General features: G+C 65.9%; 52 protein-coding genes (2 of these 52 running past the window's edge). 21 read left to right on the top strand and 31 right to left on the bottom strand.

The features are described 5' to 3' along the window. Window positions 1-239, bottom strand: the 5' portion of a protein-coding gene (locus ASD73_RS20480) for a TIGR01244 family sulfur transferase (protein ID WP_056367765.1). Its footprint begins 196 nt before the window's first position; 239 of the gene's 435 nt are visible here — the first part of the coding sequence; its start codon is at window positions 237-239; its stop codon lies beyond the left edge, outside the window. Window positions 240-343: 104 nt separating this feature from the next. Between ASD73_RS20480 and ASD73_RS20475 the strand changes: the two genes are divergently transcribed. Next, window positions 344-973 carry a GNAT family N-acetyltransferase gene (locus tag ASD73_RS20475; RefSeq protein ID WP_162248178.1) on the top strand — a complete coding sequence of 210 codons (630 nt, stop codon included), beginning with the start codon at window positions 344-346 and terminating at the stop codon, window positions 971-973. On the opposite strand, the gene ASD73_RS20470 is transcribed toward ASD73_RS20475, so the two are convergent. From ASD73_RS20470 to ASD73_RS20425, 11 genes are all read right to left on the bottom strand, one after another. Beyond that, a complete protein-coding gene (locus ASD73_RS20470) occupies window positions 910-1,770 on the bottom strand; it encodes a sterol desaturase family protein (RefSeq protein WP_082521742.1) in 861 nt (286 codons plus the stop codon). The two genes, ASD73_RS20475 and ASD73_RS20470, sit on opposite strands and share 64 nt — an antisense overlap. A gap of 73 nt (window positions 1,771-1,843) precedes the next feature. Next, entirely contained in the window at window positions 1,844-2,902 is a 1,059-nt protein-coding gene (locus ASD73_RS20465) for an AraC family transcriptional regulator (RefSeq protein ID WP_056367760.1), read from the bottom strand. Between the two features lie 59 nt (window positions 2,903-2,961). Continuing rightward, a complete protein-coding gene (locus ASD73_RS20460; RefSeq protein ID WP_056367759.1) occupies window positions 2,962-3,267 on the bottom strand; it encodes a UrcA family protein in 306 nt (101 codons plus the stop codon). Window positions 3,268-3,414: 147 nt separating this feature from the next. Then, on the bottom strand, window positions 3,415-5,202 hold the full coding sequence (gene recQ / locus ASD73_RS20455; RefSeq protein ID WP_056376150.1) for a DNA helicase RecQ: 1,788 nt from the start codon (window positions 5,200-5,202) through the stop codon (window positions 3,415-3,417). Window positions 5,203-5,288: 86 nt separating this feature from the next. Further along, the gene (gene ybaL / locus ASD73_RS20450; protein ID WP_056367756.1) at window positions 5,289-6,938 is read right to left on the bottom strand and encodes a YbaL family putative K(+) efflux transporter; all 1,650 of its coding nucleotides are present in this window, start codon (window positions 6,936-6,938) and stop codon (window positions 5,289-5,291) included. A 67-nt stretch (window positions 6,939-7,005) separates the two neighbouring features. Further along, window positions 7,006-9,048, bottom strand: a complete 2,043-nt coding sequence (locus tag ASD73_RS20445; RefSeq protein ID WP_235534627.1) for a putative bifunctional diguanylate cyclase/phosphodiesterase — start codon at window positions 9,046-9,048, stop codon at window positions 7,006-7,008. Window positions 9,049-9,163: 115 nt separating this feature from the next. Continuing rightward, complete coding sequence (locus ASD73_RS20440) at window positions 9,164-10,984, bottom strand: ABCB family ABC transporter ATP-binding protein/permease (protein ID WP_056367755.1); 1,821 nt, start codon at window positions 10,982-10,984, stop codon at window positions 9,164-9,166. 67 nt (window positions 10,985-11,051) lie between these two features. Then, complete coding sequence (locus tag ASD73_RS22875; protein WP_156377490.1) at window positions 11,052-11,201, bottom strand: hypothetical protein; 150 nt, start codon at window positions 11,199-11,201, stop codon at window positions 11,052-11,054. A gap of 104 nt (window positions 11,202-11,305) precedes the next feature. After that, on the bottom strand, window positions 11,306-11,866 hold the full coding sequence (locus tag ASD73_RS20435) for an LptA/OstA family protein (protein WP_056368255.1): 561 nt from the start codon (window positions 11,864-11,866) through the stop codon (window positions 11,306-11,308). Window positions 11,867-11,880: 14 nt separating this feature from the next. Continuing rightward, entirely contained in the window at window positions 11,881-12,519 is a 639-nt protein-coding gene (gene lptC, locus ASD73_RS20430; RefSeq protein WP_056367752.1) for an LPS export ABC transporter periplasmic protein LptC, read from the bottom strand. Between the two features lie 18 nt (window positions 12,520-12,537). Next, a complete protein-coding gene (locus tag ASD73_RS20425; RefSeq protein ID WP_056367751.1) occupies window positions 12,538-13,155 on the bottom strand; it encodes a ribonuclease D in 618 nt (205 codons plus the stop codon). A gap of 262 nt (window positions 13,156-13,417) precedes the next feature. Between ASD73_RS20425 and ASD73_RS23475 the strand changes: the two genes are divergently transcribed. Further along, window positions 13,418-14,221 carry a cold-shock protein gene (locus ASD73_RS23475; RefSeq protein WP_056367749.1) on the top strand — a complete coding sequence of 268 codons (804 nt, stop codon included), beginning with the start codon at window positions 13,418-13,420 and terminating at the stop codon, window positions 14,219-14,221. 208 nt (window positions 14,222-14,429) lie between these two features. Here ASD73_RS23475 and ASD73_RS20415 read toward each other — a convergent pair whose 3' ends face one another. From ASD73_RS20415 to ASD73_RS20400, 4 genes are all read right to left on the bottom strand, one after another. Continuing rightward, a complete protein-coding gene (locus ASD73_RS20415; protein ID WP_056367746.1) occupies window positions 14,430-14,891 on the bottom strand; it encodes a Dps family protein in 462 nt (153 codons plus the stop codon). Window positions 14,892-15,005: 114 nt separating this feature from the next. After that, on the bottom strand, window positions 15,006-15,572 hold the full coding sequence (locus ASD73_RS20410) for a TMEM165/GDT1 family protein (RefSeq protein WP_056367745.1): 567 nt from the start codon (window positions 15,570-15,572) through the stop codon (window positions 15,006-15,008). A 31-nt stretch (window positions 15,573-15,603) separates the two neighbouring features. Beyond that, window positions 15,604-15,933, bottom strand: a complete 330-nt coding sequence (locus tag ASD73_RS20405; RefSeq protein ID WP_056367742.1) for a hypothetical protein — start codon at window positions 15,931-15,933, stop codon at window positions 15,604-15,606. Window positions 15,934-15,994: 61 nt separating this feature from the next. Then, window positions 15,995-16,639, bottom strand: coding sequence for a GGDEF domain-containing protein (locus ASD73_RS20400; protein WP_056367741.1), 645 nt, complete (start codon window positions 16,637-16,639; stop codon window positions 15,995-15,997). 194 nt (window positions 16,640-16,833) lie between these two features. Between ASD73_RS20400 and purE the strand changes: the two genes are divergently transcribed. The 9 genes from purE to ASD73_RS20355 all read left to right on the top strand — a co-directional run bounded on the left by purE (window position 16,834) and on the right by ASD73_RS20355 (window position 26,164). Beyond that, window positions 16,834-17,331: a 5-(carboxyamino)imidazole ribonucleotide mutase gene (gene purE / locus ASD73_RS20395; RefSeq protein WP_056367738.1), complete on the top strand. Its 498-nt coding sequence runs from the start codon at window positions 16,834-16,836 to the stop codon at window positions 17,329-17,331. Between the two features lie 4 nt (window positions 17,332-17,335). Then, complete coding sequence (locus tag ASD73_RS20390) at window positions 17,336-18,409, top strand: 5-(carboxyamino)imidazole ribonucleotide synthase (RefSeq protein ID WP_056367737.1); 1,074 nt, start codon at window positions 17,336-17,338, stop codon at window positions 18,407-18,409. Next, a complete protein-coding gene (locus ASD73_RS20385) occupies window positions 18,406-18,897 on the top strand; it encodes a dihydrofolate reductase (RefSeq protein WP_056367734.1) in 492 nt (163 codons plus the stop codon). The genes ASD73_RS20390 and ASD73_RS20385 overlap by 4 nt, the downstream gene beginning before the upstream one ends. A 4-nt stretch (window positions 18,898-18,901) precedes the next feature. Beyond that, window positions 18,902-20,137, top strand: coding sequence for a dipeptidase (locus ASD73_RS20380; RefSeq protein WP_056367732.1), 1,236 nt, complete (start codon window positions 18,902-18,904; stop codon window positions 20,135-20,137). Further along, complete coding sequence (locus tag ASD73_RS20375; protein ID WP_156377489.1) at window positions 20,134-21,063, top strand: bifunctional riboflavin kinase/FAD synthetase; 930 nt, start codon at window positions 20,134-20,136, stop codon at window positions 21,061-21,063. Before ASD73_RS20380 ends, ASD73_RS20375 begins: the two co-directional genes overlap by 4 nt. Before the next feature lie 74 nt (window positions 21,064-21,137). Continuing rightward, window positions 21,138-22,178, top strand: coding sequence for a glycerophosphodiester phosphodiesterase family protein (locus ASD73_RS20370; protein ID WP_056367730.1), 1,041 nt, complete (start codon window positions 21,138-21,140; stop codon window positions 22,176-22,178). 49 nt (window positions 22,179-22,227) lie between these two features. Further along, a complete protein-coding gene (gene ileS / locus ASD73_RS20365; protein WP_056367728.1) occupies window positions 22,228-25,200 on the top strand; it encodes an isoleucine--tRNA ligase in 2,973 nt (990 codons plus the stop codon). Then, complete coding sequence (lspA, locus tag ASD73_RS20360) at window positions 25,197-25,718, top strand: signal peptidase II (protein ID WP_056367726.1); 522 nt, start codon at window positions 25,197-25,199, stop codon at window positions 25,716-25,718. Before ileS ends, lspA begins: the two co-directional genes overlap by 4 nt. A gap of 26 nt (window positions 25,719-25,744) precedes the next feature. Then, a complete protein-coding gene (locus tag ASD73_RS20355) occupies window positions 25,745-26,164 on the top strand; it encodes a DUF3035 domain-containing protein (protein ID WP_056368250.1) in 420 nt (139 codons plus the stop codon). A 15-nt stretch (window positions 26,165-26,179) separates the two neighbouring features. Here the strand turns inward: ASD73_RS20355 and ASD73_RS20350 are convergent, their stop codons facing one another. Continuing rightward, on the bottom strand, window positions 26,180-26,539 hold the full coding sequence (locus tag ASD73_RS20350) for a winged helix-turn-helix transcriptional regulator (RefSeq protein WP_056367724.1): 360 nt from the start codon (window positions 26,537-26,539) through the stop codon (window positions 26,180-26,182). Between the two features lie 77 nt (window positions 26,540-26,616). Here ASD73_RS20350 and ASD73_RS20345 point away from each other — a divergent pair, with 77 nt between their 5' ends. After that, on the top strand, window positions 26,617-27,051 hold the full coding sequence (locus tag ASD73_RS20345; RefSeq protein ID WP_037513438.1) for a PaaI family thioesterase: 435 nt from the start codon (window positions 26,617-26,619) through the stop codon (window positions 27,049-27,051). A 4-nt stretch (window positions 27,052-27,055) separates the two neighbouring features. On the opposite strand, the gene ASD73_RS20340 is transcribed toward ASD73_RS20345, so the two are convergent. From ASD73_RS20340 to ASD73_RS20320, 5 genes are read right to left on the bottom strand one after another with little or no spacing between them, the layout of a single operon-like run. Then, entirely contained in the window at window positions 27,056-27,721 is a 666-nt protein-coding gene (locus ASD73_RS20340; protein ID WP_056368248.1) for a hypothetical protein, read from the bottom strand. Beyond that, window positions 27,718-28,131 (bottom strand): hypothetical protein, encoded by a 414-nt coding sequence (locus tag ASD73_RS20335; RefSeq protein WP_056367722.1) that lies wholly within the window; start codon window positions 28,129-28,131, stop codon window positions 27,718-27,720. Before ASD73_RS20335 ends, ASD73_RS20340 begins: the two co-directional genes overlap by 4 nt. Further along, on the bottom strand, window positions 28,128-30,056 hold the full coding sequence (gene dxs / locus ASD73_RS20330) for a 1-deoxy-D-xylulose-5-phosphate synthase (RefSeq protein WP_056367720.1): 1,929 nt from the start codon (window positions 30,054-30,056) through the stop codon (window positions 28,128-28,130). The genes ASD73_RS20335 and dxs overlap by 4 nt, the downstream gene beginning before the upstream one ends. 57 nt (window positions 30,057-30,113) lie before the next feature. Further along, complete coding sequence (locus ASD73_RS20325) at window positions 30,114-30,629, bottom strand: hypothetical protein (protein WP_156377488.1); 516 nt, start codon at window positions 30,627-30,629, stop codon at window positions 30,114-30,116. Next, window positions 30,616-30,864, bottom strand: coding sequence for a hypothetical protein (locus tag ASD73_RS20320; protein WP_156377487.1), 249 nt, complete (start codon window positions 30,862-30,864; stop codon window positions 30,616-30,618). The genes ASD73_RS20325 and ASD73_RS20320 overlap by 14 nt, the downstream gene beginning before the upstream one ends. 194 nt (window positions 30,865-31,058) lie before the next feature. Between ASD73_RS20320 and ASD73_RS20315 the strand changes: the two genes are divergently transcribed. The 3 genes from ASD73_RS20315 to ASD73_RS20305 all read left to right on the top strand — a co-directional run bounded on the left by ASD73_RS20315 (window position 31,059) and on the right by ASD73_RS20305 (window position 34,167). Then, window positions 31,059-32,084, top strand: a complete 1,026-nt coding sequence (locus tag ASD73_RS20315) for a MipA/OmpV family protein (RefSeq protein ID WP_056367714.1) — start codon at window positions 31,059-31,061, stop codon at window positions 32,082-32,084. A 161-nt stretch (window positions 32,085-32,245) separates the two neighbouring features. Then, window positions 32,246-32,578, top strand: coding sequence for a pyrroline-5-carboxylate reductase family protein (locus ASD73_RS20310; RefSeq protein WP_056367712.1), 333 nt, complete (start codon window positions 32,246-32,248; stop codon window positions 32,576-32,578). An 11-nt stretch (window positions 32,579-32,589) separates the two neighbouring features. Further along, window positions 32,590-34,167, top strand: a complete 1,578-nt coding sequence (locus tag ASD73_RS20305; RefSeq protein WP_056367710.1) for an aldehyde dehydrogenase (NADP(+)) — start codon at window positions 32,590-32,592, stop codon at window positions 34,165-34,167. Between the two features lie 51 nt (window positions 34,168-34,218). On the opposite strand, the gene ASD73_RS20300 is transcribed toward ASD73_RS20305, so the two are convergent. Genes ASD73_RS20300 through ASD73_RS20280 form a run of 5 tightly spaced genes read right to left on the bottom strand, consistent with a single transcriptional unit; the run spans window position 34,219 to window position 43,540 of the window. Next, window positions 34,219-35,805 carry a S10 family peptidase gene (locus tag ASD73_RS20300; RefSeq protein WP_056367708.1) on the bottom strand — a complete coding sequence of 529 codons (1,587 nt, stop codon included), beginning with the start codon at window positions 35,803-35,805 and terminating at the stop codon, window positions 34,219-34,221. Window positions 35,806-35,841: 36 nt separating this feature from the next. Further along, window positions 35,842-37,644, bottom strand: a complete 1,803-nt coding sequence (locus ASD73_RS20295; RefSeq protein WP_056367706.1) for a DUF885 domain-containing protein — start codon at window positions 37,642-37,644, stop codon at window positions 35,842-35,844. A gap of 8 nt (window positions 37,645-37,652) precedes the next feature. Next, window positions 37,653-39,401, bottom strand: a complete 1,749-nt coding sequence (locus ASD73_RS20290) for a DUF885 domain-containing protein (protein ID WP_200934991.1) — start codon at window positions 39,399-39,401, stop codon at window positions 37,653-37,655. A gap of 18 nt (window positions 39,402-39,419) precedes the next feature. Next, complete coding sequence (locus tag ASD73_RS20285) at window positions 39,420-41,129, bottom strand: gamma-glutamyltransferase family protein (protein WP_082521738.1); 1,710 nt, start codon at window positions 41,127-41,129, stop codon at window positions 39,420-39,422. A gap of 38 nt (window positions 41,130-41,167) precedes the next feature. After that, complete coding sequence (locus ASD73_RS20280) at window positions 41,168-43,540, bottom strand: glycoside hydrolase family 127 protein (protein WP_235534625.1); 2,373 nt, start codon at window positions 43,538-43,540, stop codon at window positions 41,168-41,170. Between the two features lie 107 nt (window positions 43,541-43,647). Here ASD73_RS20280 and ASD73_RS20275 point away from each other — a divergent pair, with 107 nt between their 5' ends. Then, on the top strand, window positions 43,648-44,664 hold the full coding sequence (locus ASD73_RS20275) for an Ldh family oxidoreductase (protein WP_156377486.1): 1,017 nt from the start codon (window positions 43,648-43,650) through the stop codon (window positions 44,662-44,664). 1 nt (window position 44,665) lies between these two features. Here the strand turns inward: ASD73_RS20275 and ASD73_RS20270 are convergent, their stop codons facing one another. Together ASD73_RS20270 and ASD73_RS20265 are read right to left on the bottom strand one after the other, a co-directional pair. Then, window positions 44,666-45,868, bottom strand: a complete 1,203-nt coding sequence (locus ASD73_RS20270; RefSeq protein WP_056367697.1) for a M24 family metallopeptidase — start codon at window positions 45,866-45,868, stop codon at window positions 44,666-44,668. A 1-nt stretch (window position 45,869) separates the two neighbouring features. Next, a complete protein-coding gene (locus ASD73_RS20265; RefSeq protein ID WP_056367695.1) occupies window positions 45,870-47,144 on the bottom strand; it encodes an NAD(P)/FAD-dependent oxidoreductase in 1,275 nt (424 codons plus the stop codon). A gap of 48 nt (window positions 47,145-47,192) precedes the next feature. Between ASD73_RS20265 and ASD73_RS20260 the strand changes: the two genes are divergently transcribed. The 5 genes from ASD73_RS20260 to ASD73_RS20240 all read left to right on the top strand — a co-directional run bounded on the left by ASD73_RS20260 (window position 47,193) and on the right by ASD73_RS20240 (window position 53,274). Further along, entirely contained in the window at window positions 47,193-48,107 is a 915-nt protein-coding gene (locus ASD73_RS20260) for a dihydrodipicolinate synthase family protein (RefSeq protein ID WP_056367693.1), read from the top strand. Window positions 48,108-48,124: 17 nt separating this feature from the next. Beyond that, window positions 48,125-49,123, top strand: coding sequence for a 4-hydroxyproline epimerase (locus ASD73_RS20255; protein WP_056368244.1), 999 nt, complete (start codon window positions 48,125-48,127; stop codon window positions 49,121-49,123). A gap of 7 nt (window positions 49,124-49,130) precedes the next feature. After that, on the top strand, window positions 49,131-49,778 hold the full coding sequence (locus ASD73_RS20250; protein ID WP_056367691.1) for a GntR family transcriptional regulator: 648 nt from the start codon (window positions 49,131-49,133) through the stop codon (window positions 49,776-49,778). Between the two features lie 45 nt (window positions 49,779-49,823). After that, window positions 49,824-51,257, top strand: a complete 1,434-nt coding sequence (locus tag ASD73_RS20245; RefSeq protein ID WP_056367689.1) for an amino acid permease — start codon at window positions 49,824-49,826, stop codon at window positions 51,255-51,257. Window positions 51,258-51,432: 175 nt separating this feature from the next. Next, entirely contained in the window at window positions 51,433-53,274 is a 1,842-nt protein-coding gene (locus ASD73_RS20240; RefSeq protein ID WP_056367687.1) for a gamma-glutamyltransferase family protein, read from the top strand. An 87-nt stretch (window positions 53,275-53,361) separates the two neighbouring features. Here the strand turns inward: ASD73_RS20240 and ASD73_RS20235 are convergent, their stop codons facing one another. Then, window positions 53,362-55,152 (bottom strand): DUF885 domain-containing protein, encoded by a 1,791-nt coding sequence (locus ASD73_RS20235; RefSeq protein ID WP_056367686.1) that lies wholly within the window; start codon window positions 55,150-55,152, stop codon window positions 53,362-53,364. Between the two features lie 25 nt (window positions 55,153-55,177). Next, window positions 55,178-56,480, bottom strand: partial view of an amidohydrolase family protein gene (locus tag ASD73_RS20230; RefSeq protein ID WP_056368242.1) — the 3' portion only. 344 nt of this gene lie beyond the right edge of the window; the window shows 1,303 of its 1,647 coding nt (coding positions 345-1,647); its start codon lies beyond the right edge, outside the window; its stop codon occupies window positions 55,178-55,180.

The following is a 56,480-nucleotide window of genomic DNA, read 5'->3' as shown; positions in this document are numbered from 1 at the left end:
AGCGCATCGATCTGCGCATGGCTGAAGCCCGCATGGCCGATCGGGATCGCGGCATAGGCCAGCCCCTCGGCCGCCGCGGCGTGCGCGATATCGTCACCCTGCGGCGCCGAAGGCTCTTCGCCGTCGGGGCGATTGTTGATGAGCAGCGCAAAGCCCGCGGCCTTGGCCTCGGCAACATCCTCGATGCTGATTTGCGGGGCGACGCTATAGTCGGCGGACAGGGTTCGAAAATCGCTCATGCCAGCGATCTACTCCTGCCGCCCGCTTGCTGACAAGCATGAAGGTGGGGCATGAAGGTGCGTTGCCACTTTCCTTGCCCCGCGCTTCACCTATGGTCGCGATCATGAACGAACATTTCGACTGGGCCTTCGGCTACTGCGCGGCCCGTGGATACGCCCAACCTGTTGCCGCCACGCTTCCCTCGGCACTGTGGTTCGATGTCGGCAAGCCCGACCAGGCCGGCCGCTTCATCCTCGGGAATGCCTCGGGCGAAGCCGCAACCGCCGCATTCGCCGCGGTCGAGGCGCCGCACACCTATGTCGACATCGCAGCCACGCGCGATGCAATCCTTCCGCATATCCCGCCGCACTGGCAACCGCGTGATCCGATGTGGCTGATGGTGGCCGGGACCGATATGCCCGCAGCGCGGCCCACGCCCGATTTCACGGTCGAAGTCGCTGAAAGCGCCAATCGTTTCGAGGCGATCGCAAGGCATGCCGACGGATCGCTTGCCGCACGCGGCGTGCTCGGCATCCACGGCACCACCGCCGTCTATGACCAGATCGTGACCGAACCGCAGTTCGGCCGCCGCGGGCTCGGCTCGGCGATCATGGCCGAGCTCGGCCGTCAGGCCGCCCGCCGCGGCGTCACCGAGTGCCTTCTGGTCGCCACCAGTGACGGCAAGGCGCTCTACGAACGGCTCGGCTGGACGCTGTGCAGCGACATCGTTTCGGTCATTTCACCGCCCGCCTGAGGCCCCGCCGCCTCGCGCACCGGTCCGCGCGAAACCACCTCGCGAAAGCGCTCGGCATAGTGCGGATGCTCGGTCCCCATCCACTTGTCCCACCAGGTGAAATAGAGCCCGTAATTGCGATTGAACCCGCCGCTATGATGCAAATCATGATGCGTCGTCGTGTTGATCCAGCGCGTCAGCGGGGTCGACAGCCACCAGCGCGGATGCAGCTCGAACCCGGCATGACCCATCGCGTTGCGGACGATCTGGAAATTGATCCACAGGAACATCACCCACGCCGGGGTCGCGACGAAGAATAGCCAGATCGGCACGAACAGGATCATCACAAAGGCCTCGGGGATCGCGAAGCTGTACGCCGCCCACGGCGTCGGCGTCACCGAACGATGGTGCGCGCGGTGGAACGCCTTGAACAGCCGGGGGTGATGCATCGCGCGGTGGACCCAATAGAAATAGGCGTCGTGCGCGACGATGATCGCCGCGAGCAGCGCCATGTCGCCCAGCACCCCATAACTGCCCTGGAAACGATGCAGCACCCCGCTGTCGACGCCCCAGACAATGAACAGCGAGGCGAACAGATAGACGCCGACGGTCTGCAGCGATTGCAGGAACTCGCGGCGCCTGTCGGCGGCGGTCGCCTCACGCCCCTGAATCTTGCGCGCGGCAAGGTTAGAGCGGCGCAGCCCCCAGACGATCGCGCTCGTCACCCCCGCCGCGGCGAGATAGCGGCCGAAGTCGAAGGCGAAGATCGCCGAACCCTTTTCGAGCAGGATCGCGAGCGGAGGCAGGTCTTGAATCATGCAGGCATCCTTCGAATTGATGCCCGCTTTCAGCAGCTTTTCCCTGCCCCCGCGCCGCGATCTCGAAAATCGGCTAGCCGATTCCGGAATCAGCGAGCCGCCCCGCCCGATAGGCGCTCGGCGTCATTCCCTCGGCATCGCGAAAGGCGCGATTGAACGGCCCCAGCGAACCAAAGCCCGCGTCGATCGCGATCGTCAGAATCGGCACCTCGCGCTGCGCCGGATCGGCGAGCGCCGCGCGGATCTCGTCGAGGCGGAAGCTGTTCAGGAACGCCGTGAAGTTGCGAAAGCCCATCTCGCCGTTGATCGCGCGCCGCACGCGATATTCGGGCTCGCCGAGTTGCGCCGCTAATATGGTGATCGAAAAGCCTTCGGCGCGATAGGCGCGTGCTTCCGCCATCACCGCGTGCAGCCGCTGCGCGAGCGGCGAGGGCGTGGCGGGGGGCTCTGCCCGCTTCTGCGGGAGTCCGGGCGCGGCGAACAGTTCGGCGAGCCGAAAGCGATACAGGCCGACCGACACGATGAAGGTCGCAATCAGGATCGCGATCAGCGTCACCGACCGCCCCATATCGGGCGCCGAACCGTGGCCATCGAACATCTCGATAAAGGTCACGAGCAGGATGAAGCCGCCGATCGCGCAAACCAGCGCAGCGCGAAAGCCGCGCCGCGCCTCGATCAGGTCGTTCGTCCGTCCGCGCCACGCGATCCACATTCCCGCCACCGCAAAGGCGAACATGCCGATACGCACCAGCACCCAGATCTCCATGCTGAACGATCCCCTCGCGGCGATCAGCGCGACCTGCGCCAGCGGCAGCACGCCGAACGCGGCGACGAGCAGCCAGCTGCGCCAGCCGATGCGTTGCTGGTCGTCGAACCACAGCCGCACGAACAGCCAGAAGAAGGCCGGCACCATCACCGACAGCGCGTCGCAGATGGCATAAGGAAAGCGCGCCGGGCCATCGGGCCTAAAGACCGGCACGAGCAGATAGGCGATGATCGCAAGGTTCATCGCGACCGCGACGCGCGCGGGGAGGACATGACGATGGTCGCGCGCCAATATGGCGATCCACAGCAGGAACAGCGCGATCGCGCCGCCACGAATCATCGGGTCGAGGATCAGGAGCGACGCCATCGCGTTCTGCTACTGCAAGCCACGTCGGCGCGCCACCATCGCTGCCGCACCGCAACGGGTCATTGCGCCGCCAGTTGCCGAAGCTGCCTGCCCTGCAGTTTCTGCATGGCCAGCTCGCGCGTCGTCTCGCGGCACTGCCGGGCCACCCGGCGCGCCTTGAAGCTCAGATGCTCGACATCGCTCCGGCACGCGATCCTGATGGCACGCTCAATCCGGCGCTCCGCGGTCTTCACGTCGCCGGGCGCTCTGAGGTCGAGCGCGCGCATATCGACACGAACCGTCGTGGTTGTGTCCGACGCCTGTACCACCATCGGCGCCCAGGCGAGGCATCCGGCGACCAGCGCGGGGATCAGTCGGTGTTTCATGGTCGAAATCCTTTCATCGATCGGCGGCGAAAGGGAGAGCGGCCGCGATGAAAGCACAGGTGGCGACGATCGGCGCATCGGTCGCGCCGCGTTCGGAATATGGCTAGCCGTTTGTGAAATCGGCGAGCCGGGCGGCCGGTTACCGGCTTAAAATTGCCGGATCACATTCAGAAACGCATCGCCCCATGCCTCGAGCTTCTTGCCCCCGACGCCCGGAATGTCGGCCAGCGCGCTCCGTGTCGCGGGCCGCTCGCTCGCCATCGCGCGCAGCACCGCGTCGTGAAAGATGACATAGGGCGGCACCCCGGCCTCGGCCGCTAACTCGCGCCGCATCGCGCGGAGCGCATCGAACAGCGGATCGCCGACGGGGTTCGCCGCCGCGCGGTCCGCGCGGCTCGTCCGCCCACCCTCGCGCTGCGTCCGCTTCACCGGCGGCTCGGCCATCAGCACCGCGGTCTCGCCCTTCATCATCGCGCGCGCTGCGGGGCCGAGCATCAGCCCGCCATGCTCGGTCGTATCGAGCGCCTCGCGCGCCATCAGGCTGCGCACCAGCGGCTTGATCAGCCGCGCTTCCTCGCCCGCGACGATCCCGAACACCGACAATTTGTCATGCCCGCGGCTCGCGATCCGCTCGTCGCTGCGCCCGGTCAGCACCGCCTCGATATGCCCCGCACCAAAGCTCTGCCCGGTACGGTACACCGCCGAGAGCAATTTCTGCGCGAGCACTGTCGCATCGACCTGCGCCGCGGGCTCGAGGCAATTGTCGCAATTGCCGCATCGCTCGGGCGGGTTCTCGCCGAAATGCCGCAGCAGCAGCGCGCGGCGACATTCGACCGTCTCAACCAGCGCCGCGAGCGCGTTCAATCGCACCCGCTCGCCCGCGACGCGCGCCTCGGGCAATTCGGAGAGCCGCATGCGCGCCCGCGCGAAATCGTCGGCGCCCCACAGCATCATCGCCTCGGCGGGGTCGCCGTCGCGCCCCGCGCGCCCCGTCTCCTGATAATAGCTTTCGATCGATTTCGGCAGCCCCGCATGCGCGACGAAGCGCACGTCGGGCTTGTCGATCCCCATGCCGAAGGCGACCGTCGCGGTGACGATCCCGTCCTCCGACGCGACGAAATCATGCTGGACGCACGCGCGCCGTTCGGGGTCGAGCCCGGCGTGATAGGCTGCGACGCTCCGCCCCGTCGCCGCTGCGATCTGCTCGGCGAGCCGCTCGGTGCCATTGCGCGTCGGGGCATAGACGATCCCCGGCCCCGGATTGGCAGCGATAAAATCGACGAGCTGCTTCGCCGGGCTGATCCGCGGGCGGACCGCATAGCGAATGTTCGGCCGGTCGAAGCCCGCGAGGATCAGGCCATCGCCTGGAATCCCGAGCTGAACGAGAATATCCTCGCGCGTGTGCTTGTCGGCGGTTGCCGTCAGCGCAAGCCGCGGCACCCCCGGAAAGGCATCGAGCAGCGGGCGCAGCAGGCGGTAATCGGGGCGGAAATCATGCCCCCATTCGGATACGCAATGCGCCTCGTCGATCGCGAACAGCGCCGGCGTCTGCGCCTCGAGCAAGGTGCGAAACCCCTCGCCCGTCGCGCGCTCTGGCGCGACATAAAGCAGGTCGAGCTGGCCGTCGCGATACGCCTGCCGCGTCTCGGCCCAGTCGGCATCGACGCTGGTCAGGCTCGCAGCGCGAATCCCCGCCGCGCGCGCGCCGCGCAGCTGGTCGTGCATCAATGCGATCAGCGGCGACACGACGACGACGCAGCCGTTCAGCGCGACCGCGGGCAGCTGGTACGTCAGCGACTTGCCCGCGCCCGTCGGCATCACCGCGAGCGTCCGCGTACCCGCCATCACGCGATCGACGACCTCGCCCTGACGCCCGCGAAAGGCATCGAAACCGAAGGTGGATTTGAGCAGCGGGAGAAGAGCGTCGGCGGACATTGTCGAAGGGCGATAGGGCGGATGATGGGGAGAGGGAAGCCCCGGACTCATCCAAACGGGCAACAAACCCACCTCGAGATTGGAGCTTATGCTAGAGTCAGCATCGCCCGCTCGGCCATCCGCGACGCCGTCTCGCGCTCGGCCATCACGACATGGTCGGCGCCGCGGCGCACCAGATCGTCGACCTCCTCGTCCGAATGCGCGCGCGCGACGATTACCAGCTTCGGATTGATCGCGCGCGCGCGCCGCACGATCGCGCCCGCCTCGACCCCCTCGGGGATCGCGATCAGCAGCGTGGACGCGGTGTCGAGCCCCGCCTGCCGCAGGATGCTTTCCTTCGTTGCGTCGCCGACGATCACCGTCGCCCCGGCCTCGCGCGCCGACACGGCCATATCCTTCTGATCCTCGATCACCGTGAGTCCCTCGCCGCGCCCGCAGATCAGGCTGCCGATATGGCTGCCGACACGGCCATATCCGATCAGCACGACGCCGGCGTTGCACGGTGCGGGCGCATCCTCGCCCTCCGCTTCCGCTTCCTCCTCCTCGGCCTCGGCCTCGGCGTCGCGCATATATTTTACCGCGAGCGAAAAGAGGATCGGGTTGAACAGGATCGACAGCAAGGACCCCGCGAGGATCAGGTCTCGCCCCGTTTCGGGCAGCACCTTCAGCCCGACGCCCAGCCCCGCGAGGATGAACGAAAATTCGCCGATCTGCGCGAGGCTGACCGACACCGTCAGCGCGGTTCCAGAATTATGACCAAAGGCACGGACGAGCGCATAGGCAGCGACCGACTTGCCGACGACGATGATCGCGACCGTCGCGAGCACCGGCCCCGGCTGCTCGACGAGCACCTTGGGGTCGAAGAGCATGCCGACCGACACGAAAAACAGCACCGCGAACGCATCACGCAGCGGCAGCGTCTCTTCGGCGGCGCGCCGCGACAACTGCGTTTCGCCGAGGATCATGCCCGCGAAGAAAGCGCCCAATGCAAACGACACGTCGAAAATCACCGCCGCGCCGAAGGCGACCCCAAGCGCGATCGCGAGCACCGCCAGCCGGAACAGTTCGCGCGATCCCGAATGCGCGACCCAGTGGAGCACCCACGGCAGCACCCGCCGCGCGATCACGAACATGAAGGCGCCGAAACCGACGACCTTGATCAGCACGATCGCCGCCGACTGGATCAGCCCCGCGCTCCCGCCCTCGTCGCCGCGGTCGCCGAACATCGCGGGCAGCAGCACAAGCGCGAGCACCATCACGAGGTCTTCGACGATCAGCCAGCCGACCGCGATCCGTCCCTTTTCGGTCTCGACCATGTCGCGCGCCTGCAGCGCGCGTAGCAGCACCACAGTACTCGCGACCGACAGCGCCAGCCCGAACACCGCGCTGCCCTCAACCGACCAGCCGAGCCACAGCCCGAGCATCATGCCGAGCGCGGTCGCGACCGCGATCTGCGCGATCGCCCCCGGCACCGCGATCTTGCGCACCGACAGCAGGTCTTTCAGCGAAAAATGCAGCCCGACCCCGAACATCAGCAGGATCACGCCGATCTCGGCAAGCTGGAGCGCGAGCCCGGTATCGGCGACAAAGCCCGGGGTGAACGGCCCGACCAGCACCCCCGCGAGCAGATAACCCGCGATCGGCGAAATCCTGAGCCGGTGCGCCAGCGCCCCCATCAGGAACGCCACGCCCAGACCGGCGACGATGGTTCCGATCAGGCTGGTGTCATGCGGCATGCCCTTGCGTAAAGGGCGCGGGCGCGCGGGGTCAACCCAAGGCAAGTAATTTAGTCAAATTGAACGGTCAGGCCGCGCGAATCCGTTCCGCGTCGTCGGCATTATCGCCCTGCGCGACCGAGCGGCCGGGCCGCCCGATCAGGAAGCCCTGCGCCTCGTCGCAGCCTTCGCGGCGGAGCACTTCAAGCTGCTGCGCGGTCTCGATCCCCTCGGCGAGGATCGGGATCGACAGGCTTTTGCCGAGCGCGAGCACCGCGCGCAGGATCGCGGTCGACTGGATATTGCCCTCGAGCTCCGCGGCGAAGAAGCGGTCGAGCTTGATCTTGTCGAACGGAAAGGCGCGCAAGGTTTCGAGCGACGAATAGCCCGTGCCGAAATCGTCGAGCGCGACGCCGATACCGAGCGCCTTGATCTGGCGCAGGACGTGCAACGCGCGTTCGCGGTCGGCGATGATCGCGGTTTCGGTCAGCTCGATCTCCAGCCGCCGCGGCGGCAAGCCGGTGTCGAGCAATATCTGATGAAACAGGCGCGGCAGGTCGACATGCGCAAGCTGGAGCGGCGATACATTGACCGCGACCTTCGACGCGTGCGGCCACGCCGCCGCATCGGTGCAGGCGCGCCGCATCACCCATTCACCCAGCGCGAGGATGAAACCGTTCGCCTCGGCGAGCGGGATGAACACCGCCGGCGGGATCGCGCCGCGAACCGGGTGCGTCCAGCGCAGCAGCGCTTCGTAACCGGTGACCTCGCCCGTCGTGACCGAGGTCTGGACCTGATAATGGACGTCGAGTTCGCCGCGGTCGATCGCGCCGCGCAGGTCGGCGGCGAGTTCGCGCTGGTCGCGGATCGCCTCGTCGAGCTGCCAGTCATAATAGCATGGCGCGGTCGCGGCGTCGGCCTTGGCGCGGTACATCGCGAGGTCGGCGTTGTTCGACAGCATCTCGGCCGTCGCCGCATCGTCAGGGAACACCGCGACCCCGATGCTCGCGCCAAGGCGCGCCTCGAAATCGGGGAAGACCAGCGGCGCCTTCAGCTCGGCATCGAGCCGCGCCGCGAACGCCGCCAGCTGCGCGCGGTCGGTAAAGCGCGTCAGCGCGACGAACTCGTCGCCGCCGAGCCGCGCGACAAATTCATTATGCCCCAGCGTACCGCGCATCCGCTGCGCGAGCCGCGCGAGCACCTCGTCGCCCGCTTTGTGACCGTGGACGTCGTTGATTTCCTTGAAACGGTCGAGGTCGATCGCGCACAGCCCGACGCGTTCGCCCTTCACGATCGCGCCGCCGATCTGCCGCGCCAGTTCGGCGCGAAAGGCGACGCGGTTGGGAAGCCCCGTCAGCGCGTCGTTCATCGCCATATGCGTCAGCTCGCGCATCGCGTCCGAGCGCGTCTGGCGATCGAGCATCGCAGCAAAGACCCCCGCCGCGATCACGATCCCGCCGACGAGCACCGTCGCGAGCGCCAGCGCGTTGAACTCCGCCGGACGCAGCGGCGTCTCGTCGAGCGCCATCGGCGTGATCCGCATCGCGGTCATCGCCAGGAAATGGAGCGAGGCGATCGCAAGCACGATCAGCCCCGTCGCCAGCGGCACGCGGAAGCGCACCGCCCGGCTCGTGCGCAGCACCGTCAGCGCGGCGGCGGCAAAGACCATGCCGCAAATCACCGCCGCAGCGACATAGGCATTGTCCCAGGCGACGATGCCATCGACGCGATAGGCGGTCATGCCGGTAAAATGCATCGCAGCGATGGCCGCGCCGAACAGCATCCCGCCGATCGCCCCGAAAACTTCGTCCTTGCCCCACGCGGCGACCGCGAAGCCGATGAACGAGCCGACCATCGCGACCATCAACGAAGCGATGGTCAGCACGGGATCGAGCGTCACCGGCGCCTTCGCCTCAAAGGCGAGCATGGCGACGAAATGCGTGCACCAGATCGTAGCGCTGGCGGCGACCGCAACAAGGAATGCCCAGGCGATTCCCTGCCTTCGCTGCGCATCGCGCGCGCGTTCGAACATCTGCACGATCGCAAAGGCGCCGACGCAGCAGATCGCGACCGCCAGCGCAACGAGCCACGGATCGTGGTCGATCGCGATACACATCGCCAGCCTGATCAAAATCGCACCTTTCGCCTCGACATCCGTCTACGGGACGGATTGGTCCCCAAGGGTCAATTGGTGGAAATCACTTACAAAATTGTAAATACCGTAGCCGGCGCGCCGGGGGGCCGTACTAAGCCTCGACGGTTCCCTCGTCGCGCTCGGCCTGCTGGCGCGCCCACATGTCGGCATAAAGCCCGCGCATGCGTAGCAATTGTTCGTGCGTCCCCGTCTCGGCGACGCGGCCCTTGTCAAGCACGACGATCCGGTCGGCGCCCGTCACCGTCGACAGGCGGTGCGCGATGACCAGGGTCGTGCGCCGCGCGGCGATGCGTTCGAGCGTGTCCTGGATCGCTGCCTCGGTGCGGCTGTCGAGCGCGCTCGTCGCCTCGTCCAAAATCAGCACCGGCGGGTTCTTGAGCAGGGTGCGCGCGATCGCGACGCGCTGCTTCTCGCCGCCCGACAGCTTCAGCCCGCGCTCGCCAACCTCGGTATCATACCCCTGCGGCAGGATCGCGATAAAGCCGTCGATCGCCGCGCCCTCGGCCGCCGCAGCGATCTCGCCCGCGCTCGCGCCCTCGCGGCCATAGGCGATATTGTAACCGATACTGTCGTTGAACAGCACCGTGTCCTGCGGGACGATGCCGATCTCGGCGCGCAGGCTTTTCTGCGTGACCTTGGCGATATCCTGCCCGTCGATTGTGATCCGCCCGCCCTGCGGATCATAGAAACGGAACAGCAGCCGCGCGATCGTCGACTTGCCCGCGCCCGACGGCCCGACGATCGCCAGCGTCTCGCCCGCACCGACGGCAAAGCTCACGCCGTTCAGAATCGTGCGGTCGCGCTCATAACCGAAGACGACATTGTCGAACGCCACCGCGCCGCCATTCACGACCAGCGGCCAGGCATCGGGCGCATCGCTGATCTCGGACGGGGTGTCGATCAGGCGGAACATCGCCTCCATGTCGATCAGCCCCTGGCGGATCACGCGATAGACCATGCCGAGCATGTCGAGCGGGCGGAAGAGCTGGGCCAAGAGCGTGTTCACCAGCACCACGTCGCCGACCTGAAACTGCCCCTGCGACCAGCCCCATACGGTGTACGCCATCGCGCCCGCGAGCGCGATATTGGTGATCAGGCTCTGCCCCATGTTCAGCCAGGCGAGGCTGTTCTCGCTCTTCACCGCGGCGCGTGCATATTGGTCGGCGACGTCGCGATAGCGCGCTTCCTCGCGCGCCTCGGCGCCGAAATATTTGACCGTCTCGTAATTGAGCAGGCTGTCGACGCTGCGCCCGATCGTCAGCGTGTCGAGGTCGTTCATCCGCGTGCGCAGCGCGTTGCGCCAGTCGGTCACCTTGCGCGTGAAGATGATATAGACGACCACCATCAGCGCGGTTGCACTGGCCAATCCAAAGCTGAACTTGGTCCAGAAGATGATGAGCACCGCGAGCAATTCGACGATTGTCGGCGCGATGTTGAACAGCAGGAAATAGAGCATCGTGTCGATGCTCTTCGTCCCGCGCTCGATCACCTTGGTGACCTCGCCCGTCCGCCGCGCGAGGTGGAAGCGCAGGCTCAGCGCGTGGAGGTGGCTGAAGGTCGTGATCGCCAGCTCGCGCGTCGCATCCTGCCCGACGCGTTCGAACACGACGTTGCGCAAATTGTCGAAGAGCACCCCGGCAAAGCGCGCGCCAGCATAAGCGAGCACCAGCCCGATCGCGAGCGCGACGCCCTCCTCCATCCCCGGCACCATCTTGTCGATCGCGGCGCCATAGAGAAAGCCCATCGACAGCTGCACGCCCTTCGACGCGAGCACGATGAGGCCCGCGAGGACAATGCGGACCTTCGCCTCGGCCTGTCCCGCCGGCCACAGATAGGGCAGGAAGCGCTTGAGCGTCGCAAGGACGGGCGGCTCGCGCGAGGCGTCGGCGGAAGTGGAGGTGTCAGGCGGCATGCGCGCCCCATGTAGGGGCGCACGCGCTGAACGCCAAGCAGTTCACCGCAACGAGCGGATCAGACCGCTAGCGCGACTCGCGATCGCCCGCGTGACGGATGATGCGGTCGATCAGCCGCCGTTCTTCGGATGTCGGGGTCGGCACGATCACGACAGGAGGTTCCTGACGGCGGCCGAACAAGGGGCGCCGGGGCGGGACGATCGGGGAAAAGCGCATGGGGGCTGCTTTCGACTATGCGGCGTCGCCCCCCGGCTCCGCGGATGATCTGGTCCCGCACCCTTGGTGAAGGCGCGTGGTTGCAGCCCGGTTAAAGGCGTTGGTTACTGCTTTCTTTCCGGTACCGTGAAAGTGCCGGTGACGCGCCCGCCCGTGCCGCCCTGCACCGGATTGCCGTCGGGGCCGCGCGCCGCGCCGCGCCCGTCGACCGTCGCGCGGCCGCTGTTGAGGTCGATGACCAGCCGCCCGCCGCGCAGGTGGTTCCCACGCTGGCGCAGCTCGACATTGCCGACCATCGTGATCAGCCGCCGGTCGAGGTCATAGATGGCGACATTGCCTTTTGCCGTCTCGTCACCCTTCACCACCGTCACGCCGCCGGTGGCGTCGAGCCGGTTTACGTCGGTGCCACCGCTCCGCGTATACGCGACCGTCATCCGCGGTGCGGTGACGGTGAGTCCCGCCTGCGTCACGCGGACATTGCCGGCGAGAACGACGCGGTCGGCGCGGTCCTGCACCTCGATGCTGCCCGCCGCGAAATCGACCGGCGCCCCGCTGTTGTGATTGGCGAGCGCCTGCGCTTGCGCGACGTCGCCGCCGCTACCCGACGACAGCAAGGCAAGGCTGGCGAGTGCAAAGCCGGCGCCCGCAAGCGCCACGCTCTTCATCGGCGATACGCGGTTCATTTGAGCACTCCCTGATTGATCCGCAGCCGCGCATTGCCCTGCAGGCGAACGACCCGCTTGTCGAGGTCGGCGAACAGCTGGTTGGCCGAAAAATGGCCGATGTTCAAACTTCCGTTGACGCCGCCCTGCCCGGCGAGGCTGCGCGTCTTCAAATCGACCGCGACATTGCTCGCATCGATACGATAGCCGTTGGCGCTCTTGACCTGCACCAGCCCGGGGACCGCGACCTTTTCGGTCTCCATATTATAGGCGCTGTCCTTGGCGACGATCGTCGCCGGGCCATCGGTGAGCTTGATCGCCCCCGACAGGTCGGTCATCCGCACGATCGGCTCGGCCGAGCTTTTCTGAACCGCGCTGCCCGCGAGCAGGGCGAACGGTTGCCCCTTCGCGTCCTGGCCGCGATATTCGGCGCGCGTCACCTTCATTCGCTCCTGCGCCATCTCGACCTTGTCCTTGGACAAAAGGAAGCTGATCTCGGCGCGCTGGGTGAAGGGCGAGAAGACGAGCACCGCCGCGACGACACCGATAACGAGCGGCAGGCCATAGCGCAGGATGCGCACGACGCGGTCATGGCTCGACCCGCTCGTCGCCCACATGCGGCGCATCGTGCGGTCAAGATCGGCGCGTTCGGACATAGTCTTCGCGAATCACTCTCACGTATGGGCGAAAATATCGACCTCGGGCCAACCCGCGAGGTCGAGCGCGGCGCGCGTCGGCAGGAAATCGAAGCAGGACTGCGCGAGGCCGGTGCGCCCTTCGCGCGCCAGCCGCACGTCGAGGATCTCCTTCATCGCGTGAAGGAAACGCACGTCGCTCGCGGCATAGTCGCGCTGCGCGTCGGAGAGTTCGGCGGCGCCCCAGTCGCTCGACTGCTGCTGCTTCGACACTTCCTGACCCAGGAGTTCGCGCACCAGTTCCTTCAGCCCATGGCGGTCGGTATAGGTGCGGATCAGCTTCGAGGCGATCTTGGTGCAATAGACGGGCGCCGTGACGACGCCGAGCGCCTGCTGCAGCGCCGCGATGTCGAAGCGTGCAAAATGGAACAATTTCAACCGGTTGGGATCAGTCAATATCGCCTTCAGCACCGGCGCGTCATACGCGCTACCCGGCTTGAAGCGGACGAGATGCTCGTCGCCCGACCCGTCGCTGATCTGGACAAGGCACAGCCGGTCGCGCAGCGGGTTCAGCCCCATGGTCTCGGTATCGATCGCGACCGCGCCCGAACCCAGCACGCCCTCGGGCAAATCTTCTTCGTGGAAATAGACAGTCATAGGGTCGCCTTAGGCTAAGCGGCCGTGCCGCTCAATGACTGGTTTTCGCGGACATAGGCGGCCCGCCGCGGGGCTGCGGCAAAGCGCGCTTTCTTCGAGGGTCAGGACTCGAATTTTCCGTTCGCAGAGTGCGTTCATTTAGGCTATATATTACGCCGTTAGAGGCACGGGGCGAGTCTGTGCCCATGGTGAACTGCGTCCCCGTCCGACGCAAGGCGCTGATCGAATGGGGTATGGACGAACCGAAAGCGACTATTAGACAATGAGTTTCAACAAGGATCGCCGCGGCCAGCGGGGGCGCGGCAAGCGCGATGATTTCGGCAATTTCGACAGCTTCGAACCTGCACCCTATGGCGGCGACAGCTATGGCGGCGGCAATCGCGGTGGCGGCTTCGGCGACCGTGGCGGCTTCGGCGGCGGTGACCGTCCCGGCGGCGGCTTCGGCGGTGGCGACCGCGGCGGCTTCGGCGGCGGCGATCGTGGCGGCGGCGGTGGCTTCGGCGGCGGACGTGGCGGCGGCATGCCCGCGCAGGTCGTCGGCGAAGGCAATGGCACGGTGAAATTCTTCAACGCGTCGAAGGGCTTCGGTTTCGTCGCCCGCGACGATGGCGGTGAAGACGTGTTCGTTCACATCAGCGCGGTCGAACAGGCAGGGCTTCAGGGTCTCGCTTCGGGCCAGCCGCTCGGCTTCACGCTCGTCGAACGCAACGGTAAGGTCTCGGCCATCGATCTCAAGATCGAAGGCGAGCCGATGCCGGTCGAGGAATTTGCTCCGCGTGCACGCGATGACCGCGCCGGCCCCGGTGGCGCAGCGCCGGGCGGCGCCCGCGGCCGTCGTCAGCTGACCGGTGAACGCACGTCGGGCACCGTCAAATTCTTCAACACGACGAAGGGCTTCGGCTTTATCGCGCGCGACGACGGACAGGCCGACGCCTTTGTCCACATCAGCGCGGTGCAGCGCGCCGGCATGGCGGGCCTCGACGAAGGCGACCGCGTCGCGTTCGACATCGAAGTCGACGACCGCGGCAAGTTCGCCGCGGTGAACATCCAGCCGCATCAGGACTGATCGACGGGATAGCTAAAACGAAAAGGGCGGCTCTCGGGCCGCCCTTTTTTGTTTGCAATGAGGAGCCGGAGGCGGGTCGCCGCTTTCGAGCGACAAGCGGCCTTCTCATTCATCGTCACCCCGGACTTGATCCGGGGTCCCGGTTGAAACCAAAGCCAGTCGACGCATCAAAAGGGCCGAGCCCGGGATGACGAACGGGTTCGCGGTTTCAATAGCCCAGCGTCGCCTCCAGGAACCAGATGCGCTGCTGGGTCTCGTCGGCCCAGTTATCGACCAGCCCGCTCGTCGCAATGTCGCCATCGGCTTCGGCCGCAGCCTTCACCGCTTTGAGCTGACCCAGCAGGGTCTTGTTGTCGCCTGCGAGCGTGCGGATCATCGCCTCGGCATCGACGCCCGCACTGTCATCGTCGCGGATCGACGCGCGGCGGCTGACGTCGCCGATCGAACGCAGCGTCGGCGCGCCATTCTTGCGCACGCGCTCGGCGATCAGGTCGGTGGCCGCGAAAATCTGCGCCGCCTGCTCGTCGAACAGCAGGTGCAGCTCGCGAAAGCGCGGACCCTGGACGTGCCAGTGATAGTTTTTCGTCTTCAGATAGAGCGCGAAACTGTCGGCGAGCAGCGCGTTGAGCGCATCGGCGACGGCGGGAGCATTGTTGTTTTTCTCGGACATGGGAGCATCCTTTCTGTTGCCCCACTCATATAGCGAAGCGACGGGACGCTTTCCCATTGAAGCTTTGGGTGAGTTTCATCGACAAAAACGATGAAACCGAATCAATCGAATGCATCATCCGATCAATCCGAACGCCCCCAGCGCAGTCCTCAGGCCCCAGACGGTCAGGATCGCCGCCGCCGCCCAGCGCAGGTTCCGCGCCGCGCGCCGCTCGGCGAGCGCCGGGCCAAAGGCGAGGACGGGCAGCATTGCCAGTGTCCACCCGACGAGCCCGCCAGCCGCCGCCCATTGCCCCGCACCGCTCGTCGCGGCGAGCGCGCCGATCAGGAAATGACTGCGGTCGCCGAACTGGCTCGCGAGCATCCGGCCCGCCAATATCACGGTCGAAACATCGTCGGCGCCCGCATCGGACGCCGGTTTCATCCGCCACAGCAAAGCGACCGCCGCCGACAGCATCGCGAGCGCGACGAGCAGCGCCGCCACCCCCTGTCCGATCATCCCGTTGGCGATCGCGCCGGCAACCGCGGCGACCACCGCGTTGACGATGAAAGCCGCAAAAGCGATGACGACCGTGACGCGCCGGTCGCTGCGCGCGCTCACCAGCCGCGACAGCATAATCCCGCTGCGCCCGTCGGCATTGGCGAGCAGCACCGCCACCAGCGCAAGCATGATTGCATCCATATATGTCGTCTGAATTGTCAGGCGGGAGGCGTCAATGCCCCAGCCGAACCGCAACCGACGCCAGCCACGCTTCCTGCGCGGCGGACGGCAGCGGCCCCCGCGGCACGGTGGCCGCATCGCTCATCGCGTCGAGATAAGTCAGGATCGCGGCGCGATAGCCGCCCCCCGCAACCGCCGATTCGAGCCGGCTCGCCAGCGTCTCGACCGCCGCAAAGCCATTGTCGCGCGCCAGGCAACGGATGTCGTCGATCCCCTGCACGATCTGCGCGAGCGCGCAGTGCGGCAGCGCCTCGGCGAGCGCGCCGATCTGCCCGGTAATCCGGTTCTGGATGTCGAGATATGGGTCGGTCTGGTTTCGCATCTTACCCCCCTGTCGTCATGGGGACGATGCGCTTTTTTGGTTAACGCGACGTTAGCGGTGGCTATCTGTGCCCGGGCAGTCCGCCCAGCCCCTGCTTGCTGCGATACATATCGCGGTCGGCGGCCGCCAAAATGTCCGATTCGGTCATCCCCGTCTGCAGCATCGCGACGCCGAAGCACGCCGACAGCGCGATCTCGTGCCCGTCATATTCGGCGGGCGCCGCGGTCAGCACGTCGCAGAGCCGGTTGACCTGCACGCGCGCGCCGTCCTCGCTCGACTGGTCGAGGATCAGCCCGAATTCGTCGCCGCCGATGCGCGCCGCGACGTCCGTCGCGCGGATCGAGCCCGCGAGCCGCTTGGCGATCTCCATCAGCGCGAAGTCGCCCGCCGCATGGCCGAAGCTGTCGTTGATATATTTGAGCTGGTTGACGTCGATAAAGACGACCGCGGCGCGTTCGGCGTGCCGCTCGAACCGCGCCATGCGGTGGTGGATCGCGGTCAGGAAATATCGGCGGTTGAACAAAGGCGTCAGCGTATCGCGCTCGGACACGCGTTCGAGCTCGGCGACGGCGATCTTCAACACGCGGTTTTCGCGGCGCAATGCGTCGCGTTCCCGGCGTATTTCACGCAGCTGGTCCTCGATGGAGTCTACGGAAACGGTGCCGAACTGGTCGACCGCGATCCGTGCCCCCCCTACGCTATCCATTCAACGTCCCCGAACCCAACCCACGATCCCCGGCCGAATGCCACGAGATATTGAGCGGCGACCCTAGTCCCGACTTGATACCAATCGGTAAACGCGGCGACATCAATCGCGCGGCGTTGCCCGCACGCAAAGCAGTCGCTAGGGGGGATCGGTGCCGATTCACACGCGATGAAGCCGGGGCAGGAGGGATTGAAATGGGCGAAACCGCCCCGCAAGTCGGCGTCATCATGGGCAGCCAGTCGGACTGGCCGACGATGGCGCACGCGGTCCAGATCCTCGAAGAGTTGGGCATCGCCCACGAAGTGCAGATCGTCTCGGCGCACCGTACCCCCGACCGCCTTGTAAACTATGCCAAAAGCGCGGCAGACCGCGGCCTCAAGGCGATCATCGCGGGCGCCGGCGGCGCCGCGCACCTGCCCGGCATGGTCGCATCGATGACGCGCGTGCCGGTGCTCGGCGTGCCCGTCCAGTCGGCGGCATTGAGCGGCGTCGACAGCCTCTATTCGATCGTCCAGATGCCCGGCGGCATTCCCGTCGCGACCTTTGCGATCGGCAAGGCGGGCGCGACCAACGCCGGCCTGTTCGCTGCCGCGCTGCTCGCGAATAACGATGCCAATCTGGCACAAAAACTCGATGCCTGGCGCGAAGCACAGACGAACAGCGTCGCCCCTACCCCCGTGCGCGAGGGCTGATCTTTTGCTGCCACCCGGTTCGACGATCGGCATCCTCGGCGGCGGCCAGCTCGGCCGCATGCTCGCGGTCGCGGCGGCGCAGCTCGGCTACCGCGTCCATATCTATGCCCCCGATGCGACAAGCGTCGCGGCCGAAGTCACCGCGCACCACAGCCAGGCCGCGTGGGACGACGAGCCGCGCCTCGCCGCTTTTGCCGCGGCGTGCGACGTCGTCACCTATGAATTCGAAAATGTGCCCGTCGACACGGTGCGCTTCCTTTCGGGTCATGTCGCGGTGCACCCAGATGCCGCCGGGCTCGAAATCGCGCAGGACCGGCTGAGCGAAAAGAATTTCGTTGCCGGCCTTGGCGGCCGCCCCGCGACTTTTGCGGCAGTGCCGGACCGCATGGCGCTCGATGCCGCGCTCGAACAGATCGGCGCCCCGGCGATCCTGAAAACCATCCGCATGGGCTATGACGGCAAGGGGCAGGCACGCATCATGACCACCGCCGATGCCGACGCCGCATGGGAAGGCATCGACCGCCACGCCGCGGTACTCGAAGGTTTCGTGACCTTCGCGCATGAATTTTCGGTCATCCTCGTGCGCGGCATCGACGGCGAGGTCCGCTTCTGGGACTCGCCGGTCAATGTCCACGAAGGCGGCATCCTCGCGACCTCGACCCTGCCCCCGCCGCAAGCGGTGCTCGACCAGCAGGACGAAGCGCGCGCGCTGATGGCGAAGATCGCCGAAACCCTCGACTATGTTGGCGTCCTCACCGGCGAGTTCTTCGCCACCGCCGACGGCCCCGTCTTCAACGAAATGGCGCCGCGCGTCCACAACAGCGGCCACTGGACGATCGAGGGCGCGGTGGTCAGCCAGTTCGAAAATCACATCCGCGCCGTCGCCGGCCTGCCGCTCGGCAGCACCGCCACCGCGGCGCTGCCGGTTGTGATGCACAACCTCATCGGCGGCGGGATCGAGACGGTCCCCGACCTGCTCGCCGATCCCGCGTGCCACGTCCATCATTATGGCAAGGCCGAGGTCCGCGACGGCCGCAAGCTCGGCCATGCAACCTGGGTTGGAACCTCGCCTTCATGAATCGCCCCGAAATCACCCTCGTCCTCGCGCGCGCCGCCAATGGCGTGATCGGCGCCGGCGGCAAGATGGCGTGGCACCTGCCCGCCGACCTTCGCCGCTTCAAGCAGATCACGATGGGGCGCCCGATGATCATGGGGCGCAAAACCTTCGACAGCCTGCCCGCCATCCTCGAGGGCCGCCGCCACATCGTCCTCACCCGCGACCGCGAGTGGCAGGACGAGGGCGCCGAGCCCGTGGCGACGATCGAGGAGGCGCTCAAACTCGCCAACGCCCCGCACGTCATGGTGATCGGCGGCGCCGAAATCTATCGTCTCTTCCTCCCCCTCGCCGACCGCATCGAGCTCACCGAAGTCGCGCTCGAACCCAGGGGCGACGCGATCATCGACTATCCGGCCTCCGCCGACTGGAACGAGACGGCGCGCGAGGACCATCCCGCCGACGACGCCGGCCGCCCGGCGTACAGCTTCGTCACGCTGACAAGGAAATAGGCCCATGCGTCGCTGGCTGATCGGCATATTGCTCGTTGTCGCGGTCGCCGCGCTGGCCTTCTTCGCAATCGCCCCCGGCATGCTCGAGCGCGGGATGAACAAGATCGACGGCAAGCCGCTTGCCGCCGTCAGCGCGCGCGCGAAGGCGCTGCACCAGACGCTGACGATCGTCGATCTCCACAGCGACAGCCTGATGTGGAAACGCGACATCGCCCAGTCGTCGGACCAGGGACATGTGGACTTTCATCGCCTGTATGAAGGCAATGTCATGTTGCAGGTCTTTTCTAGCGTCACCAAGACGCCAAGGGGCCAGAATTACGACGCCAACAGCGCCGATACCGACAATATCACCCCACTGGTGATCGCCCAGCTTCAACCGCTGCGGACATGGAGCTCGCTGCTCGAACGGTCGCTTTGGCACGCCCAAAAGCTGGAAGCGGCCACAAAGAAATTTGGCGAAAACATCCGCAAAGCCAACCGCTTCAGCACACAGGGCATCTTGATCGTCCGCGATGCGCCCGGGTTGACCTCTCTGGCCGAACCTTACGATCCCAAGAGCGGCATCGTCTTCGATCATGGATCCCCGCGCGGCGCGATGCTCAGCATCGAGGGGCTTCAAAACCTCGAAGGCGATATCGCCAATCTCGACAAGCTTTACGCCGCGGGCTTCCGCATGGCGGGGCTCACCCATTTCTTTGACAATGAGCTCGCGGGTTCGATGCACGGGCTCAAAAAGGGCGGCCTCACCCCGCTCGGACGCGACGTTGTGACGCGGATGGAAGCCAGGGGGATGATCGTCGACATCGCCCATTGCTCGAACGCCTGCGTCGCCGACATCCTCAAAATGGCGCGCCGCCCCGTCGTCTCCAGCCACGGCGGCGTGCAGGCGACGTGCAAGGTCAACCGCAACCTTTCGGACGAACAAATCCGCGGCGTCGCCGCGACCGGCGGCCTGATCGGCATCGGCTATTGGGACGCCGCGGTCTGCGACACCTCGCCCGCGAGCGTCGCCAAGGCGATGAAGCATGTCCGCGACCTCGTCGGCGTCGAGCATGTCGCGCTCGGCAGCGATTATGACGGCGCCACCACCGTGCGGTTCGACACGTCGAAACTCGTGCAGGTGACGCAGGCGCTGATCGACGCGGGTTTCAGCGACGATGAAATACGCGCCGCGATGGGCGGCAACGCGGTTCGCGTACTCAAGGCGGGGCTAGTGCCCCTGATCCCGCCCGCGCCATGATCCGCCTCGACGGCCACAACCGCATTGAGGAGCCCTTGCGCGGCGGGGTGATCGCGCTCGGCAATTTCGACGGCTTTCACGCCGGGCATCAGGCGGTCGTCGGCCGCGCGGTGCGGCACGCGCGCGATGAGGGCCGCCCCGCGATCGTCGCGACCTTCGACCCGCATCCGGTGCGCTTTTTCAAACCCGACGTCCCGCCCTTTCGCCTGACCACGCTCGACCAAAGGCAGGAGCTGTTCGCCGCGGCGGGCGCCGAAGCGATGCTCGTCCTGCCGTTCGACGCGACGCTCGCGGGCACGACGGCGGAGGATTTCATCACCGAGCTGCTGCTCGATCGCTACGGCGCCGCGGGCGTTGTCACCGGCGCCGACTTCGTCTTTGGCAAGGGCCGCGGCGGCGATGTCGTCACCCTCGCCGATCATGCACGCCGCCTCGGCTTCTTCACCGAGATGGTCGCCCCCGTCGACGACGCCGAGGAAGTCGTCTCGTCGAGCCGTATCCGCGAGGCGTTGCAGGCGGGCGACTGCGCCGCCGCGACGCGCCTGCTCACCCGCCCCTTCACGGTGCGCAACGTCGTGCAGCACGGCGACAAGAACGGCCGCCTGCTGGGTTTCCCGACCGCGAACCTCGAAATGGGGCAATATCTGCGCCCGCGTTACGGCATCTACGCCGTCACCGGCCGCCTTCCCGACGGCCGCGTGCTCAAAGGCGCCGCGAACCTCGGCATTCGCCCGAGCTTCGACCCGCCGAATGAGCTGCTCGAACCGCATTTCTTCGACTTTGCCGAGGATCTTTACGGGCAGGAAATCGACGTCGCCTTTCACGCCTTCATCCGCGCGGAAGCGAAGTTCGACAATATGGACGCGCTGATGGCGCAGATCGCGGCCGATTGCGACCGGGCGAAGCAGTTACTGGCCGATCTGTAATATCATCGTCATGCCGGACCGGATCCGGCATCCATGGACCCCGGATCAAGTCCGGGGTGACGACGGGGGGGTGAATGACCGACAGCGAAGACTGGGCCAGCGCGCTCGAAGGCCCGCCCAAAAAGCCGATGAAGCGGCGCACGAAGATCCTGCTCTGGGTCTTCGCCGCCATCGTCGCATGGTTCACGCTGTCGAACGCAAGCTTCCTTGCCCCCGACCCCACCGGCAAGCGCGTGCTGATCGCGCATCGCGGCGTGTCGCAGTTGTTCGATCACACCGGCGTCACCGACGAGACATGCACCGCGACGCGCATCGATCCGCCCGAGCACGACTATATCGAAAACAGCCTGCCCTCGATGAAGGCCGCGATCGGCCGCGACGCGGACATGGTCAAATTCGACGTCGCGGGCACGAAGGACGGGCGGGTCGCGGTCTTCCACGACTGGGCGCTCGACTGCCGCACCGACGGCAAGGGACCGATCCGCGACCACACGATGGCCGAACTGAAGACGCTCGATATCGGCTATGGCTACACCGCCGACGGCGGCCAGACCTTCCCGCTGCGCGGCAAGGGCGTCGGCCTGATGCCCAGCCTCGACGAGGTGCTCGGCGCGATCGGCCATGCCTCGCTGCTGATCAACTTCAAATCGCGCGACCCGAAAGAGGCCGAACTCGTCCTCGCATCCTTCGCACGCGCGGGTATCGACCCGAACCAGCCGCGCTTCGGCTTTTTCGGCCCCCCGCGGCTGATGCAGGTCATCCGCGCCGAGGCGCCCAAGGCGTGGACGATGGACCCCGACGCCGCCAAGCGCTGCACCAGGGATTATATCGAATTCGCCTGGTCGGGCTGGTATCCGCCAAGCTGCGTCGGCGGCACGATCATCGTGCCGCTCGACACTCAATGGGCCTATTGGGGCTGGCCCGACCGCCTGCAGGACCGCGCCGCGAAACATGGCACGCGCGTCCTCCTCACCGGCCCGCGCGGCGACGAAACGGGCGGCATGGGGCTGTACAAGGTGAACCAGCTGACCAAGGTGCCCGCCAGCTTCACCGGCTATGTGTGGATCGACGACATCTACAATCTCGGTCCGGCGCTGCGCCCGCGGCAGAAATAGCGCCAGCCGAAGGTTTGCTCCCACGCGAATCTGCGCTAAGCGGCCGCCCATGACCGAGAGCACGCCCGCCGCCGAACAGCGCGATTATCGCGACACCGTCTTCCTGCCCAAGACCGACTTTCCGATGAAGGCCGGCCTGCCGCAGAAGGAACCGCTGATTCTCGCCAAATGGATCGAGGGCAATCTGGAAGGGCAGATTCGCGAAAGCCGCAAGGGCCGCGACCAGTTCATCCTCCACGACGGCCCGCCCTACGCGAATGGCGACATGCATATCGGCCATGCGCTCAACCATATCCTGAAGGACATGGTCGTCCGCACCCAGACGCTGAAGGGCAAGGACGCGCCCTACGTTCCCGGCTGGGATTGCCACGGCCTGCCGATCGAGTGGAAGGTCGAGGAGCAATATCGCAAGAAAAAGCTCAACAAGGACGAGGTTCCGGTCGAGGAGTTCCGCGCCGAATGCCGCGCCTATGCGCAGCATTGGGTCGACACCCAGCGCGAGCAGCTGAAGCGCCTCGGCATCGGCGGCGACTGGGACCATCCGTATTTGACGATGGATTATGAGGCCGAAGCCACCATCGTGCGCGAACTGCTCAAATTCGCCGCCAACGACATGCTCTATCGCGGCGCCAAGCCGGTGATGTGGTCGCCGGTCGAAAAGACCGCGCTCGCCGAGGCCGAGATCGAATATGAGGATATCGTCTCGACGCAGATCGACGTCGCGTTCGAAATCGTCGAGAGCCCGATCGCGGAACTGGTCGGGGCGCATGCGGTGATCTGGACGACGACGCCATGGACGATCCCGGTCAACCAGGCTTTGGCCTATGGGCCGGAGATCGACTACGCAGTTTTGGAATTAGCCGTGATCCAGACGGTGCAGGATGGCGTCAGTCCTGGCGACAACCCCGCCTTCAAGGCACTCAACGGCCGCCAGATACTCGTAGCAAATCAGCCGCAGTTGATTGAGCGCCTCGAGGCTAGCTTGGCGTCGGCTTGGGATGTGATGATCCAAACGACCCAGAAGAGCGTCCTCAAAGGCTCCAACCTCGCTGGCACCATCGCCCGCCACCCGATGCACGCGCTCGGCGGCTTCTTCGCGCGCCCGCGCCCGTTCCTCGCGGGCGATTTCGTCACCACCGACAGCGGCACCGGGCTCGTCCATATGTCGCCCGACCATGGCGAGGATGATTTCGACCTCTGCAAGGCGAACGGCATCGACCCCGTGTTCGCGGTCGAGGGCGACGGCAAATATCGCGAAGACTGGGGCTGGCTCGCCGGTCAGGGCAGCGTGATCAACGCGAAGTTCAACGCCCCCGACGGCCCGATCTGCACCGATCTGCGCGAATCCGGCGGGTTGCTCGCGGCCAGCGCCGATTACAAGCACAGCTATCCGCACAGCTGGCGCTCGAAAGCCAAGGTCATCTATCGCTGCACCCCGCAATGGTTCGTGCCGATGGACAAGGTGATGACGCATATCGAGCCCAAAACCCCGCGCGAAAAGCGCTGGGAGAATGAGGGCGGCGCGATCAACCCGGCCGAGGAAGATCTCTGCGCCGCGCCGACGCTGCGGCAGGCCGCCATGCAGGCGATCGACGACACGCGCTTCGTCCCCGCCAAGGGCCGCAACCGCATCGGGTCGATGGTCGAGGGCCGCCCCGACTGGGTGCTCAGCCGCCAGCGCGCGTGGGGCGTGCCGATCACGCTCTTCGTCGACCGCAAGACCGGCCATTATCTGAACGATCCCGCCGTCAACGACCGCATCGTCGCGGCGGTGAAGGCGGACGGCGTCGACGCGTGGAACGACGCGCGCGCGCAGGAATATCTGGGCGATGCCTATGACGCCGCGAACTACGAACGCATCGTCGACATTCTCGACGTCTGGTTCGATTCGGGCTGCACCCACGTCTTCGTGCTCGAAAGCGGCCGCTGGCCCGCGCTCGTCCGCCACGACGGCAGCACCCACAGCGCCGACCTCTATCTCGAAGGCAGCGACCAGCATCGCGGCTGGTTCCAGTCGTCGCTGCTCGAAAGCTGCGGCACGCGCGGACAGGCGCCGTACAAGGCGGTGCTGACGCACGGCTTCACGATGGACAGCAAGGGCTTCAAACAGTCGAAGTCGCTCGGCAACACGACCGATCCCGTCAAGGTGATGGAAACCAACGGCGCCGACATCATCCGCCTGTGGGCGCTGAGCGTCGACTTCACCGAAGACCATCGCATCGGCGACGAGATCCTGAAGGGCGTCGCCGACCAGTATCGCAAGCTGCGCAACACCTTCCGCTACCTGCTCGGCGCGCTCGACGGGTTCAGCGAAGAGGAACGTATCACCGACGTCGCGGCAATGCCCGAGCTGGAGCGTTACATGCTCAGCCTGCTCGCCGACCTCGACGCGAAGATGCATCAGGCGGTCGATGATTTCGACTTCAACGGCTACACGCGCCTGCTCGCGGATTTTTGCAACGAGGATCTGTCGGCCTTCTATTTCGACATCCGCAAGGACGTCCTCTACTGCGACCTCGGCCCCGCCGCGCCGCTCGGCACCGACACGCGCCGCGCGTACCGCAGCGTGCTCGATGTGCTGTTCCACGCGCTCGTCCGCTACGCCACCCCGGTGCTGGTCTTCACCGCCGAGGAAGTGTGGGGTACGCGCTATCCCGATGCGGGCAGCGTGCATTTGCTGGAATGGCCGGCCGTCGATGCCGCCTGGAACGACGCCGCGCTCGCCAGTAAATGGGCGGGCGTCCGCACCCAGCGCGAAGCGGTGACCGAAGCGATCGAACCCTATCGCCGCGAAAAGACGATCCGTTCGAGCCTCGAAGCCGAAGTCACGATCCCCGACCCGACGCTCGATCCCGCCGCGCTGGAGGAAATCTTCATCGTGTCGGTCGCGCGCGCGGGCGACGAACTCGCAGTCACCCGCACCGAAAACCACAAATGCGGCCGCTGCTGGCGCCACCTGCCCGAGGTGACCGAGGACGGCAGCTTGTGCAATCGCTGCGACTCGGTATTGGACGCAGCATGAGCAGCCAACGTTCGCCGCACCTGCGCTTCGGCCTGATCTTTGCGGCCCTCGCCTTCCTCTTCGACCAGGTCACCAAATGGGTCGTCACCGTGCCCTTGTCGCTGGAGCCCAAGGGACAGATCGAGCTTGCGAGCTTCTTCAACCTGACCTGGGCCGAAAATTGCGGGATTTCGCTGTCGATGTTCGCCAGCTGCACCGACACGACGCGCTGGACGCTCGTCGCGGTAACGGGGCTGGTCGCCGCCGCGGTCGCCTTCTGGATGACGCGCGAACAGGCGAAGGGCGACGTGATCGCGCTCGCGATGATCCTCGGCGGCGCGCTCGGCAATATCGTCGATCGCGTACGTTTCGGCTATGTCGTCGACTTCGCCGACCTGCATTTCGGCGATTTCCGCCCCTTCATGATCTTCAACGTCGCCGATGCGTGCATCACGCTCGGCGTGCTTTTGCTGGTTGCGCGCGCGCTGCTCTTGGGCGAAAAGACCGCAACCACGGACGGCCAGCCGTCCGCCGATTAACGGGGCGCATTGGGAGTATGATTAAAGTGAACCGGACCACCGCCATCCTGGCAGCCTCGTTTCTTGCCACCACCCTGTCGGCCTGCGGGTCGAACAGCCTGTTCAGCCGCGACCGTCCCGACGAAATGATGGTGTCGCGTCAGGCGCCGCTCGTCGTGCCGCCCGACTTCGCGCTGACCCCGCCGGCTCCCGGCACCGCGCGCCCCGGCGGCGAAACGACCGCCGAACAGACGCTGCGCGCACTCTTTGGCGGCGCGTCGCAGCGTAGCGCGAGCGAAACGCAGATCATCGGCAGCGCCGACGGCGCGCGCGCCGACCCGGGCATCCGCAGCCAGGTCGGCAGCCCCGACACGCAGGTCGTCGACAAGGGGCTCGTCGTCCGCGACATCCTCGCCGCCCCCGAAGGCGACGGTCGCGACGCATCGGCGGCGATCCCGACCGCCTGAGCCCGCTTCGAGACGTCAGTAAATCGACGGCCCGGCATCGCCCGGGCCGTTTTCCTTTGCGCCGCGCGGCAGCCATTCGTCGCCCCACGCCTTGATCGCGTCATAGGTCGGGCGCAGCGCCTGCCCCGACGGGGTCAGCCGGTATGTCGCGCGCTTGCCTTCGGGGGGCACGCGCTCGAGCACCCCCGCCTCCACCATCCAGCCCAGCCGCGAGGTCAGCGCGGCGCGCGAAACGTCGAGCCGTCCGAGGAAGTCCTCGAACCGGTCGATCCCCAGGAAGGCCTCGCGCAGGATCAGCAGCACCCAGCGGTCGCCGAGCAGCCGCGACGCGCGGCCGACGGCACAGGGCGAACGCGATGGCACATACTCCTTCATAAGTCTGGATTTAAGACTTGACGCCACTACGATGCAAGCGGCAATAAGTCTGCATTACAGACTTAAAGGGATGGATCATGCGCGGACACCGCTTTGCCAGCAACGACGAGGCCGTCGCCTATATGAAAAGCGTCGCGGTCGATGCGTCGGGCTTCACCGCCTTCCTTGGCGTCGAACCTTTGCGCTGTTTCGATGGCGAGGCCGAACTGCTGCTCGCGTTGCGCCCCGACATGACCCAGCATCACGGCTATGCGCATGGTGCGATCGTCGGACTGATGGCCGACAACGCCTGTGCATGGGCGGCGTCGAGCGTGATTGGCGACGTCGTCACCGGCAGCTACACGATCAACTTCCTTGCCCCCGCGAAGGGCAGCCGGCTGCGCGCAAGGGGCAGCGTGGTCAAGGCGGGAAAGCGTCAGGCGATCGTACGCGCCGATGTCTGGGCCGAAAGCGACGGCGAAGAACCGCGCCGCTGCGCCATCGCGCAGGCGACGATCGTCCCCGTCGGCTAATCCGTCAGAACAGCCACGCCAGAAACGCTACCGCGACGAGGCTCTCAACCATCGCGCGCGAGGCATGGCCGAAGGCTCTGAGCGCGCTCGCCCGCAAATGCTGGCGGAACCATAATATCTGCAAGGTTCCGAACCATAGCAGCGCGAACAGATAAAGCCCCGCGCCCGTCAGCACCGACCATATATGCGACAGGCGGATGAGCACTTCGGACAATCCGCTCATCAGCGCGAGCGGTGCCGCGACATAGCATTGCGCATAAAAGGGGCCGCGCAGCGTCTCGCGGTCGAGCGGTTCGCGCTTCGCGCGCAGCAGCCGCGCCGCCAGCACGAGCGGGAACAGGCTGAAGGTCGCGGTGCGCAGCAGGATCAGGCTCGAATCGTCGCTGATCAGCGCGCTGAGGCCCACCTTGCTCCCGATCTCCTCGGCCTGCCCGACGATCGACAGCTCGATCCCGTGCCCGAGGATCAGCGTCAGCAGCAGGAACAAGGGCGGCGCGAGCGTGTCGGTATATTGCTTCTCCTCGGCATCATGCTGCTCGAGGTCCGAATAATCCATCATCTTCAACGGCCGCACCAGCGTGCGCCACAAGGTGACCGGATAAAAGATCAGCCACGACATCACCTCGTAGAGCAGCTCGTCGAGCGATTTCAGGAGGTTGAAGAAGTTCATGCCGACGCCTCGGCGCGACGGCGGCCCTCGGCGAGCCATCCGGCAAAGCTGCGTACCGTCGTCGGGCGCCCTTCGTCCCACATCGGCCATGCGCGCCAGTCATAGCCCCGCTGCTGGCAAAAACGTTCGAGCCAGTCCTGCGGCTCGTCGGGATCGATCGAAAGGCGGTTCAGGAAATCATCGTTGGGATGCGGCGTCGCCGGCGACCAATGGTCGGCGATCTCCTCCCACAGATATTGCGCTATGTCGGGATCGGAGACGTCGGCGACGGCCGTCAGGAACTCATCCTCGCTGAGATTGGGCCGCGATGCCGCGAGCTTCGCCGCCTCGCTTCGCCAGCGGCGCTCCATCAGGGCCCACAGCAGCAGGAACAGTCCGACGCAGCCAGCGGCGAACCACCAGCCGCTCAAGCCCGCGCGCCTGCTTCCTCGACGCCCGCGCTGTTATGCCGCAGCGCCTTCAGTACCGTGTCGACGATCTGCGGTGCGTTGAGCCCCGCTTCGTCATATTGCAGCTCGGGCTTGTCCTGGTCCTGGAAGACGTCGGGCAGCCGCATCGTGCGCAGCTTCAGCCCGGCGTCGATCAGCCCCTCGTCGCTCGCGAGCGTCAGTACATGCGCACCCAGGCCGCCGACGCTGCCCTCCTCGACCGTCACGCACACCTCATGGCTCGCGAGCGTCTTGCGAATAAGCTCCTCGTCGAGCGGCTTCGCGAAGCGGAGGTCGATCACACTCGTCGACAGTCCGCGCGCTTCCAATATGTCGGCCGCCTTCAGCGCCTCCGCGAGCCGCGTGCCGAGCGACAGGATCGCGACGGTCTTGCCGCTGCGCACGACGCGCCCCTTGCCGATTTCGAGCTTCACCGGGACCTCGGGCAGCGCCACCCCGGTGCCATTGCCGCGCGGATAGCGGAAAGCGATCGGGCCTGCGTCATATTCGGCGGCGGTATAGGTCATATGGACCAGCTCGGCCTCGTCGGCCGCCGCCATCACCACCATATTGGGCAAGGTCGCCAGATAAGTGACGTCGAACGACCCCGCATGCGTCGACCCGTCGGCGCCGACGAGCCCGGCGCGGTCGATCGCGAAGCGCACCGGCAGATTCTGGATCGCCACATCATGCACGACCTGATCATAGGCACGTTGAAGGAAGGTCGAATAGATCGCCGCGAACGGCCGCATCCCCTGCGCGGCGAGCCCCGCGGCAAAGGTCACCGCATGCTGTTCGGCGATGCCAACGTCGAAGGTCCTTGTCGGATGCGCCTTCGCGAATTTGTCGACGCCCGTCCCCGACGGCATCGCCGCGGTGATCGCGACGATGCGCTTGTCGGTCTCGGCCAGCTTGGCGAGCGTTTCGCCGAACACATTCTGATACTGCGGCGGTCCCGGCGGCGCCTTCGCCTGCTCGCCGGTGATCACGTCGAATTTCTGCACGCCGTGATATTTGTCGGCGGCGGCCTCGGCGGGGGCATAGCCCTTGCCCTTCATCGTCACCGCATGGATCAGCACCGGGCCATGGTCGCTGTCGCGCACATTCTCCAGCACCGGGATCAGATGCTCGAGATTATGGCCGTCGATCGGCCCGACATAATAGAAGCCGAGTTCCTCGAAGAGCGTCCCGCCCATCGCCATGCCGCGCGCGAACTCGTCGGTCTTCTTTGCCGCCTTGTGCAGCGGCTCGGGCAGCTTGCGCGCAAAGCGCCGCGCGATTTCGCGCAGCTCGATGAACGGCCGCGACGATACGAGCTTCGCGAGGTACGCCGAAAGCCCGCCCACCGGCGGCGCGATCGACATGTCGTTGTCGTTCAAGATCACGATCAGCCGGTTGCCCGCCGCCGCGGCATTGTTCATCGCCTCATAGGCCATGCCCGCCGACATCGACCCGTCGCCGATCACCGCGATCGCGCGGCCGGGTTCGTCCTTCAGCTTGTTCGCGATCGCAAAGCCCAGTGCCGCGCTGATCGAGGTCGACGAATGCGCCGCGCCGAACGGATCATATTCGCTCTCGCTGCGCTTGGTGAAACCGCTAAGCCCGCCCCCGGTGCGCAAGGTGCGAATCCGGTCGCGGCGCCCGGTGATGATCTTGTGCGGATAGCATTGGTGCCCGACGTCCCACACGATCTTGTCGCGCGGCGTGTCGAACACATAATGGAGCGCGGTGGTCAGCTCGACAACGCCCAGTCCCGACCCCAGATGGCCGCCGGTGGTGCCCACGGCGGAAATCATCTCGGCGCGCAGCTCGTCGGCGAACTGGCGGAGGTCTTCGGGCTTCAGCTTGCGGAGGTCGGCGGGGACATCCACCGTGTCGAGCAGCGGCGTATGCGGACGATCGGTCATCGCGCGGTCATACTGCCAAGCGCATGGGGTGTCGAACGAAAAGGGGGACCCCGCCGGTCAGCGCACACGCCCCGGATTCCGGATATCTTCGGTCAATTGCCAGCAATCGCCGGTGCGCCGGAACGTCACATGGCCGCCCGGCCCGGTCGTTTCGATCAGCGTTCCCGGCCCGTCGCCCTCGCCCGGCTCGAAGCGCCCGGGCATCCAGTCGACGCGCTCGACTCCCGAGGAAGGGGCGCTGAAATCGACCTGGACATAGACAAGCTGGCGCGGGTCGCCCCCTTTCGCCTCGAACAGCCGCTCCGACGCGCTGGTGACATAGCTGTAGTCGATCATCACGATCGGAAAATCCTTCGTGGCGCTTGCGCCATAGCGCGCGCGCACGGCTTGGCTGTTGGCAAAGGGCCACAGGAAAGCAGGGAAATCCCCGTTGCGGCACGCACTTTCGGCCTCGCCCAGAAGGAAACGGTCGCTCTCGCTCAGCGCCTCGTCGGCCGCCGCAGCACCTGCCGGCGCAAGCACACACAACGCCACAGTCATCGCAAAGCCCGGGCGTACATCAATCTTCATCATCGTCACTTTTCTCCTGATCGGGCTGCGCCTGTCTGGCCGCCCCAACCTGCGCATAAAGCCCGCGCACCATCAGGTCGGTGAACACCAGCATGACCCCCACCATGCCGAGGAAGAGCGCGACCGCAACCGCGGGAAGGCGGCCGACCGTCTCGACGCCTTCCTTCCTCATGACCGCCGCAAGTATCGCCGCGGTCGCCATGAAGGCATAGCCGATGAAGCGCGGCACGCGGCTCATGATGCGCGCTCCCACCAGACACCCGCTGCGGAACCAATCGCACAGCGGGGGCATATGAAAGCGGCGAAGAGGCGTTGGTTCATGCAAGGCACATGCGACCAAATGCATCCTTCGGCAAGACGAAGCCGTTGCAATGGCGGATTGTTTACTTACACCCCCGTAAAGAGGGGCAAGACCATAGGATATTTAGGCGGATGACCATCGACGATTCGAGACTGTTTCTCCGCATCAGCCCACCCGCGCGCATCGTTCCGCTTCTTGTCGCCTTCGCGCTTGCCGCACCGGCGGCCGCCGAAGAGGCGCCGCTTCCCTATGAACTGACCGCGACCCCCGACACCGGCCTCGCGCCCGGGACCGAGGAAGAGCCCGCGCGCTATCTCCAGAACACCGATATCGACGAGAACATCCTGCTCCCCGGCGCGCGGCCCGACGACGACGATGATGATTCCGACCGAAAATGGTCGCGCGACTATATCGCCGTCGCGGCAGGCGTGCTGAACTCTCCCGACTATAATGGCTCGGACGACCGCCGCTTTGTGCCGGCTTTCTATATCCGCGGCCGATACGAGGGCTTTTCCTTCTCGACCCGCGGCACCAATTTCCAGGTCGACCTGATCCGCCATCGCCGCGGCCAGAAGATCGACTGGAAACTCGGTCCGATCGTCAGCCTGCGCGCCGACCGCACCGGCAGCGTCAAAGATCCGCAAGTCGACCTGCTGCCCGATCGCAAAATGGCGGTCGAAATGGGCATCTTCGCCGGGGTCACCAAAACCGGCGTAATCACCAGCGCTTATGATCAGCTCGGCTTTCGCATGGTCGCGCTCAAGGATGTTTCGGGCAACCATGGCAGCTGGACCGCATCGCCGACGATCGATTACGGCACCCCGCTGTCGAAACGCGCCTTTGTCGGCATTTCGCTATCGATGAACATCTATGGCAAGGGTTTCGGCCGCTATTATTTCGACGTCGACCCCCTCGGCAGCGCAGCGAGCGGCCTCCCCGTCTACACCGGCGCGGGGCAGAAGGCGACGATCGGCAAATATACGGTCGGGCTGGCGGGCGCCTATGCCTTGTCGGGCGACCTTCGCAAGGGTTTCGTGCTGATCGGCGGCGCCCAATATGGCCGCCTCGGCCAGCGCTTCGCCGATTCGCCGATCGTGGCGGAGGCGGGCAGCGAGGACCAGTGGCTCTTCGGAGGGGGCTTGGCTTACCAGTTCTGAGGCCGCCGCCGTGGCGGACATAATATCCTCCCTGTGCGGCCGCTTCCCTTGTATCTACGTCGTGGCCGACAGCAACGGCTGCCCAATCGCGATGACTTGACCAAAATCGTATACGATGTACTAAGGCGCTCCTCTACAATATCGTCGCGGAGACGCCTTTCTTGACCTCCTATTCTCCAGATGTTCCGCGCGGAGCGCATCTCGCCGGCGTCGTGCTGGTCGGTTGCGGCAATATGGGTGGCGCGATGCTCGCCGGCTGGCTCCAGAGTGGCGTGCCGGCCTCGTCAATAGCTGTCGTCGATCCTTTGCTCGCGGCCGCGCCGGAAGGGGTGCGGCTGCTCGGTTCGGTCCCGACCAAGCTCGCCCCGCCCGGGGTGCTGGTCCTCGCGGGGAAGCCGCAGAAGCTTGCCGAGATCGCGCCATCGCTCGCGGCGGCGCGCAACGACGAAATGACCCGGGCCTTCCGGCTTAATTCCCTCCCCCAAGATCAATGAAGGACCCCCGAATGATAGCTGGTTCGATTTTCGTCGGCGCGACCGAAGACAGCGCAACCGAGACTTTCCTTGCGGTCGATCCATCGACCGGACAGACAGTCGAACCGCCGTTCGGCGCCGCGGATGCGAGCCATGTCGACCGTGCCTGTGCGCTCGCCGATGCCGCCTTCGCCAGCTTTTCCGAAACCACGCTCGAAGCGCGCGCGGCGTTTCTCGAAGCCATTGCCGACGGCATCGCCGCGATCGGCGACGATCTGATCGAACGCGCAATGGCCGAGAGCGGCTTGCCGCGCGCAAGGCTCGAGGGCGAGCGCGGCCGCACGATGGGGCAGCTGCGCATGTTCGCCGCCTTTGTCCGCGCGGGCGACTGGTTGCACGCGACGATCGATCCCGCCTTACCCGATCGCGCGCCGTTGCCGCGGCCCGACCTCCGCCGCCGGCACCTTGCGCTCGGCCCCGTCGCGGTGTTCGGCGCGAGCAACTTCCCGCTCGCCTTCTCGGTCGCCGGCGGCGACACCGCCTCGGCGTTCGCCGCGGGCTGCCCGGTGGTGGTCAAGGGCCACTCCGCGCATCCCGGCACGGGCGAGCTTGTCGCGCGCGCGATTCGGGCAGCGGTCGCGAGCTGCGGGCTCCACGAAGGCGTCTTCTCCTACCTGCCCGGCCCGTCGAACGCGCTGGGCGGCGCCCTCGTCGCCGATCCGCGGATCAAGGCGGTCGGCTTTACCGGGTCGCGCGGTGGCGGGCTCGCGCTCATGCAGATCGCCGCGGCGCGGGCAGAGCCGATCCCGGTTTATGCCGAAATGAGCAGCATCAATCCGGTCATCCTATTTCCTGCCGCGCTCGACAACCGGGCCGAAGCGCTGGGCGAGGCGTTCGCCCAGTCGCTGACGATGGGGGCCGGGCAATTCTGTACCAACCCCGGCCTGCTGGTCGCGCTGGACAGTCCCGATCTCGACCGCTTCGCCGCCGCAGCGGGCGCTGCGCTGTCGGCCATTGCCCCTGCGACGATGCTCACGCCGGGTATTCACAAAAGCTTCGAGAGCGGTGTCGATGCCCTCGAGCGCCATTCGGCGACGCAGCTTGTCGCGCGCGGGGCCGAAGGGCCGGGCACTTGCGCGGCACGCGGTGCGCTGTTCATCACCGACGCCGCGGGTTTCCTCGCCGACACGGCGCTCGGCCACGAGGTGTTCGGCTCATCGTCGGTGATCGTCCGCTGCCGCGATATCGACGAGGTTGCGACACTGATCGCGGGGCTCGAGGGCCAGCTCACCGCGACGCTCCAGATCGACGCCGACGACGAGCCGCTCGCCGCGCGGCTGCTGCCGCTGATCGAACGCAAAGTGGGGCGCATCCTCGCCAATGGCTGGCCAACCGGGGTCGAAGTTTGCCATGCGATGGTCCATGGCGGACCTTATCCGTCGACCTCTGACGGGCGGAGCACCTCGGTCGGCACGCTTGCGATCGAACGCTTCGTGCGGCCCGTCAGCTACCAGAATTTGCCCGAAAGCTTGCTCCCGGCGGCGCTGAAGCCGGCCAATCCGTGGGGCATCGCGCGCCGTATCGACGGCGCACTTGTCCTCGGCGATTGATAAGGCAACGCTCGCGTCCGGCGGTGGGCGCGAGCGTTGCCCTGCCCCCGTTCAGTTGCCTATGGCCGCGCTGTCGTAGAAGGCGTCAAGGTCGCGCTTGAACTGCCCGATGACTGCCGGGTTGATGTAAACCATGTGGCCCGATTCATAATAATGATAGGTCAGGTTCGCGCGCAACGACGGGTCGATCTGCATATGCTTCAGATCATATTCGGCGCCAAAAAAGGGCGTCGCCATGTCGTAATAGCCGTTGAGTGACAGCACTTTCAGATAGGGATTCTGGCGCATCGCGGCCGACAGGTCGAGCGCGGTGTTGGCAAGCGCCATCTGCGCGCCGCCCTGCCGTCCGCCCGGCGCGCGGTGGCGCTGGTCCCAATTGCCGCCGCCGATCTTGACATAATAATTGGGACGGTAGCTGAGCTTGGTTTTGTAGCCGAGCGTGCCGAACAGATATTTGTTAAGCGCGCCGACATAGGGCCCGCTGATCGCGGCGTCGGTGGTGTCATATTCGGGCCCTTCGCCCGCAGCATCGACGTCGATGCCGATGAAACGCGAATCGAGCCGCCCGACGGTGCGTTTCTGGTCGCGCATCAATTCCTTGCGGAAGCGCGACAGTTCGACGCGCAGGTCGGCGTCGAGGACATATTTGACCGGCAGCCCTGTATAGGCGCTCATCTGCTGCGCGACGGCATTGCGTTCCTCGTCACCGAGGTCCGATCCCTTGGCGAGTGCCGCCGCATAGGGTCCCGTCGTCCACTGCCGCACTTCGGTCAGGAAGGGTTCGAGCGCCGCGGGCTTGTTAGCCAGCCGGTTGTGATACCAGGCGGTCGCCGCATAACTTGGCAGATAGGTGAGGTAAATCTGGTCGTAGCCCGGCTGGCGCACGCCATAGTTCAGGATCGACGACAGCAGCACGACGCCGTTCATCTGCACACCGCGCTGCTGCAGCGCATACACCAGCCCCGCGCCGCGCAGCGTGCCATAGCTTTCGCCGAACAGGAATTTCGGGCTGTCCCAGCGGTCGCTGACTGTGAGGTAGCGCATGATGCCGCGCGAGAAGGCGTCTATATCCTGATCGACCCCCCAGAATTCGGGGCCTTTCGACTTGCCGATCGGGCGCGACAGGCCGGTGCCGATCGCGTCGAGAAAGACGATGTCGGTCTTGTCGAGCATCGTCTCGGGATTGCTGCGTATACGGTATGGCGCGGGCGCGGTGCTACCCGCGGTCGGCGTTTCGACGAGCACGGGGCCGATCGATCCCATGTGCAGCCACATGCTCGACGACCCCGGCCCGCCGTTGAAGGTGAAGGTGACCGGACGCGGCGCCGCACCCTTCGGCCGGTCGGCGACATAGGCGACATAGAACATGCTCGCGACCGCCTCGCCATCGTCGTCGCGGATGGTGAGCGTGCCGGGGGTCGCGGTATAGGCAATCGTCCGGCCCTTCACCGTCACGCTGCCGCGTTTCGGCTGCGCGTCCTCCTCGGCACTGGCACGCGCGATATCCTCTTCGGGTTCGTTCGCGTCGGCCTTCGCGCTTTCGCTCTTGCCGGTTTCGGCTTTCTTTTCCTGCGCGGCGGCGGGCAGCGCGAGTGCCGCGGCCAGCGCGACAAGGATCGGATAGCGGTTGATACGCATGGATCTCTCCTGGGAATATTCTGTCGGGGGAGGAAATCAGGGCGCGACGGCGGTCGGGACTTCGCCGCCGTCGGCGATGAATTTTTCGAGCTGCTGTTCGAGCACCGGAAGCGGCACCGACCCCAGCGCGAGGAAGGTGTCGTGGAACTTGCGCTGGTCGAACTTCGGCCCGAGTTTCACCTCGGCGTCGGCGCGCAGCCGGCGGATCGTGATTTCGCCGAGCTTGTAGGCAAGCGCCTGTCCCGGCCAGCTGATATAGCGGTCGATCTCGGTCTCGACGTCGTGCTGCGCGAGTGCGGTGTGGCTCGCCAGATAGTCGATCGCCTTCTCGCGGCTCCAGCCATAATGATGGACGCCGGTGTCGACGACGAGCCGCGAGGCGCGCCACATCTCGAACGAAAGGCGGCCGAAATCCTCGTAGGGCGTGCGATAAATGCCCATCTTGGTCCCGAGCCATTCGGTGTAGAGCCCCCAACCCTCGCCATAGCCCGAGAAATAGGTCTGGCGGCGGAAGGCCGGCCATTTCGTCGTCTCGAGCGCGACGGCGGCCTGGAAGCTGTGCCCGGGAACGCATTCGTGCAGCGTCAGCGCGGGGATCTGGTACAGCGGCCGCGACGGCAGGTCGTACGTGTTCATCAGGCACGCATCCAGCCCGCCGCGCCCTGCGGTATAGGTCGGCGCGATCGCGTCGGGCACCGGCAGGATCGTGAAACGATAGCGCGGCAGGAAGCCGATCGTATATTTCAGCTGGCCATCGGCGCGCTTGGCGACAAGCGCCGAGAAGGCGAGCAGCTCCTCGGGGGTCTTCGCATAAAATTGCGGGTCGGTGCGCAGGAACTGGATGAACGCCGCGAGGTCACCTTTGAACCCCGCCTTCTCCTTCACCTGCTCCATCTCGGCGGTGATCCGCGCGACTTCCTTAAGGCCGATTTCGTGGATCTGCTCTGCGGTCAGTGCGGTGGTCGTATATTCGCGGATCTGCGCCTGATAAAAGGCCTTGCCGTCGGGCATCGCCTCGGCCGCCAGCGTCGTCCGCGCCTTCGGCAGATACTCTTGCTTAAAGAAGGTCAGCAGCTTGGCATAGGCGGGCGCGACCGTCCCCGCGACCACCTGCCGGGCTTCGGCGCGCAGCCGCTCCTGATCCGCCGCGGGGATCGTCGAGGGCATCTTGGTGAAGGCGCTGTAGAAGGGGTTCTTCGCCGGGTCGGTGTCGACATAGGCGGCGATCGTCGCGTCGCGTCCTTCGAGCGAGGCGCGCGGCACGCTGAAGCCGCGCTTCAGGCCCGCGCGCATATTGACTACCTGCTCGTCGAAATAGCGCGGGATGTCGCGCATGCGGCCGATGTAGCGCTGATATTCCTCAAGCGACGGCCAGGCGTCGCGCGCGCTCAGCCCCGACCAGAACTGGCTGTCGGCGTTGAACGGCATCTCCCACATCCGGTACTTGCCCTCGGCGACGAAGGCCTCGAGGCTGGTGCGCAGCACCGCGGCGTTGATCTTCTCATTCTCCGACAATTGATCGATGGGGATGGCGTCGAGCGCCGCGAGCGTCTTTTGCCAATAGGTCTGCCGCGCCGCTTGTGTCGCCGCGTCGACGCGCGGCAGATGGTCGGCCGATGCGGTGAAGGGCGGGTCGCCGATGCGCCGGGCGAATTCCTTCTGCCGCCAGGCCCATTCGGCCTCGTACAGATCGCGAAGCCGGGCGTCGGCGCTTCCGGGCGTCGGCGCCGCGGCCGAAGGGACAGGCGCGGCGGGTGTCTCTGCCGCGGCGGGCGCCAGCGGCAGAAGAGCGAGGGTCGAAAGCAGGATCGTGCGGGTGAACAACTTCTGTCTCCTCATCGGAAAAATCAGGCGGCGGGTTCGGGGTTCGGGTTCTTGCCCCCGCCCGCGATCCATTCGTCGAGCACGCGCTCGAGCGTCGGCAGCGGCACCGAGCCGAGCCCGAGCAGCGTGTCGTGGAACCAGCGTTGGTCGAAACTGGCGCCGAGCTTCTCTTCGGCCTCGGCACGCTTGCGGCGGATCAGCATCTCGCCGAGCTTGTACGCGAGTGCCTGCCCCGGATCGTTGATGTACCGGTCGACCTCGATCGTGATCTCGTGATCCGACAAAGCGGTGTGCGCCTTCATGAAATCGAGCGCCTGCTGCCGCGTCCAGCCCTTGTGGTGCAGCCCGGTGTCGACGACGAGCCGCGCGGCGCGCCACATTTCATAGGTTTCGCGCCCGAACTCGTCATAGGGCGTTTCGTAGATCCCCATCTGCATGCCGAGCCATTCGGTGTAGAGTCCCCAGCCCTCGCCATAGCCCGAGAAATAGGTCGTGCGGCGGATCTGCGGCCGGTCGGGCGCCTCGAGCGCAAGCGCGGCCTGGAAGCTGTGGCCGGGCGCGCATTCGTGCGCGGTCAAAGGCGGGATCGTATAGAGCGGACGCGCGGGCAGATTGTACGTGTTCATCAGGCAGCTCTCGAGCCCCCCGTTTCCGCCGGTCGCGAAGGGCGCGATATTGTCGGGGGTCTGGCGGATCGTGAAGCGATAGCGCGGCAGGTGGCCGACGAGGAATTTGAGCTGACCGTTGATCCGGTTCGCGACATAGGCCGATTTCGCCATCAGCTCGTACGGCGACTTGGCCGTGAACTGCGGGTCGGTCTTCAGGAAATGGAGGAAGCCGGCGAAATCGCCCGTCCATCCCGACTTCTTCATCGTCGCCTGCATGTCGGCGTCGATCCGCGCGACCTCCTTGATCCCGATTTCATGAATCTGCTCGGGTGTCAGGTCGAGCGTCGTATATTGGCGAATCTTCGCGGCATAATAGGCCTTGCCGTCAGGCAGCGCTTCGCCCGCGATCGCGGTGCGCGACTTGGGGATATATTCGTCGCGGACGAAGGCGCGCAGCTTTGCGAACGCCGGTGCCGCAGCAGCGACCGCAGCGCGGCCCTCGGCTACCAAAGCCGTGCGTTCGGTTTCGGGGATGCTGCCGGGCATTGCAGCGAAGCTGGTGAACAGCGGGTTCTTGTCGACATCGGCCGACGCCAGCGGTTCGATCGGCGCGTCGCGGCCGGCTAGCGAGACCTGCGGCTTGGTGAAGCCGCGCTTGAGTCCTGCGCGCATGTTGACGATCTGCTGATCGACATAACGCGGCATATCGCCGAGCCGCTTGATATAATTGCGATAGGCGTCGGCGTTCGGCAGCCCGCCGCGCGGCGCGATCCACGTCCAGAAAAAGAACGGATCCTCATATTCGCGGTATTTCTGCTCGACCCCGAACTCTTCGAGTGCGGTCTTGAACACCTCGGCGTTGATCCGCTCTTCGGGAGACAGCTGGTCGAACGGGATCTTGTTGAGCTCGGCCAGCGCATTGTTCCAATAGGCGGCGCGGCGCGCCTGGCTTGCGGCATCGACGCTCGGAAAGCGGTCGCTGCCGTCGCGGTCGCCGTCCGGGTCGAGCGCGAGTTCCTGCGTGCGCCATTTCCACTCGGCATCATAAAGCGCCTTCAGCCGCGCGTCTGCCGACTGTGAGGCCGATTGCGGAGCTTGCGCGAAAGCGGGGGCGCCGAGGGCGATGGCCGAGACGGCCAGCAGCGCGGGAGCGAGATATCGCATCGAAATTTCTCCTGTTGATCAGTAACCGGCCGCGAGGCCGGCGCGGCGAGGATCGGCGACGCCGGTCAGGCTGCCGTCGGGATTGCGCTGGATCGCCTGGATCGATCCGAAGTGCCAGTTATAGGGGGCGGTCGGGCGGACATTGACGCCGTATCGGGTCTTGAGTTCGTCGCGCACCGCCTGCGTCACGCGGCTCTCGACCACCATCGGGACGCCCGCCTGCGATCCCTGGAAACGCGGCGCGTCGACCGCCTGTTCGAGTGACATGCCATAACCGAGCAGGTTGATCAGCGTGATCGTCACCGCGCGCGACGACAGACCGGGCGACCCGATCGTCATCCACGGCTTGCCGTCTTTCGCGATCATCGTCGGCGGGAAGGGCGAGATCACGCGGCGGCCGGGGCCGGCGGTGTTGCCGGGGAAATTATTGCCGCTGTTCATCGCGATCCCGTCGACGACCATGCCGGTCGCGAAGGTGCTGCCGTAAACCGAGTGGGTGACCGAGGCCATATTCCCCTGCGCATCGACCGCGACGAGATGGTTGGTGTCGGTCGAGTGGCGGTCGTGGCTATCGAAGGATGCGGCGAGTTCGAGCGCGCTTCCCGGCGTTGCCGCGGCTTGCGGCGCTACGGCGGGCTTGGGCAGGCTTGCGGTCACCTGCGCGGCGAAGCGCTTGGCATTGTCCTTCGACAGCAGCATGTCGGTCGGCACGTCATAGCTCAGCGGGTCGCGGACGAACTCGTCGGTGGCGGTCTCTGCGTAGCCGAAGGCGCGGCGGATCAGTTCGAGCGACTCCGCCGACTGCGAATAATGCGGACGCGCCTTGAGGTCGTAATTCTCGACGACGTTGAGCACCATCGAGATCAGCGTGCCGGCGGTCGACGGCGGCGGGGCGCCGATAACCTCGTAACCATTGTAGGTCGAGCGCAGCGGGGTTTCCCAGCGCGCCTTGTACCCCGCCAGTTCCTCGGCGGTCAGCCCCCCGCCCGTCGCGCGCACCGCAGCGACGAAGCGCTGCGCCCATTCGCCGGTGTAGATATATGATGGTCCTTCGGCGGAAATACGGCGCATCGCCTGTGCCAGTCGGGGGTGCTTCACGATCGTGCCGACAGGCGGAACATAACCGTCGGGCAGATATTCCTCGCGCCCCGAAGGGTAAGCGGAAAGCCGCGTCAGCGCCGCCTCGGCCAGTTCGCCGTAGAGGAAGGAATACATCGGGTAACCGTCGTCGGCGAGCTTGATCGCGGGGGCGAAATAATCGCCCCATTTGAGCGTTCCGAAGCGGTCCGCTGCCGCCTTCAGCCCCGCTACGGTGCCCGGAATGCCGATGCGCTTGCCCGACGTGTCGGGCAGCCGTTCGCCGCCGCCGCCGGTATATTGCGCCCAACCACCACCGACCTGCGCGTCCTTCGTATGGTCGAGTTCGGCGTCGAGATAATGATATTCTTTGGTCTTCGCGTCATAATAGAGGATGGAAACGCCGCCCGCGAGCGTCGTCATCTGCGGTTCGATCACCGCCTGCATCGGGACCGCGGTCAGGACGGCATCGAGCGCGGTGCCGCCTTTCTTCATCACCTCGACCATCGCCTTGGTCACGGCGGGATTGGAGGAGGACGCCATCGCCGATTTGGCGTGAACCGCGGGCTTGGCACCCTGTTCCTGCGCGAGCGTCGGCCCGGCAATTATCACGAGCCCGAGCGTGACCAGCAATCGATAGTTTCTACCCATTTTGCGACCCCCTGTTTCGTTGTCGGATTATGCGTGCGTCAAACCGTCCCCTGCGCTGGTGCGGGCGTGAAGATGCGGACTCCGAAAACGGGGCCACAGCGTGTCGTATCGTTGGCGGGTTGGAAGCGGACGGTGACTTCGTCCTTTCCGCGCGTGAGATCGGCCGGAATCGGATAGTTGATTTCAAAGAATTCGCCGGGGTGCTCGCCGTCGAGCGCCTGCGTCGCGATTTTCGTCCCGTCGACGAGAATGTCGAACAGCTTGTTCCGCTCTTCGCCCCAATAGGTCGCCTGCAGCACCAGCGGGCCAGGGCGCACCTTCGCCTTATATTCGAAAAAGCCGAAAGTCCGCGCGTCGCGCCCGTGGCGGCCGCGATAGGTGACGGCATAGCTGTTTTTGGCGGTCAGCCCGTGGTCGCGCTCGGGCTGCATCTCGCCGAGGTTCATCACGTCGACCGAGCGGCGGGCGAGGTCCTGCTGGCGCGCATGTTCGGCAGCGAAGGCGACCTGCTCGCGCGCCCAGCCGGCGTCGTCGAAGCTTTTGAAATAGATCGCGGTGCGGCGATCGCGCTGCTGGTAAAAGGGTGCGAAGGCCAGGTCGGCGGGCCGCGCGATGCCGGTCGTGCGGAACTTCCCCGCCGCGGCATCGACCGGCGCGAAGCCCGCGAGCAGGTCGGCCGCGACGAGCGCGGGGGCGGGCCCCTCGAACGGCTGGTCGGCGGGGCCGAGGTCGGCGGCGAGCACGACGGGGCCGTGCAGCAGCGCGACGGTCGACGGATCGTCGTTCGCCGCCTCGGTGCGCAGCCGCATCGGCAGCGTCAGCGCGATGCGGTCGCCCTTCGCCCAGCGGCGGCGGATCACCGCATAATCGCCGGCAGCTGCCGGCACCGGTACATCGTTCACCGTCAACTTCGCGCCGTCGCACCAGCCCGGAATTCGCAGCGCGACGCCAAAGTCGCCCGCGCGATCGAGCGTCTCAAGCGTGATCGCGACGTCCTTGCCGAACGGATAGGCGGTCTCCATCCGGAAGCTGGCGCCTTGGCTTTCCCAGGTCGCGGTCGAGGCGATGTAGAGATTGACCAGCAAGGTGTCGCCGCTCTGCCACCACACCGAATCGCCATGCTTCGCGTGGCTCTCCATCCCCGACCCGACGCAGCACCAGAAATCGTCGAACGGCTTTGAAAATTTGCGCGCCGATCCCGACATCAGCGGCACCATATAGGCGAACATGCCCGTCGCCGGATCCTGATGCGCGAGGATATGGTTCGTGTGGGCGCGCTCATAATAATCGAACAGCCGCGCCTCGGGCCGCCAGCCGTACAGGTGGCGGGTCAGTTTCAGCATATTGTAGCTGTTGCAGCTCTCGCACGTCTGCTCGGTGATATGTTTCGAGATCGTCCGCGGCGCCGGGAAATATTCGCGGTCGGCATTACCGCCGATGACATAGCTATAGTCGCGGATCACCGTATCCCAGAAGAAGCGCGCCGCCTGGGCGTCGTCCGCCTTGCCGGTCAGTTCGTGCAGCCGGGCAAGGCCGATGATCTTGGGGATCTGGGTGTTGGCGTGGATCCACGGCAGCGAATCCCTGCCCTCGCTCAGCGGGTCGAGCACCTTGCGGTGGCGCAGCCGCTCGGCGAGGCGCAGCCAGCGCGGGTCTTTCGTGCGCGCATGAAGCTCGGCGAAGCTTTCGTTGATCCCGCCATGCTCGCAATCGAGTATCTGCTGGACCTGATCGTCGGTCAGCGCGGCGAACACATCGTCGATATAGGCGGCGAGCCCGACCGCGACGGGCAACGCCTTCGCATCGCCGCAAAGCTCCTGCGCATCGAACAGCCCGGCAAACAATTTGTGCCAGTTGTAGAAGGGGACCCAGCAACCGTTGAGGTCGAACCCCATCGAGCGGATGTCGCCGCGCTTCAGCTCCGCGAACAGCAGCTTGCCGTCCTCCACGACGTCGCCGCGCTTGCGCGTGAAGCCCGCGACATAGCCGTCGCCATGCGCCGCCTGCGCCGCGGCGAGTTCACCCACGATATAGCTGGCGCGCCGCTTGCACTCCGCATCGCCCGTCTGCGCATACATCAGCGACAGAGCGGTCAGATAATGGCCGAGGCTGTGCCCCGCGATCGTGTCGCTTTCCCAGCCGCCATAGACTGCGCCCTTGGGTTCGAGCCCGGCGCTGGTACGGAAATTATGGAGCAGGCGGTCGGGTTCGAGCGCGTGCAGATAGCGGCGATTGCCTTCCACGGCTTCGAGCCACGGCGATTCGAGCAGGCGGATCGCCGAAAGCGGTAGCGGTTTCGCGGGGCCGAAAGCTATGCTCGCCGCTGGTGCTGCGCGGGCGAAAACCGGGACGAACGCCATCGATGCGGCGCCCGCGAGCAGGGTACGGCGATCGACGTGCCATTGTTGCATTATGCTCCCCTGAGTCTTTCGCTCGCCTTGGCAGTAGCATATTATATAGTATACGAATTATGCAAGCGGCGATAATCGCCTCGGGAACATTTGATGAAAGAAGAGTGATGAGCGACGACAATGTACGACTTTCGCTGGACGAGGTGGCGGCGCTGTCGCGCGATATCCTCGCGCACCATGGCCTCGCGCCGCAGCATGTCGAGGCGGTGACCGAAACGATCGTTGCCGGCGAGCGCGACGAATGTGCAAGCCACGGGATCTATCGCCTGCTTGTCTGCGTGAACACGTTGAAGACCGGCAAGGTGGTCAAGGACGCCGTCCCGGTGGTGCACGATGTCGCGCCCGCACTGGTCCGCGTCGACGCGGGCGGGGGATTTGCGCAAACCGCGTTCGGGAAAGGCTTGCCCCTTCTGGTCGAAAAGGCGCGGCACAATGGAATTGCCGCGCTCGGGATCAACAATTGCGTGCATTTCGCGGCGCTCTGGCCCGAGGTCGAGGCCGTCGCTGCGGCGGGCCTGGTGGCGTTCGCCTGCACCCCCAGCCATGCATGGGTAGCGCCCGCGGGCGGGATCAAGCCGCTGTTCGGTACCAACCCGATCGCGTTCGGCTGGCCGCGCCCCGGCGCCTATCCCTATATTTTCGACTTCGCGACGAGCGCGGTCGCGCGCGGTGAGATCGAACTCCACCGCCGCGCGGGCAAGCCGATTCCCGAGGGCTGGGGCATCGATGCCGAGGGACGCTCGACCACCGATGCCGCGGCGGCGCTGGGCGGGGCGATGCTCACCTTCGGCGGCCACAAGGGCTCCGCGCTGGCGACAATGGTCGAACTGATCGCGGGCCCGCTGATCGGCGATCTCACCAGCGCCGAATCGATCGCGCTCGACGCCGGTGCCGGTTCGTCGCCGATCGGCGGCGAGTTCATCCTGGCGATCGATCCCGCGGGCTTCCTCGGCAACGAGGCGGCGAAGCATATCGAACGCGCCGAACAGGTGTTCGACGCGATCACCGGACAGGGCGCCCGCCTGCCGTCGCAGCGGCGCTTCGAAGCGCGCGCGCGCAGCCTCGCGAATGGCGTGCAGGTGCCGCGCCAGCTCTACGAGGATGTGCGGGCGCTGCTGGACTAGCTCAGCCGAACGGCCGGTCGATCGCGGGCGAGGGTTCGGTGAACCATTTGGCGCCGCTTTCGGTCATGTAGAAATGATCTTCCAGCCGGATGCCGAAGCGGTCGGGGATGACGATCATCGGCTCGTTCGAAAAGCACATGCCGGGCGCGAGCGGCGTCGTGTCGCCGCGCACCAGATAGGCGGGCTCGTGGATCGACAGCCCGATGCCGTGGCCGGTGCGGTGCGGCAGCCCGGGCAAGCGATAGTCGGGACCCAGCCCCGCCTTTTCGAGGACCGCACGCGCCGCCGCATCGACCGCCTCGCACGGCGCGCCGGGCAGCGCGGCGTCGAACGCCGCGGCCTGCGCTTCCTTTTCGAGCGCCCAGATGCGCTGCTGGTCGGCGTCCGCCTCGCCATAGACATAGGTGCGCGTGATATCCGAATGATAGCCCTCTACCACGCAGCCGACGTCGATCAGCACGACGTCGCCTTCCTTGAGCTGCGCGTCGCCGGGAAGCCCGTGCGGAAAGGCGGTCGCTCGGCCGAACTGGACGATGCAAAAGCTGTTGCCGGCCGCCGCGCCGATTGCGCGGTGCGCTTCTTCGAGGAAGCGCGAGACCTCGCTCGCCCGGATGCCGGGGGCCAGGATGCGCGCGGCGCGACAATGCGCTTCGAGCGTCATCGACTTCGCCTGCTGGAGCAGCGCGAGTTCGGTGGCGGATTTATACATCCGGCAGCCGTCGACGATCGGCCCGCCATCGACGATGTCGAGCGTTGGACCGGCGCGGCGGATGCGATCGACGAACAGGAACGCCATGCCCGGATCGATTGCGAGCGTCGTCACGCCAATCTCGCGCAAGGCACCGACCACCAGTTCGGACGGACTCGCATCCTCCTCCCACAATCGCAACTCGACCTCGATCTTTAGGTCGGCTTCGAGCGTACCGAGCTCGAACGCGGGCGCGATGACGATGGGTTTTCCCGTGCGCGGCAGCAGCATCGCGACCAGCCGCTCGCTCGCGCCCCACGGGATGCCCGCGTAATAGCGCAGGCTCGCGCCCGCGCCGACCAGCAGCGCGCCGGCGCCGGTCGCGTGCATCAGCAGCCGCGCCTTTTCGATGCGCTGTTCACGCTCGGCAGCAGCGATCGGCGCGGCGCGGTCCGCCCAGGGGGTGATTGCGGCGAGTTCCTGTGCGGCGGTCGATCCGCCGATTCCGTTGGTCATGTCAGGCTCCAAAACGCTTGAGGTCGAAGGGGGCGAGGTCAAAGGGCGGCGCGTCGCCAGCGACGAGCGCGGCGATGGCATCACCCGTCGTCGCGGCGAGAGTCAGGCCCAGATGCTGGTGGCCGAACGCGTAGAAAAGGTTCGCCGCGCGGTCGCTCCTCCCGATCGCCGGCAGATAGTCGGGCAGCGTCGGACGCGCGCCCATCCATTCGGCGCCGGGCAGGCCGAAGGACAGGCCGAGCGCCGCGACATGCTTCCGCAGCCGCGCCCATTTGCGCGGATCGGCGGGGCTGGCGCCGCGGCCGAATTCGACGAAACTCGCGGCGCGCAGCCCGGACCGGAAACGGGTGACGATCATCGACCGGTCCTCGAACACCACCGGCGGCATATCCTGCGGCCAGCCGGTGTCGGCCGACTGGATATGATAGCCGCGCTCGGCGATGATCGGCACGCGCTGGCCGATCGATGCCATCAGCGTGCCCGACGCGGCGCCGCTCGCGATCACCATTGCATCTGCTGTGTGGCGCGTCCCGTCGGCGGCGATGGCGACGGCGCGGCCGTCCTCGATCAGCAGCCGGTCGATCTTCGCTTCGATTCGCGAACCACCGGCGGCGTCGAATCCCGCGCGGAGCGCCGCGCCCAGCGCATCAAGGTCGGCGATCTGGCCCGATCCCGCAATATGGACCGCGCCGGCGACCGGAGCTGAGGTCAGCGCGGCAAGCCGGTCCTGCTCGGCGGGCGTCGCATCGCGCATGCTCGCTTGCCCGATATCGGTTGCCGCCCAGTGCGCGCGACCAGCTTCGGCGCTCACGGCGCTTTCCCACAGGATATAATGGCCATCCTCGACGAGCAGGTCGCCCGCCCCGATTCGGCCCAGCAGCCGGCGCCACGAACCCATCGCATCGCCCAGCGCCTGACCGAGCGCCGCGCGGCCGGCCGCGAAGCGCGCGGGGCTCGTCGCGGCGACGAGCCGCAGCGAGAAGGGCAGCCACGCGCCGATATCGCGCCATGGCAATGACAGCGCGCCGCCGCGCCGGAACAGGCGGCGCGGCATCGAGCGGATCGTCGCGCGCGACGCGAGCGGTTCGACCTGTTCGATGGCGATATGGCCCGCATTCCCCCATGATGCGGCAGGGGATGCCGGGGGCGAATCGATCAATGTGACTGATATGTCGCGTTTTTGTAGCGCGAGAGCGGTGGCGAGTCCCACGACGCCTCCGCCAATTACGACAGCATTCTGCGGTTCGGACGAGCGAGATGGAAAATCATTTGGCATCTTGTATCATATACCGTATACGATCTGAAGCTTCAACGGAGGTAATGAATGAGCGTGATAAGGACACTGTGGGAGGGCGTATATCCCGCAGCTACCACTCAATTCGCCGAAGATCTGTCGGTCGATTTCGATGCAACCCAGCGCGTGCAGAGCGCGCTCGTCGATGACGGGGTGACCGGGCTCATCATTCTCGGCACGTGCGGCGAGAATAATTCGCTTGAACCCGACGAGAAGCGCGATGTGTTGCAAGGCGCGGTCGAAGCGGTTGCCGGGCGCGTGCCCGTCGTCGCGGGCGTGTCCGAACTCACCACCGCGCGCGCGATCCAATATGCAAAGGACGCCGAAAAGCTCGGCGCCGATGCGATCATGCTCCTGCCCGCGATGGTCTATGTGCCGACCCCCGAAGAGCTGCAGGCGCATTTCCGCGCCGTTGCCGAGGCGACCTCGCTGCCGATCATGCTCTATAACAATCCGCCCGCGTACCGCGTCGACGTCGATTTCGCGACGCTCGAGGCGCTGCGCGACGTGTCCAACATCGTTGCGATCAAGGAAAGCGCGCCCGATCCGCGCCGCTTCACCGATGTCTTCAACCGTTTCGGCGATCGCTATACGGTGATGGCCGGGCTCGACGACATTGCGCTCGAGGGCCTGTTCCTCGGGGCCAGTGGCTGGGTCTCCGGACTGACGAGTGCCTTCCCGACCGAATCGGTCCGCCTTGTCGCGGCGTTCAACGAGGGCAGATATGACGAGGCGCTGGCGATCTATCGCTGGTTCATGCCGCTTCTCCATCTCGACGCCGACCGCGATCTGGTCCAGTCGATCAAGCTCGCCGAAGAGATCATGGGGCGCGGCTCCGAACGCGTCCGCATGCCGCGCATGCCGCTCGCTGGCCAGCGCCGTAAGGATGTGATCGCGATGGTCGAAAAATGCGCGGCGACGCAGCCGAGCAAGATCGCGGCCTGACGGGCCAGGGAGAGTCCATGCGCCACACCTTCTTCTGCATCGACGGCCACACTGCCGGAAATCCGGTCCGGCTGGTCGCCGGTGGTGCGCCGCTCGTCCGCGGAGGGTCGATGGCCGAGCGGCGCCAGGATTTCCTCGACCGGTTCGACTGGATCCGAACGAGCCTTTGTTTCGAACCGCGCGGGCACGACATGATGTCGGGCGGATTTCTCTATCCGCCCACTCAGCCCGACAGCGACATCGGCATCCTGTTCATCGAAACCAGTGGCTGCCTTCCGATGTGCGGCCACGGGACTATCGGGCTCATCACCTTCGGGCTCGAGAATGGGCTGATTACCCCGCGGGTGCCCGGCAAGCTGCGCGTCGAGGTTCCCGCAGGAACGATCGACATCGAATATGGCACTGAGGGTGACCGGGTTTCGTGGGTGCGGATCCGCAACGTGCCCTCCTATCTCGCGACCGAGGGGATCGAAATCGATGTCCCCGGCTTCGGCCGGCTCAAGGTCGATGTCGCCTATGGCGGCAATTATTACGCGATCATCGAGCCGCAGGGCCCGTATATCAGTCTCGATGCGCTCGGTGCGTCGCGGATCGTCGATCTGAGCCGCACCATTCGCTCGCTGATGCAGGCGGCGTACGAGCCGGTGCATCCCGTTGACGACCGCATCCGCGGCGTCAGCCATGTCATGTGGACAGACCGGCCCAAAGGTGAAGGCGCCGACGGCCGCAACGCGGTCTTTTATGGCGAGCGCGCGATCGACCGCAGCCCGTGCGGCACCGGCACGTCGGCGCGGATGGCGCATCTCGTTGCCAAGGGACGGCTGCAGGTTGGCGACCGTTTCGTCCACGAAAGCTATATCTGCAGCCGCTTCATCGGACGGGTCGAGGACAGCGCGATGCTCGGCGATACGCCCGGCATTATTCCCTCGATCGAGGGATCGGCGATCGCGACCGGATTCAACACGATCTGGGTCGATCAAGCAGACAGCTTCTGGAATGGATTTTCGGTGCTATGAGGCCCTTATGAGCCTCATCATCCGAAACCTGTCCGACCAGCTGGTGGACCTCGTCCGCGAGCGCATCCTTTCGGGGGTCGTTTCCAGCGAACATGCAATCCGCCAGGACGCGCTGGCCGCCGAACTCGGCGTCAGCAAGATTCCGCTACGCGAAGCGCTCGCCCGCCTCGAAGAGGAAGGGCTGGTCCGATCACAGGCGAACCGCGGCTTCTTCGTGCGGTCGCTCAGCGCTTCGGAGGCGCAGGAAGTCTATGAGCTGCGCATTAAGCTGGAACCCGACGCCACCGCACGCGCTGCGCTGCTCGCGACCGAGGCCGATCATTCCCATGCGATCGAAACGCTCGATACGCTCGACCATGTCACCGATGAGCATGGCGACGGGGTCGGCGCCTTCAACCGCGCTTTCCACCGCGCGCTGTTCCGCCCGTGCGGCCAGCCGGTCACGATCACCATTCTCGAGCGCCTGCAGGTGCTCTCCGAACGCTATGTGCGTGTCCACCTCGAACCGCTGGGGCGCGACGAGCGCGCGAACGAGGAACATCACCAGCTGCTCGAGGCGTGGCTGGCGCGCGATGCGGACAAGATTTCGGTGCTGGTCGATGCGCATATCCGCAAGACGCTGGACGATCTGCGACAGCAGCTCGTCGACGATTAACAGGGGGCCGGCTGCCGTCGGCTCCAGACAAGGGAGGAGCAATAGGTGGCAGCAGGTCTTTTCGGGCCGATAAAGCCCATCGCGGTCGCGCGGCAGGAGGCGGGGCATAGCCTGCGCGCCACGCTCAGCTGGCCGCATCTTGTGGCGCTGGGGGTCGGCGCGATCGTCGGAACGGGTATCTACACGCTGACCGGCGTCGGCGCCGAGCGCGCGGGCCCCGCGGTGATCCTCGCCTTTGCCATTGCCGGTGCGGTCTGCGCCTGCGCCGCGCTCGCCTATGCCGAACTCGCAACGATGATCCCCACGTCGGGCAGCGCCTATACCTACACCTATTCGGTGCTCGGCGAGACGCTCGCCTGGATCGTCGGGTGGAGCCTGATCCTCGAATATTCGCTTGCCTGTTCGACCGTCGCGGTCGGCTGGTCGGGCTATCTGGTCGGCTGGATCCAGTCGGCGGGCATCCATTTGCCCCCCGCCCTGCTATCCGGCCCGCACGCCGGCGGCATCGTCAACCTGCCCGCCGTGCTCGTCGCGCTCGGGGTGGCGGGCATGCTGATGGCCGGGACGCGCGAAAGCGCGACGCTCAACATCATCCTCGTGATCATCAAGCTCGTCGCGTTGTCGATCTTCGTCGCCTTTGCGGCGCCCGCGTTCGACGCAAACAATCTCCAGCCCTTCATGCCCTATGGCTTTGCCAGCCATGTCGACGCGAGCGGCGCGACCAAGGGGGTGATGGCGGCCGCCGCGATCGTCTTCTTCGCCTTCTATGGCTTCGACGCGGTCGCGACCTCGGCCGAAGAGACCAAGAACCCCAAGCGCGACCTGACGATCGGCATCATCGGGTCGATGGCGATCTGCACGCTCATCTACATGCTCGTCGCGGTCAGCGCGGTCGGCGCGATGCATTATACGACGCTCGGCAACTCGCCCGAGCCGCTCGCGCTCGTGCTCCGCACGCTAGGCCATCCGGTCGCCTCGCACCTCGTCGCGCTCGCGGCGCTCATCGCCTTGCCGTCGGTCATCCTCGTGATGATGTACGGCCAGAGCCGCGTCTTCTTCGTGATGAGCCGCGACGGTTTGCTGCCGCGTTCGCTGAGCCGCGTGTCCGAACGCACGGGGACGCCGGTGTTCGTCACCGGGGTGACGGGCGTCTTCGTTGCTGGCGTCGCGGGCTTTTTCCGCCTCGACGAGATCGCCGAGCTGGCCAACGCCGGAACACTGATCGCCTTCATCGCGGTCGGCGTCTGCCTGATGGTGCTGCGCAAAAAGGCGCCCGACCTGCCGCGCGTGTTCCGCTGCCCGGCGCCCTATCTGGTCGGCACGCTCGCGGTGCTCGGCTGTCTCTATCTGCTGTTCAGCCTGCCCAGCATGACGCTGGTCCGCTTCCTCGGATGGAACATCCTCGGCATCCTCGTCTACTTCGCTTACGGCCGCGCGCGCAGTCTCGCACGGCGCGATCAGGCGGTCGTCGGAATCTGACCCGGCCCGGCGCGGCAATCGTCGGCCGGCCGGTCTATCGAAGGGCTATGGCGCATCGATGCACCATAGCCCTTTCGCTTTCCGGATTGTCCGCACCACGATCGTATATCAAATCCGGTCTTGCTATCGCGCCCGCATCTCGCAGAATGAATTTTTTTCACGAGGATTTGAACTCATGGATCGTCGCACCCTTCTTGCTGCCGTTCCGGCTGCCGCATTGCTCCCGACGGCCGGCTTCGCGCAGGGTGGCCAACCCAAGCCCGCGCCCAAGGCGAGCGGTTCGGCGCCGCCGGTGTGGGAAGCGGGCGCGGACCGGTTTGTCCGCCCTGATGTTCAGGGCGGTGACCGGCCGGTCGGCGCGAGCTTCGCCTCGCGCACCGCGGCCTACGGCCTCAATGGCGCGGCGGGCACCGCGCATCCGCTCGCGACGCAGGCGGGGATCGACATATTGAAGCGCGGCGGGTCGGCGGTCGATGCGGCGATCGCGATCAATGCGTGCCTCGGGCTGCTCGAACCGACCGCGAACGGCATCGGCGGCGACGTCTATGCGATGATCTGGGACCCCAAGACAAAGAAGCTCGCGGCGCTTGCCGGGTCGGGGAAAAGCCCGCGCGGGCTCGACCTTGCGACAGTGCGCAGCCGCGCGAAAGGTGGCACGCTGCCCGCCTATGGCGCGATCAGCGTGTCGGTGCCGGGCGCGGTCGACGGCTGGTGGACGATGCACCAGCGTTACGGGAAATTGCCCTGGAAGGAATTGTTCGAACCCGTCATCGCGCATGCCGAGGCGGGCGCGCCGGTGCCCGACATGATCGCTTATTATATCCGCCGCGCGCTCGCCAATTTCCGCCAGCCTGGCCGCGGGATCGAGGAAATCGACAATGCGATGCGCACCTATGGGGTCAATGACGGCAAGGGGCCCGCGGCGGGACAGATATTCCGCAACCCCGACCTCGCGCGCACCTTCCGCCTGATTGCCGAAGGGGGCCGCGATGCCTTTTACACCGGCGAGATCGCGCGAACGATCGACAGCTATTTCAAGCGGATCGGTGGGTGGCTGCGTTATGAGGATCTCGCCGCGCACAAGTCTGAGTGGATCGAGCCGCACAAGACCGGCTATCGCGGCACCGACGTCTATGCGCTCGGCGCGAACACGCAGGGCATTGCGACCTTGCAGATGCTCAACATCCTCGAGAATTTCGACCTGAAGGGCGCGGGCTTTCAGTCGGCGCTGTCGATCCATTTGCAGGCCGAGGCCAAGCGCCTCGCCTATGAGGATCGCGCGCGTTATTATGCCGATCCGCATTTCGCCAAGGTACCGGTCGAATGGCTGGTATCGAAGGATTATGCGGCCGAGCGGGCCAAGCTGATCCGTCCCGACCGGCTGCTGTCGCCGGTCTATCCGGGGAAGGCGCCGAGCCGCGGCGACACCACCTATTTCAGCTGCGCCGACAAGGACGGCATGATGGTGTCGATGATCCAGTCGAACTTCCGCGGCATGGGGTCGGGGCTGGTCGCCGACGGACTAGGCTTCATGTTTCAGGATCGCGGGCAGTTGTTCAGCTTGGCTGACGGCCATCCCAACATCTATGCGCCGGGCAAGCGCCCGTTCCAGACGATCATCCCGGGCTTCGCGGCACGCGGCGACGTGCCGTGGATGAGCTTCGGCGTGATGGGCGGCGACATGCAGCCGCAGGGGCAGGCGCAGATCGTCATCAACCGTGTCGATTACGGGCTGGAGATCCAGGCGGCAGGCGACTCGCCGCGCTGGCACCATGAGGGATCGTCCGAGACGATGGGCGAGGATTCGCCCGATGACGGCGTCAATGGCGTGCTGCGGCTCGAAAGCGGCGTGCCCGCGGCGACGCAGCGGCAACTGGCCGACATCGGCTGGACGCTGGGTGAATCCGATGGCGGTTTCGGGCGCTATCAGTGCGTCGAGCATCGCATGGATGGCAAGACGCGCGTCTATGCCGCGGCGAGCGAGATGCGCGCCGACGGCTGCGCGCTCGCCTATTGAGGCAAGTGACGGCGATCGAAGCTATCCCTCAAAAAAGAGGGCGACCGCATCGCTGCGGCCGCCCCAGTGTCAGGATGACGGAAATTCCTACGGCGCGCTGGCGACCTCCGGCAGCGCGGGGTTGAAGCCCGGCGGGTTCACGCCGCCGTCGGCGATGAACTGGTCGAGCCGCGCTTCGAGCACCGGCAGCGGCACCGAACCCAGCGCGAGGATCGCGTCGTGGAAGTTGCGCTGGTCGAACTTGTCGCCGAGCGCGGCTTCGGCTTCGGCGCGCTTGCGGCGGATCAGCATCTCGCCGAGCTTGTACGCCAGTGCCTGTCCCGGCCATGCGATATAGCGATCGATCTCGGTCGTGATCTCATGCTCGGACAGCGCGGTGTTGCCGCGCAGATAGTCCTGCGCCTGCTGCCGGCTCCAGCCATAATGGTGGAGGCCGGTGTCGATCACGAGCCGCGACGCGCGCCACATTTCATAGGAGAGGCGGCCGAAATCCTCGTACGGCGTCTCGTACATGCCAAGCTTGCTGCCCATCCATTCCCAATAGAGCGCCCAGCCCTCGCCATAGCCTGAAAAGCCCGTGCCGCGCCGAAATGCCGGGCGGCGCGTCGCTTCCTGCGCAACCGCCGACTGGAAGCTGTGCCCCGGATTGCATTCGTGGATGGTGAGCGCGGTCAGCGTGTAGAGCGGCCGCGACGGCAGATCATAGGTGTTCATCAGGCAGCTTTCGAGCCCGCCGCGCCCGCCGGTATAGATCGGCGCCAGCGCCGGCGGCACCGGCAGGATCGCAAAGCGCCGCCGCGGCAGGAAGCCGATCGTCTCGGGCAGCTTCGCGTCCATCCGCTTCGCGACATAAGAGGATTTGGCGAGCAGCTCGTAAGGCGTCTTGGGATAGAATTGCGGATCGGTACGCAGGAACTTCAGGAACGCCGGCATGTCGCCCTTGAACCCGGTGCTCGCCTTCACCTGCTCCATCTCGGCCTTGATCCGCGCGACTTCCTTGAGCCCCATCTGGTGGATCTGCTCGGGCGTCAGGTCGAGCGTCGTGAAACCCTTGATCTGCGCCTGATAGAAGGCCGGGCCGTCGGGTTGCTTCTCCCCCGCCAGCGTGGTGCGCGCCTTCTTCATATAGTCGTCACGGATGAATGCGTAGAGCTTGGCATAGGCGGGCGCGACGGTCTCGCGGATCACCTTCTCGCCCTCGGCGCGCAGCGCGGCCTGTTCGGCTGCGGGGATCGTCGAGGGCATTTCCTTGAACGCGTCGTAGAATGAGTTGGTCTGATCGGCGGGCAGGTACGGTTTGATCGTGACGTCGCGGCCCTGCACCGCGATCTGCGGAACGCTGAAACCGCGCGCGAGCCCGGCGCGCATATTGGCGGTCTGCTCGTCGAAGAAGCGCGGGATGTCGCGCATACGCGCGATATAGTTGCGATACGCCTGCGCGGTCGCGAAACCGCCGCTGCGCGGATTGAGCCCCGACCAGAAGAAGGTGTCGGCGTTGAACGGCGCCTCATAAGTCTTGTATTTGATGTCGTTCGCCATCGTTTCGATCGACTGGCGGAACACCGCGGCGTTGATCTTCTCTTCGGGCGAAAGCTGATCGGCGGGGATCGCATCGAGTTCGGCGAGCGCCCTGGTCCAGTAATCGAGCCGCGCCTTTTGCGTCGCGGCGTCGACCCTGGGCAGATGCGTCGGGCCGTCGCCATCGCCGCCGCGGCCGCTGCGCAGCCCCTGCTGCTGACGCCAGTCCCATTCGCGCTCGTACAGCGCCTTCAATCGTGCATCCGCGCTGCCCGACGTGGGTGCCTGGGCGATTGCCGCGTGCGCGGTAAAGGCCGCCAGCGCCAGCGCGACCGTCCGCGCCACCGAAACTCCGTTCATCATTTTCTCCCTTTGTCCGTCCGGATCAGTTCGCGGTCCCTGCATTTTCGATCACCATCGGCCCCGGCGGCAAGCCGCGCTCGGCCTTCGATTTCGCCACCATGTCGCGAATTTCGGCGCGCAGCTTCGCCGCGTCGTAGATGATGCCGTCCTTGATCGTGTAGGCGATGCCGCCGACGCGCTCGACCTTGCCCGTCGCATCGTTCAGCCGCACCGATCCGGTGCCGAACAGCAGCTTGAGGTTGGCGAGCGGATTGCCCTTCACGACGACGAGGTCGGCCTTGCGGCCGACGCGGATTGTCCCGACCTGGTCGTCATGGCCGAGCAGCCGGGCGCCTTCCTGCGTCGCGGCGTGGATCACCTCGAGCGAGCTGAAGCCCGCCTCGCGCATCAGCTCCATCTCCTGGATATAGCCGAAGCCATAGAGGTTATAGATATAGCCGGCGTCGCTGCCGATCGTCACCCGGCCGCCGCGATTCTTGTAATCGTTCACGAAGCGCATCCAGCGCCGGTAATTGTCCTTCCACGCCATCTCATGCTCGGTGGTCCAGTCGAACCAGTAGGCGCCGTGGTTGACGCGGCTCGGGCGGTAATAGTCCCACAGCGCGGGCATCGTATATTCGTCGTGCCAGCTCGCGCGGCTCATGCGCATGAAGTCGCGGCTGGTCAGGTAAGCGGTGAAGGTCGGGTCGAGCACGAACTTGCGCTCGAGCAAGGTGTCCATCACCTTGTTCCACGCGTCCGACCCGGGCTCGGCGGTTTGCGCCCACAGCTTCCCGGCTTCGCCGAAGCGCATCTGCTCGTCGTTGTTGATGAAGTCGGTTGGGAAGGACTGGACGCGCTTGTCGGTGAACATCGCCTCGGGCAGCCCGTACCAATGCTCCATGCTTTCAAGACCGGCGCCCGACGTGTCCACCACATCGGCATAGGCGACGAGCTGCTGCGCATGGTGCATCGTGCTGTGCAGCCCGAGCTTCTTCGTCTCATCGATCGCGGCGAAGAGCACATCCTCGGGCGCCCCGCCGATGAACTTGATGCCGTCGGCGCCGCGCTTCTTCGCCTCCTGGATAACTGCGCGCGCTGTCGCCGCGTCGTTCACCGGCCCGCGAATCTGGTGGAACATCGGATAGATGTCGATCCGCGGGGCGACGATCTCGTTGCGCTCGCTGCGCTTCTTGATGTCGACCAGCCATTCGATCGGGTGACCGCTGCCAAGGTCGCGGACCGAGGTGATGCCGTGGGCCATCCACAGCTTGAGGATGTAGTCCGACGGCACCTTCTGCGAATCGCTGAGCGAATGAAGGTGGACGTGCGCGTCGACGAAGCCC

Origin of the sequence: Sphingopyxis sp. Root154 (assembly GCF_001427105.1) — a bacterium.
Taxonomy (GTDB): Bacteria; Pseudomonadota; Alphaproteobacteria; order Sphingomonadales; family Sphingomonadaceae; genus Sphingopyxis.
The sequence above is the reverse complement of the archived record's forward strand: the minus strand, read 5'-3'. Positions and strand labels throughout refer to the sequence as shown.

What these genes read in the sequence shown, in the direction of transcription:
- ASD73_RS20345 (WP_037513438.1), top strand. Translation starts at nt 26,617, where the DNA reads ATGCGCGGACACCGCTTTGCCAGCAACGACGAGGCCGTCGCCTATATG.
- ASD73_RS20465 (WP_056367760.1), bottom strand. Translation starts at nt 2,902, where the DNA reads ATGGCGTCGCTCCTGATCCTCGACCCGATGATTCGTGGCGGCGCGATC.
- ASD73_RS20295 (WP_056367706.1), bottom strand. Translation starts at nt 37,644, where the DNA reads ATGAGGAGACAGAAGTTGTTCACCCGCACGATCCTGCTTTCGACCCTC.
- dxs (WP_056367720.1), bottom strand. Translation starts at nt 30,056, where the DNA reads ATGACCGATCGTCCGCATACGCCGCTGCTCGACACGGTGGATGTCCCC.
- ASD73_RS20235 (WP_056367686.1), bottom strand. Translation starts at nt 55,152, where the DNA reads ATGAACGGAGTTTCGGTGGCGCGGACGGTCGCGCTGGCGCTGGCGGCC.
- ASD73_RS20370 (WP_056367730.1), top strand. Translation starts at nt 21,138, where the DNA reads ATGACCGACAGCGAAGACTGGGCCAGCGCGCTCGAAGGCCCGCCCAAA.
- ASD73_RS20305 (WP_056367710.1), top strand. Translation starts at nt 32,590, where the DNA reads ATGATAGCTGGTTCGATTTTCGTCGGCGCGACCGAAGACAGCGCAACC.
- ASD73_RS20340 (WP_056368248.1), bottom strand. Translation starts at nt 27,721, where the DNA reads ATGAACTTCTTCAACCTCCTGAAATCGCTCGACGAGCTGCTCTACGAG.
- lptC (WP_056367752.1), bottom strand. Translation starts at nt 12,519, where the DNA reads ATGTCCGAACGCGCCGATCTTGACCGCACGATGCGCCGCATGTGGGCG.
- purE (WP_056367738.1), top strand. Translation starts at nt 16,834, where the DNA reads ATGGGCGAAACCGCCCCGCAAGTCGGCGTCATCATGGGCAGCCAGTCG.
- ASD73_RS20415 (WP_056367746.1), bottom strand. Translation starts at nt 14,891, where the DNA reads ATGTCCGAGAAAAACAACAATGCTCCCGCCGTCGCCGATGCGCTCAAC.
- ASD73_RS20290 (WP_200934991.1), bottom strand. Translation starts at nt 39,401, where the DNA reads ATGCGATATCTCGCTCCCGCGCTGCTGGCCGTCTCGGCCATCGCCCTC.
- ybaL (WP_056367756.1), bottom strand. Translation starts at nt 6,938, where the DNA reads ATGCCGCATGACACCAGCCTGATCGGAACCATCGTCGCCGGTCTGGGC.
- ASD73_RS20240 (WP_056367687.1), top strand. Translation starts at nt 51,433, where the DNA reads ATGGATCGTCGCACCCTTCTTGCTGCCGTTCCGGCTGCCGCATTGCTC.
- ASD73_RS20460 (WP_056367759.1), bottom strand. Translation starts at nt 3,267, where the DNA reads ATGAAACACCGACTGATCCCCGCGCTGGTCGCCGGATGCCTCGCCTGG.
- ASD73_RS20300 (WP_056367708.1), bottom strand. Translation starts at nt 35,805, where the DNA reads ATGCGTATCAACCGCTATCCGATCCTTGTCGCGCTGGCCGCGGCACTC.
- ASD73_RS20375 (WP_156377489.1), top strand. Translation starts at nt 20,134, where the DNA reads ATGATCCGCCTCGACGGCCACAACCGCATTGAGGAGCCCTTGCGCGGC.
- ASD73_RS20320 (WP_156377487.1), bottom strand. Translation starts at nt 30,864, where the DNA reads ATGAGCCGCGTGCCGCGCTTCATCGGCTATGCCTTCATGGCGACCGCG.
- ASD73_RS20470 (WP_082521742.1), bottom strand. Translation starts at nt 1,770, where the DNA reads ATGATTCAAGACCTGCCTCCGCTCGCGATCCTGCTCGAAAAGGGTTCG.
- ASD73_RS23475 (WP_056367749.1), top strand. Translation starts at nt 13,418, where the DNA reads ATGAGTTTCAACAAGGATCGCCGCGGCCAGCGGGGGCGCGGCAAGCGC.
- recQ (WP_056376150.1), bottom strand. Translation starts at nt 5,202, where the DNA reads ATGTCCGCCGACGCTCTTCTCCCGCTGCTCAAATCCACCTTCGGTTTC.
- ileS (WP_056367728.1), top strand. Translation starts at nt 22,228, where the DNA reads ATGACCGAGAGCACGCCCGCCGCCGAACAGCGCGATTATCGCGACACC.
- ASD73_RS20410 (WP_056367745.1), bottom strand. Translation starts at nt 15,572, where the DNA reads ATGGATGCAATCATGCTTGCGCTGGTGGCGGTGCTGCTCGCCAATGCC.
- ASD73_RS20440 (WP_056367755.1), bottom strand. Translation starts at nt 10,984, where the DNA reads ATGCCGCCTGACACCTCCACTTCCGCCGACGCCTCGCGCGAGCCGCCC.
- ASD73_RS20425 (WP_056367751.1), bottom strand. Translation starts at nt 13,155, where the DNA reads ATGACTGTCTATTTCCACGAAGAAGATTTGCCCGAGGGCGTGCTGGGT.
- ASD73_RS20275 (WP_156377486.1), top strand. Translation starts at nt 43,648, where the DNA reads ATGAGCGACGACAATGTACGACTTTCGCTGGACGAGGTGGCGGCGCTG.
- ASD73_RS20405 (WP_056367742.1), bottom strand. Translation starts at nt 15,933, where the DNA reads ATGCGAAACCAGACCGACCCATATCTCGACATCCAGAACCGGATTACC.
- ASD73_RS20250 (WP_056367691.1), top strand. Translation starts at nt 49,131, where the DNA reads ATGAGCCTCATCATCCGAAACCTGTCCGACCAGCTGGTGGACCTCGTC.
- ASD73_RS20285 (WP_082521738.1), bottom strand. Translation starts at nt 41,129, where the DNA reads ATGGGTAGAAACTATCGATTGCTGGTCACGCTCGGGCTCGTGATAATT.
- ASD73_RS20400 (WP_056367741.1), bottom strand. Translation starts at nt 16,639, where the DNA reads ATGGATAGCGTAGGGGGGGCACGGATCGCGGTCGACCAGTTCGGCACC.
- ASD73_RS20435 (WP_056368255.1), bottom strand. Translation starts at nt 11,866, where the DNA reads ATGAAGAGCGTGGCGCTTGCGGGCGCCGGCTTTGCACTCGCCAGCCTT.
- ASD73_RS20260 (WP_056367693.1), top strand. Translation starts at nt 47,193, where the DNA reads ATGAGCGTGATAAGGACACTGTGGGAGGGCGTATATCCCGCAGCTACC.
- ASD73_RS20315 (WP_056367714.1), top strand. Translation starts at nt 31,059, where the DNA reads ATGACCATCGACGATTCGAGACTGTTTCTCCGCATCAGCCCACCCGCG.
- ASD73_RS20475 (WP_162248178.1), top strand. Translation starts at nt 344, where the DNA reads ATGAACGAACATTTCGACTGGGCCTTCGGCTACTGCGCGGCCCGTGGA.
- ASD73_RS20265 (WP_056367695.1), bottom strand. Translation starts at nt 47,144, where the DNA reads ATGCCAAATGATTTTCCATCTCGCTCGTCCGAACCGCAGAATGCTGTC.
- ASD73_RS20270 (WP_056367697.1), bottom strand. Translation starts at nt 45,868, where the DNA reads ATGACCAACGGAATCGGCGGATCGACCGCCGCACAGGAACTCGCCGCA.
- ASD73_RS20385 (WP_056367734.1), top strand. Translation starts at nt 18,406, where the DNA reads ATGAATCGCCCCGAAATCACCCTCGTCCTCGCGCGCGCCGCCAATGGC.
- ASD73_RS20255 (WP_056368244.1), top strand. Translation starts at nt 48,125, where the DNA reads ATGCGCCACACCTTCTTCTGCATCGACGGCCACACTGCCGGAAATCCG.
- ASD73_RS20280 (WP_235534625.1), bottom strand. Translation starts at nt 43,540, where the DNA reads ATGCAACAATGGCACGTCGATCGCCGTACCCTGCTCGCGGGCGCCGCA.
- ASD73_RS20325 (WP_156377488.1), bottom strand. Translation starts at nt 30,629, where the DNA reads ATGATGAAGATTGATGTACGCCCGGGCTTTGCGATGACTGTGGCGTTG.
- ASD73_RS20350 (WP_056367724.1), bottom strand. Translation starts at nt 26,539, where the DNA reads ATGAAGGAGTATGTGCCATCGCGTTCGCCCTGTGCCGTCGGCCGCGCG.
- lspA (WP_056367726.1), top strand. Translation starts at nt 25,197, where the DNA reads ATGAGCAGCCAACGTTCGCCGCACCTGCGCTTCGGCCTGATCTTTGCG.
- ASD73_RS20380 (WP_056367732.1), top strand. Translation starts at nt 18,902, where the DNA reads ATGCGTCGCTGGCTGATCGGCATATTGCTCGTTGTCGCGGTCGCCGCG.
- ASD73_RS22875 (WP_156377490.1), bottom strand. Translation starts at nt 11,201, where the DNA reads ATGCGCTTTTCCCCGATCGTCCCGCCCCGGCGCCCCTTGTTCGGCCGC.